Origin of the sequence: Streptomyces sp. KL109B (assembly GCF_030766935.1) — a bacterium.
Taxonomy (GTDB): Bacteria; Actinomycetota; Actinomycetes; order Streptomycetales; family Streptomycetaceae; genus Streptomyces.
On sequence record NZ_JASERL010000007.1, the window covers coordinates 287,183 to 344,853 of the forward strand.

Annotated in this window: 45 protein-coding genes and 1 pseudogene (1 of these 46 cut by a window edge); 21 read left to right on the forward strand and 25 right to left on the reverse strand. The window is 71.2% G+C overall.

Annotated elements, in window-relative coordinates; all coding sequences use genetic code 11:
* Nucleotides 1-46 precede the first annotated feature (46 nt).
* From RBJ65_RS24970 to RBJ65_RS25000, 7 genes are all read left to right on the forward strand, one after another.
* Nucleotides 47-457 (forward strand): DUF742 domain-containing protein, encoded by a 411-nt coding sequence (locus tag RBJ65_RS24970; protein WP_306318778.1) that lies wholly within the window; start codon nucleotides 47-49, stop codon nucleotides 455-457.
* Nucleotides 438-1,025: an ATP/GTP-binding protein gene (locus tag RBJ65_RS24975; RefSeq protein ID WP_266714485.1), complete on the forward strand. Its 588-nt coding sequence runs from the start codon at nucleotides 438-440 to the stop codon at nucleotides 1,023-1,025. The genes RBJ65_RS24970 and RBJ65_RS24975 overlap by 20 nt, the downstream gene beginning before the upstream one ends.
* Before the next feature lie 381 nt (nucleotides 1,026-1,406).
* On the forward strand, nucleotides 1,407-4,730 hold the full coding sequence (locus RBJ65_RS24980; RefSeq protein WP_306318779.1) for a nitrate- and nitrite sensing domain-containing protein: 3,324 nt from the start codon (nucleotides 1,407-1,409) through the stop codon (nucleotides 4,728-4,730).
* 10 nt (nucleotides 4,731-4,740) lie between these two features.
* Nucleotides 4,741-5,154, forward strand: coding sequence for a roadblock/LC7 domain-containing protein (locus tag RBJ65_RS24985; protein ID WP_266714481.1), 414 nt, complete (start codon nucleotides 4,741-4,743; stop codon nucleotides 5,152-5,154).
* A gap of 93 nt (nucleotides 5,155-5,247) precedes the next feature.
* Nucleotides 5,248-5,847 (forward strand): DUF742 domain-containing protein, encoded by a 600-nt coding sequence (locus RBJ65_RS24990; protein ID WP_372341255.1) that lies wholly within the window; start codon nucleotides 5,248-5,250, stop codon nucleotides 5,845-5,847.
* A complete protein-coding gene (locus RBJ65_RS24995; RefSeq protein ID WP_306318780.1) occupies nucleotides 5,828-6,418 on the forward strand; it encodes an ATP/GTP-binding protein in 591 nt (196 codons plus the stop codon). Before RBJ65_RS24990 ends, RBJ65_RS24995 begins: the two co-directional genes overlap by 20 nt.
* A gap of 129 nt (nucleotides 6,419-6,547) precedes the next feature.
* Nucleotides 6,548-9,718, forward strand: a complete 3,171-nt coding sequence (locus RBJ65_RS25000; RefSeq protein WP_306318781.1) for an NACHT domain-containing NTPase — start codon at nucleotides 6,548-6,550, stop codon at nucleotides 9,716-9,718.
* A gap of 56 nt (nucleotides 9,719-9,774) precedes the next feature.
* On the opposite strand, the gene RBJ65_RS25005 is transcribed toward RBJ65_RS25000, so the two are convergent.
* Together RBJ65_RS25005 and RBJ65_RS25010 are read right to left on the reverse strand one after the other, a co-directional pair.
* A complete protein-coding gene (locus RBJ65_RS25005) occupies nucleotides 9,775-9,969 on the reverse strand; it encodes an acyl-CoA carboxylase subunit epsilon (protein WP_306318782.1) in 195 nt (64 codons plus the stop codon).
* 28 nt (nucleotides 9,970-9,997) lie between these two features.
* Nucleotides 9,998-11,593 (reverse strand): acyl-CoA carboxylase subunit beta, encoded by a 1,596-nt coding sequence (locus tag RBJ65_RS25010; RefSeq protein WP_306318783.1) that lies wholly within the window; start codon nucleotides 11,591-11,593, stop codon nucleotides 9,998-10,000.
* A gap of 366 nt (nucleotides 11,594-11,959) precedes the next feature.
* Between RBJ65_RS25010 and RBJ65_RS25015 the strand changes: the two genes are divergently transcribed.
* A complete protein-coding gene (locus RBJ65_RS25015; RefSeq protein ID WP_306318784.1) occupies nucleotides 11,960-12,580 on the forward strand; it encodes a YceI family protein in 621 nt (206 codons plus the stop codon).
* 11 nt (nucleotides 12,581-12,591) lie between these two features.
* On the opposite strand, the gene RBJ65_RS25020 is transcribed toward RBJ65_RS25015, so the two are convergent.
* The 5 genes from RBJ65_RS25020 to RBJ65_RS25040 form a co-directional block, all read right to left on the reverse strand.
* The gene (locus RBJ65_RS25020) at nucleotides 12,592-14,664 is read right to left on the reverse strand and encodes an ABC transporter ATP-binding protein (protein WP_306318785.1); all 2,073 of its coding nucleotides are present in this window, start codon (nucleotides 14,662-14,664) and stop codon (nucleotides 12,592-12,594) included.
* A gap of 259 nt (nucleotides 14,665-14,923) precedes the next feature.
* Nucleotides 14,924-15,361, reverse strand: coding sequence for a lasso peptide biosynthesis B2 protein (locus RBJ65_RS25025; RefSeq protein ID WP_306318786.1), 438 nt, complete (start codon nucleotides 15,359-15,361; stop codon nucleotides 14,924-14,926).
* Nucleotides 15,358-15,609 carry a lasso peptide biosynthesis PqqD family chaperone gene (locus tag RBJ65_RS25030; RefSeq protein ID WP_306318787.1) on the reverse strand — a complete coding sequence of 84 codons (252 nt, stop codon included), beginning with the start codon at nucleotides 15,607-15,609 and terminating at the stop codon, nucleotides 15,358-15,360. Before RBJ65_RS25030 ends, RBJ65_RS25025 begins: the two co-directional genes overlap by 4 nt.
* Nucleotides 15,606-17,450: an asparagine synthase-related protein gene (locus RBJ65_RS25035; protein ID WP_306318788.1), complete on the reverse strand. Its 1,845-nt coding sequence runs from the start codon at nucleotides 17,448-17,450 to the stop codon at nucleotides 15,606-15,608. The genes RBJ65_RS25030 and RBJ65_RS25035 overlap by 4 nt, the downstream gene beginning before the upstream one ends.
* Nucleotides 17,451-17,539: 89 nt before the next feature.
* On the reverse strand, nucleotides 17,540-17,692 hold the full coding sequence (locus tag RBJ65_RS25040; RefSeq protein WP_306318789.1) for a keywimysin-related RiPP: 153 nt from the start codon (nucleotides 17,690-17,692) through the stop codon (nucleotides 17,540-17,542).
* Nucleotides 17,693-17,844: 152 nt separating this feature from the next.
* Between RBJ65_RS25040 and RBJ65_RS25045 the strand changes: the two genes are divergently transcribed.
* The gene (locus RBJ65_RS25045) at nucleotides 17,845-19,314 is read left to right on the forward strand and encodes an oxidoreductase (RefSeq protein ID WP_306318790.1); all 1,470 of its coding nucleotides are present in this window, start codon (nucleotides 17,845-17,847) and stop codon (nucleotides 19,312-19,314) included.
* A 97-nt stretch (nucleotides 19,315-19,411) separates the two neighbouring features.
* Nucleotides 19,412-21,085: a cytochrome bc complex cytochrome b subunit gene (locus tag RBJ65_RS25050; protein ID WP_306318791.1), complete on the forward strand. Its 1,674-nt coding sequence runs from the start codon at nucleotides 19,412-19,414 to the stop codon at nucleotides 21,083-21,085.
* Here the strand turns inward: RBJ65_RS25050 and RBJ65_RS25055 are convergent.
* On the reverse strand, nucleotides 21,082-22,410 hold the full coding sequence (locus tag RBJ65_RS25055) for a hypothetical protein (RefSeq protein ID WP_306318792.1): 1,329 nt from the start codon (nucleotides 22,408-22,410) through the stop codon (nucleotides 21,082-21,084). The two genes, RBJ65_RS25050 and RBJ65_RS25055, sit on opposite strands and share 4 nt — an antisense overlap.
* A 214-nt stretch (nucleotides 22,411-22,624) precedes the next feature.
* Between RBJ65_RS25055 and RBJ65_RS25060 the strand changes: the two genes are divergently transcribed.
* Nucleotides 22,625-24,496, forward strand: a complete 1,872-nt coding sequence (locus RBJ65_RS25060) for a ricin-type beta-trefoil lectin domain protein (protein WP_372341265.1) — start codon at nucleotides 22,625-22,627, stop codon at nucleotides 24,494-24,496.
* Nucleotides 24,497-24,617: 121 nt separating this feature from the next.
* Here RBJ65_RS25060 and cimA read toward each other — a convergent pair whose 3' ends face one another.
* From cimA to RBJ65_RS25090, 6 genes are all read right to left on the reverse strand, one after another.
* Complete coding sequence (cimA, locus tag RBJ65_RS25065; protein ID WP_306318794.1) at nucleotides 24,618-26,249, reverse strand: citramalate synthase; 1,632 nt, start codon at nucleotides 26,247-26,249, stop codon at nucleotides 24,618-24,620.
* Nucleotides 26,250-26,546: 297 nt separating this feature from the next.
* On the reverse strand, nucleotides 26,547-27,878 hold the full coding sequence (locus tag RBJ65_RS25070) for an MFS transporter (RefSeq protein WP_306318795.1): 1,332 nt from the start codon (nucleotides 27,876-27,878) through the stop codon (nucleotides 26,547-26,549).
* A gap of 61 nt (nucleotides 27,879-27,939) precedes the next feature.
* Nucleotides 27,940-28,938, reverse strand: coding sequence for a DUF2891 domain-containing protein (locus tag RBJ65_RS25075; RefSeq protein ID WP_306318796.1), 999 nt, complete (start codon nucleotides 28,936-28,938; stop codon nucleotides 27,940-27,942).
* 92 nt (nucleotides 28,939-29,030) lie between these two features.
* Nucleotides 29,031-29,675, reverse strand: a complete 645-nt coding sequence (pcp, locus tag RBJ65_RS25080) for a pyroglutamyl-peptidase I (RefSeq protein WP_306318797.1) — start codon at nucleotides 29,673-29,675, stop codon at nucleotides 29,031-29,033.
* A gap of 53 nt (nucleotides 29,676-29,728) precedes the next feature.
* Nucleotides 29,729-30,688, reverse strand: coding sequence for a DUF979 domain-containing protein (locus tag RBJ65_RS25085; protein ID WP_306318798.1), 960 nt, complete (start codon nucleotides 30,686-30,688; stop codon nucleotides 29,729-29,731).
* On the reverse strand, nucleotides 30,685-31,440 hold the full coding sequence (locus RBJ65_RS25090) for a DUF969 domain-containing protein (protein ID WP_306318799.1): 756 nt from the start codon (nucleotides 31,438-31,440) through the stop codon (nucleotides 30,685-30,687). Before RBJ65_RS25090 ends, RBJ65_RS25085 begins: the two co-directional genes overlap by 4 nt.
* 193 nt (nucleotides 31,441-31,633) lie before the next feature.
* On the opposite strand from RBJ65_RS25090, the gene RBJ65_RS25095 reads away from it, so the two are divergent.
* The 3 genes and pseudogenes from RBJ65_RS25095 to RBJ65_RS25105 all read left to right on the forward strand — a co-directional run bounded on the left by RBJ65_RS25095 (nucleotide 31,634) and on the right by RBJ65_RS25105 (nucleotide 34,242).
* A complete protein-coding gene (locus RBJ65_RS25095) occupies nucleotides 31,634-32,386 on the forward strand; it encodes a LamB/YcsF family protein (protein WP_306318915.1) in 753 nt (250 codons plus the stop codon).
* Between the two features lie 20 nt (nucleotides 32,387-32,406).
* Nucleotides 32,407-32,970 (forward strand): annotated as a pseudogene (locus tag RBJ65_RS25100) (carboxyltransferase domain-containing protein); the annotation flags it as partial.
* Nucleotides 32,971-33,351: 381 nt separating this feature from the next.
* Entirely contained in the window at nucleotides 33,352-34,242 is an 891-nt protein-coding gene (locus RBJ65_RS25105) for a biotin-dependent carboxyltransferase family protein (protein WP_306318916.1), read from the forward strand.
* 42 nt (nucleotides 34,243-34,284) lie between these two features.
* Here the strand turns inward: RBJ65_RS25105 and RBJ65_RS25110 are convergent, their stop codons facing one another.
* From RBJ65_RS25110 to RBJ65_RS25140, 7 genes are all read right to left on the reverse strand, one after another.
* Nucleotides 34,285-35,541, reverse strand: a complete 1,257-nt coding sequence (locus RBJ65_RS25110; protein ID WP_306318800.1) for a hypothetical protein — start codon at nucleotides 35,539-35,541, stop codon at nucleotides 34,285-34,287.
* Between the two features lie 144 nt (nucleotides 35,542-35,685).
* Nucleotides 35,686-36,234, reverse strand: coding sequence for a TetR/AcrR family transcriptional regulator (locus RBJ65_RS25115; RefSeq protein ID WP_372341266.1), 549 nt, complete (start codon nucleotides 36,232-36,234; stop codon nucleotides 35,686-35,688).
* 66 nt (nucleotides 36,235-36,300) lie between these two features.
* On the reverse strand, nucleotides 36,301-37,335 hold the full coding sequence (locus tag RBJ65_RS25120) for an agmatine/peptidylarginine deiminase (protein ID WP_306318802.1): 1,035 nt from the start codon (nucleotides 37,333-37,335) through the stop codon (nucleotides 36,301-36,303).
* Nucleotides 37,336-37,375: 40 nt separating this feature from the next.
* The gene (locus RBJ65_RS25125) at nucleotides 37,376-39,088 is read right to left on the reverse strand and encodes an urease subunit alpha (protein WP_306318803.1); all 1,713 of its coding nucleotides are present in this window, start codon (nucleotides 39,086-39,088) and stop codon (nucleotides 37,376-37,378) included.
* Nucleotides 39,085-39,855 carry an urease subunit gamma gene (gene ureA, locus RBJ65_RS25130; protein ID WP_306318804.1) on the reverse strand — a complete coding sequence of 257 codons (771 nt, stop codon included), beginning with the start codon at nucleotides 39,853-39,855 and terminating at the stop codon, nucleotides 39,085-39,087. Before ureA ends, RBJ65_RS25125 begins: the two co-directional genes overlap by 4 nt.
* 228 nt (nucleotides 39,856-40,083) lie before the next feature.
* On the reverse strand, nucleotides 40,084-41,181 hold the full coding sequence (locus RBJ65_RS25135) for a branched-chain amino acid aminotransferase (protein WP_306318805.1): 1,098 nt from the start codon (nucleotides 41,179-41,181) through the stop codon (nucleotides 40,084-40,086).
* Between the two features lie 279 nt (nucleotides 41,182-41,460).
* Complete coding sequence (locus RBJ65_RS25140) at nucleotides 41,461-42,513, reverse strand: 3-isopropylmalate dehydrogenase (RefSeq protein WP_306318806.1); 1,053 nt, start codon at nucleotides 42,511-42,513, stop codon at nucleotides 41,461-41,463.
* Between the two features lie 151 nt (nucleotides 42,514-42,664).
* Between RBJ65_RS25140 and RBJ65_RS25145 the strand changes: the two genes are divergently transcribed.
* On the forward strand, nucleotides 42,665-44,239 hold the full coding sequence (locus tag RBJ65_RS25145) for a metallophosphoesterase family protein (RefSeq protein WP_306318807.1): 1,575 nt from the start codon (nucleotides 42,665-42,667) through the stop codon (nucleotides 44,237-44,239).
* Nucleotides 44,240-44,249: 10 nt separating this feature from the next.
* Here RBJ65_RS25145 and RBJ65_RS25150 read toward each other — a convergent pair whose 3' ends face one another.
* Nucleotides 44,250-44,393, reverse strand: coding sequence for a hypothetical protein (locus tag RBJ65_RS25150; protein WP_306318808.1), 144 nt, complete (start codon nucleotides 44,391-44,393; stop codon nucleotides 44,250-44,252).
* Nucleotides 44,394-44,730: 337 nt separating this feature from the next.
* Here RBJ65_RS25150 and RBJ65_RS25155 point away from each other — a divergent pair, with 337 nt between their 5' ends.
* Nucleotides 44,731-45,657 carry an NADP-dependent oxidoreductase gene (locus tag RBJ65_RS25155; protein WP_306318809.1) on the forward strand — a complete coding sequence of 309 codons (927 nt, stop codon included), beginning with the start codon at nucleotides 44,731-44,733 and terminating at the stop codon, nucleotides 45,655-45,657.
* 154 nt (nucleotides 45,658-45,811) lie between these two features.
* On the opposite strand, the gene pruA is transcribed toward RBJ65_RS25155, so the two are convergent.
* A complete protein-coding gene (pruA, locus tag RBJ65_RS25160) occupies nucleotides 45,812-47,449 on the reverse strand; it encodes an L-glutamate gamma-semialdehyde dehydrogenase (protein ID WP_306318810.1) in 1,638 nt (545 codons plus the stop codon).
* Nucleotides 47,450-47,508: 59 nt separating this feature from the next.
* Nucleotides 47,509-48,435: a proline dehydrogenase family protein gene (locus tag RBJ65_RS25165; protein WP_306318811.1), complete on the reverse strand. Its 927-nt coding sequence runs from the start codon at nucleotides 48,433-48,435 to the stop codon at nucleotides 47,509-47,511.
* 178 nt (nucleotides 48,436-48,613) lie between these two features.
* On the opposite strand from RBJ65_RS25165, the gene RBJ65_RS25170 reads away from it, so the two are divergent.
* A complete protein-coding gene (locus RBJ65_RS25170) occupies nucleotides 48,614-49,906 on the forward strand; it encodes a PucR family transcriptional regulator (protein ID WP_372341256.1) in 1,293 nt (430 codons plus the stop codon).
* A 174-nt stretch (nucleotides 49,907-50,080) separates the two neighbouring features.
* Nucleotides 50,081-50,935: a GNAT family N-acetyltransferase gene (locus tag RBJ65_RS25175; protein WP_372341257.1), complete on the forward strand. Its 855-nt coding sequence runs from the start codon at nucleotides 50,081-50,083 to the stop codon at nucleotides 50,933-50,935.
* Between the two features lie 203 nt (nucleotides 50,936-51,138).
* Here RBJ65_RS25175 and RBJ65_RS25180 read toward each other — a convergent pair whose 3' ends face one another.
* Nucleotides 51,139-51,705 (reverse strand): TetR/AcrR family transcriptional regulator, encoded by a 567-nt coding sequence (locus RBJ65_RS25180; RefSeq protein ID WP_306318814.1) that lies wholly within the window; start codon nucleotides 51,703-51,705, stop codon nucleotides 51,139-51,141.
* Nucleotides 51,706-51,788: 83 nt separating this feature from the next.
* Between RBJ65_RS25180 and RBJ65_RS25185 the strand changes: the two genes are divergently transcribed.
* From RBJ65_RS25185 to RBJ65_RS25195, 3 genes are all read left to right on the forward strand, one after another.
* A complete protein-coding gene (locus RBJ65_RS25185) occupies nucleotides 51,789-53,267 on the forward strand; it encodes an MFS transporter (RefSeq protein ID WP_306318815.1) in 1,479 nt (492 codons plus the stop codon).
* Nucleotides 53,268-53,425: 158 nt separating this feature from the next.
* A complete protein-coding gene (locus RBJ65_RS25190) occupies nucleotides 53,426-55,435 on the forward strand; it encodes an SMI1/KNR4 family protein (RefSeq protein ID WP_306318816.1) in 2,010 nt (669 codons plus the stop codon).
* A 71-nt stretch (nucleotides 55,436-55,506) separates the two neighbouring features.
* Nucleotides 55,507-57,671: the 5' portion of an AAA family ATPase gene (locus tag RBJ65_RS25195; RefSeq protein WP_372341258.1), read on the forward strand. 841 nt of this gene lie beyond the right edge of the window; the window shows 2,165 of its 3,006 coding nt (coding positions 1-2,165); its start codon is at nucleotides 55,507-55,509; the stop codon falls past the right edge of the window.

Consider the following 57,671-nt stretch of genomic DNA (forward strand, 5'->3'; position numbering starts at 1 on the left):
CCTCAGACGGCAGGCCCCCGCACTGTCCGTCCCGCCCGGAGGATCCATGACCCCGCCCACCGACTCACACGACCCGTACGGCGCCACCGCCCACGCCGCGTACGGTCCCGAGGGCGACCAGCCCCTGGTCCGCCCCTACGCGATGACCGGTGGCCGGACCCGGCCGCGCTACCAGCTCGCCATAGAGGCGCTGGTGAGCACGACGGCGGACCCGGCGGCCCTGATGACGCTGCTGCCGGAGCACCAGCGCATCTGCCACCTGTGCCGCGAGGTGAAGTCGGTGGCCGAGGTCTCGGCGCTGCTCTCGATGCCGCTGGGGGTTGCCCGGATCCTCGTCGCGGACCTGGCCGAGGCCGGGCTCGTCGCCATTCACCAGCCGGGCGGCGACGAGGCCAACGGCGGTGCGCCGGACGTGACTCTGCTCGAAAGGGTGCTCAGTGGACTTCGCAAGCTCTGACGGCTCCGTGGGAACCGCCCGCGCGACCACCTCGGCGAAGATCGTGGTGGCGGGCGGCTTCGGCGTCGGCAAGACGACGTTCGTGGGCGCCGTGTCCGAGATCAACCCGCTGCGCACCGAGGCCGTCATGACCTCGGCGAGCGCCGGGATCGACGACCTGACCCACACCGGGGACAAGACGACGACCACCGTCGCCATGGACTTCGGCCGCATCACGCTCGACCAGGACCTGATCCTCTACCTGTTCGGTACGCCGGGCCAGGACCGCTTCTGGTTCATGTGGGACGACCTGGTGCGCGGCGCGATCGGCGCGGTCGTCCTCGTCGACACCCGCCGCCTCGCCGACTGCTTCCCGGCGGTCGACTACTTCGAGAACTCGGGCCTGCCGTTCGTCATCGCCCTCAACGGCTTCGACGGACACCAGCCGTACGCCCCCGAAGAGGTGCGCGAGGCGCTGCAGATCGGCCCCGACACCCCGATCATCACGACCGACGCCCGGCACCGCGCCGACGCGAAAAGCGGACTGATCACGCTGGTGGAACACGCGCTCATGGCCCGCCTGAAGTAGCCGGCCCCGGCGTTCGCGGTCGGATCTCGGTCACCAAGTGGCCGGATTCGTACGGCAGTTGTCGTAGCCTCGCCGGAGGCCCCTGTGGCCTTTGACACGCCGAGCAGTGGTGTTCATAACGTTTCGAAAGAGAATTCCCAGGGCACCGACACACGTCGCGCACAGCCGGTTCCACTGCGCTCACAAGAGCCCCGCCTTTTGGCGGGGCTCGCTCTTTATGACCGTTTTATCTGGGGTGTGCGTCACGCGGAGGTTCCGCTTCCGACTGTTTGGAGGTGCGCCTCTTGACGTGCTGGAATGCGCTGAACTGCCCAGTAAGAACGGGCCTGGAGACACACAGCGGCACAACGTAGGTGCCGACGCCGAGAGGTTGTTGGTCGAGTGAGGCGAAGCAAGAACAGTCCCGAGCCGGCTTCGGCGCGGGGCAACTTCACCCCGCCGCCGCGCGACGCGGCACGGACCGCACCGGCGGCCGAGGCCCCCGCGCCGGCATCGTCGGGTGGCCGGATGTCGCCCCGTAACTGGCGTGTGCCCACCAAGCTGAACGCCATCCTCCTCATACCCGTGGTCGTCGGCCTCGTCATGGGTGGCTTCCAGGTGACGAACTCGATCAACACCTGGCAGGAGGCCGAGGACGCCGAGAGCACCGCGCGTCTCGTCGAGGCCTCGTTGACGTACGGCAACCGCCTCATCGACGAGCGCGACATCACCGCCGCTCCGCTCCTCCAGGGCAAGACGGACGACCCGAAGGTCGAGAAGGCCCGCGCGGCCACCGACGCCGCCGCCGACAAGTTCCACGCCGCGGCCGAGAACATGCCGAACAAGGAGGGGCTGCAGCGCCGCATGGCGCAGTTCACCAAGGTCGAGCCCGACCTGAAGAAGCTGCGCGCCGCCGCCTACACCTCCAAGCTCTCCGGCGTGAAGACCGAAGAGGGCTACGTCGCCATCCAGCACCCGCTGATGGAGTTCGCCAACGAACTCGGCCTCGGCACCGGCAACATCACCAGCTACGGCCGCACCGTCTACGCGATCTCGCTGTCCAAGGCCGCGCTCTCCCTGGAGCGGTCCATCGGCATGCACCTCCTGGTGAAGCCGGGCACCAGCGCCACGAGCCTGAACCGTCAGCGCACCGCGCTCGGTTCGTACGCCTACCTCGAGAACATCGCCATCGAGGAGTACAAGGGCGGCGGTACGCCCGAGGACCTCAAGAAGTTCGACGACGCGGTCAAGAAGCTGAAGACCGACGGCACCAAGCAGGCGGCCGCGGCCAAGGCCAAGGACCCGTCGTACGTCCCGCCGCCCGAGACCACGAAGATGGTCGGCGCGGTCGCGGCCCTGTCCACCACGCAGCCCAGCGCCCGTCTCGCGCTCGCCCAGAAGGGCATCACGCCCGAGAACTGGTGGGCGGTCAACACCGCCAAGTTCGACGCCTATCGCACGATCGAGTCGGATCTCGCGACGAAGGCCGTGAACGAGGCCTCCGGCATCGCCGCCGACGCCAAGCGGGAAGCGATCATCACCGGCGCCGCCGTCGTGGTCGCGCTGCTCGCCGCGTTCCTGCTCGCCGGGCAGATGGCCCGCCAGATGTCCCGCTCCATGCGCCGGCTTCGCTCCGCCGCCTTCGACGTGGCCGAGCAGCGCCTGCCGATGCTGGTCGACCAGCTCTCGCGCACCGAGCCGGGCCGCGTGGACACCCGCGTACAGCCCATCCCGATCGTCACGACCGACGAGATCGGCGAGGTCGCCCGCGCCTTCGACCAGGTGCACCGCGAGGCCGTCCGGCTCGCCGCCGAGCAGGCCCTGCTTCGCGGCAACATCAACGCGATCTTCACCAACCTGTCGCGCCGCAACCAGTCGCTGATCGAGGGCCAGCTGACCCTCATCACCGACCTGGAGAACAACGAGGCCGACCCGGACCAGCTGGAGAACCTCTTCCGCCTGGACCACCTCGCGACCCGTATGCGCCGCAACGGCGAGAACCTCCTGGTCCTCGCCGGCGAGGAGCCGGGCCGCCGCTGGGACCAGCCGGTGCCGCTCGTCGACGTGCTCCGTGCCGCCACCTCCGAGGTGGAGCAGTACGAGCGCATCGAGCTGCAGGGCGTGCCCGAGGCCGAGATCCACGGCCGCGCGGTCACCGACCTCGTGCACCTGCTCGCCGAGCTCCTGGAGAACGCGACGACGTTCTCCTCCCCGCAGACCAAGGTCCGCGTCACCGCGACCCGTCTCCCCGACGGCCGCGTGATGATCGAGATCCACGACAAGGGCATCGGCCTCACCGCCGAGGACTTCGCGGACATCAACCACAAGCTGGCCAACCCGCCGACCGTGGACGCCGCGATCTCCCAGCGCATGGGCCTCTTCGTGGTCGGCCGCCTCTCCGACCGGCACGGCATCCGCGTGCAGCTGCGCCCCTCGGGCGAGCAGGCGGGTACGACGTCGCTCGTCATGCTCCCCGAGGTGATCACCCACGGTGGTGGCGGCGAGCACCTCGAGGACTCCGAGTTCACCGTCTCGACGATGATCCCGAAGCAGGCCGCGTTCGAGCACGCCCCGCTGCGCACCGCCGCGGAGCTCGGCTTCGACGACAGCCGCTACGAAGTCCCGGACGACGCCCGCGAGTTGGACCCGGTCGGCCGCTCCCTGATGCGCGAGGAGCGCCGCGCGGCGCTGGAGGCGCAGCAGCACGACAACGGCCAGGTCCCGCAGGAACAGTCCCCTCAGGGGCCGATCCCGCAGGCACAGCTCCCGCAGGACCGCCCGCTCTTCCGTGACGAGTTCCAGCCGCAGCAGCAGGCTCCCCAGCAGCCGCAGCAGCCGCAGCAGGACCGTCCGGCCTTCGCCGAGCAGAACGCGTACGACGCCCAGCAGGCCCCGTACGACAACCGGCAGCAGCTCGCCTACGACGATCCGCAGCAGGCTGTCTACGACGAGCACCAGGTCGGCTACGACGACCGGCAGCAGGGCACGTACGAGGGATATGTCCCCGTACAGCCCACCCACGAAAGTGGGCAGCCGGACGGATTCGCCCCGGGGCTCCGCCCGCAGGACGGCTATGCGGAAGCTCCGCGGGAGCCGTACAACCCCTTCGACCGGTCGTCCGGGCCGCGCTCCGACTGGCAGGCGCAGAGCGCCTACCAGGAGCCCCACCAGGGCGGATTCCAGGGTCCGTTCGGCCCCGAAGCGGAATCCGCTCCGGGCCCTGCCGCCGCGGACCGGGAACGCGTAGGCTTCGACGGGCAGGGCGCCGCCCCCTCGGCGCAGCCGTCAGGGCCGGCCCCTTCCGCCCCCCACGCGCTGACCGACGCCGGCCTGCCGCGACGCGGCGGCGGAGCCCCGGGAGCCCCCCGGGAGCCCGAGCCGGCCCAGTCGGCCCAGCCGCAGGCCCCCGAGCCCCGCTCCGACGAGGACACCACCTGGCGTTCGGCCAACGACGCCCGGTGGGAGCGCGCGGAGCAGCTCAGGAAGCCGAAGGCGGGCGGAGTCACCGCGTCGGGACTGCCGCGCCGGGTGCCGAGGGCCAACCTGGTCGAGGGCACGGCGGAGTCGACGCCGCAGGGCGGGCCGCAGATCTCCCGCGCCCCCGAGGACGTCCGGGGCAGGCTCAGCAACCTGCGTCGCGGCGTACAGCGGGGACGCAGTGAGGGCAGCAGTGATACGAACGGCCAGGGCTTCGGTCCTGACAGCACCTACAACCAGGAGCGTTAGTGTGAGCCCGATGAGCCAGGCGGCACAGAACCTGAACTGGTTGATCACCAACTTCGTGGACAACACCCCCGGGGTGTCCCACACGGTGGTGGTCTCCGCCGACGGACTCCTTCTGGCGATGTCCGAAGGGTTCCCCCGTGACCGTGCCGACCAGTTGGCGGCCGTCGCGTCGGGTCTGACCTCGTTGACCGCGGGCGCCTCCCGCATCTTCGAGGGCGGCCCGGTGAACCAGACAGTTGTGGAGATGGAGCGAGGATTCCTCTTCATCATGTCCATCTCCGACGGCTCTTCTCTCGCCGTCCTTGCACACCCCGAGGCGGACATTGGCCTCGTTGGGTACGAGATGGCCCTTCTTGTCGACCGCGCCGGGACGGTTCTCACGCCGGACCTGCGGGCGGAGCTTCAGGGAAGCCTTCTCAACTGACAAACAGGCGGTGCGAATTCGCGTCGCGGGGCCGTAAGGTTTCGGACGCGGCTCCACAGTGATGGTGCCCAGCGCAGTCGGAGGAGGAAGTTCGTGTCTGGTTCAGCAACACCCCCGAGCGGTTCGTCGGCCCAGTGGCCGCCCTACGGCCACGGCCAGGGGCGGGGCCACCAGGCAGGCATGGGCGACGACGGGTCGCAGAACCGGTACAACTTCCCGTCCTCCCCGTCCTCCTCGGGCCATGCCCGGCCGACCCGGCAGCCCGGTCCCTACGACCAGCCGCCCGCGCCCCGCATCCAGCCCGTGCAGCCGCAGCCGCGCCCCGACGCGAATCCCGCACCCGCAGCGAAGAACAACCCCCTGGTGCGCCCGTACGCCATGACGGGCGGCCGCACCAGGCCGCGCTACCAGCTCGCCATCGAGGCCCTGGTCCACACGACAGCGCAGCCGCACCAATTGCAGGGCCAACTGCCCGAGCACCAGCGGATCTGCAATCTGTGCCGAGAGATCAAGTCGGTGGCCGAGATCTCGGCCCTCCTGACGATCCCCCTCGGTGTGGCCAGGATCCTCGTCGCCGACCTCGCGGAGGCGGGACTGGTCGCGATCCATCAGCCCGGCGGCGACGAGAGCGCCGGCGGCCAGCCAGACGTGACATTGCTCGAAAGGGTGCTCAGTGGACTTCGCAAGCTCTAGCGGAGGGCCGGCTGCTCCAAGCCGTTCCACCACATCGGCGAAGATCGTGGTGGCAGGTGGTTTCGGCGTCGGCAAGACGACGTTCGTGGGCGCCGTCTCCGAGATCAACCCGCTGCGCACCGAGGCCGTCATGACGTCCGCGTCGGCGGGCATCGACGACCTGACCCACACCGGGGACAAGACGACCACGACGGTCGCCATGGACTTCGGCCGCATCACGCTCGACCAGGACCTGATCCTCTACCTCTTCGGTACGCCGGGCCAGGACCGCTTCTGGTTCATGTGGGACGACCTGGTGCGCGGCGCGATCGGCGCGGTCGTCCTCGTCGACACCCGCCGCCTCGCCGACTGCTTCCCGGCGGTCGACTACTTCGAGAACTCGGGCCTGCCGTTCGTCATCGCCCTCAACGGCTTCGACGGGCAGCAGCCGTACAACCCGGACGAGGTGCGGGAGGCGCTGCAGATCGGTCCTGATACGCCGATCATCACGACGGACGCGCGGCATCGGGCCGATGCGAAGTCGACGCTCATCACTTTGGTGGAGCATGCGTTGATGGCGCGGCTGCGGTAGCCACGCACAGCTGACGCAGAACCCCTCGGACGAAAGGGCTCATTCCTTGCGGAGTGGGCCCTTTCGGCATGTGCCACTGCCACAATGAGCCCAGTCCGGGCTCGGGGGAGGGCTTCGGGGGAGGCTGCTATGAGCGTGGAAGCGGCGGCGATCGCACTCGGCCGGGTGGTGGTGAACCGAGCCCTGGGCCGCTGGCTGGCCGGGCGGCGGCGAGAACGGGAAACCCGGTCGGATCTGAGCGAGCTGGTGCGCGCCCAGGTGCCGGACGTGCTCGAGCGGCGCGCTGTGAAGCGGCAGTTCGAGCAGATGGGGGACGCCGTGGCAGCACGTCTCAAGCCGCTGCTCGCCCACGAGTTCCGCGATCTGTCCCCCGCGGGACGACAGCTCGCGCTCGACGCCGTCACCGACGCCTTCGTCCACGCCGACCTCTCCGACGCGGTGGTCATCGGCTCCGACGCCGACCCCGCGGAACTGGCCAGGGCCATCCGCCGCGCACGTCCCGCCCCGTCCGGCTTCGACGAGGCGACGGCCCGGTTCCACGAGCTGGTGTTCACGGAGTGCTGCGACTGTTACGTACGCATCCTGCAGCGCCTGCCCGTCTTCACCGAGCGGGTGGTCAGCGAGCTACTCAAGCGCACCACGTCACTGGGCAGCGAGATCACCCGGGTTCTGGAGCGGCTCCCGGCCCGTTCGCTGTACGCACCGGAGGGCTCCGGTCTCGACGCGGCGTTCCGCCGCGAGTACCTGGAGCTGGTCGGCAACTCCCTGGACGAGATGGAGCTGTTCAGCTTCTCCGCGCGGACGGTACCCAGGGTGCGGCTCTCACTGGCGTACGTCAGTCTGCGGGCCCGCGACGAGCAGGGGGCGGCCGGGGAGCGGCCCGGACGTTCCGTGCGCAGCGGAGCCGGGGACTGGGTGGAGAGCGAGGAGGACGGGCGCGCGTCGAACGTCGAGTCGGCTCTGCGCTCCCGGCCTCGGATCCTGTTGCGCGGTGAGGCGGGCTCCGGCAAGACGACCCTGCTGCGCTGGCTGGCGGTTACCGCGGCGCGCGCCGGGTTCACCGGGGAACTGGCCGCCTGGAACGGCCTCGTGCCGGCGTTCGTGAAGCTGCGCCGCTACGCGGGCCGCCCGCTGCCCCGCCCCGAGGAGCTGCTCGACTCCGTGGCCGACCCGATCACCGGTCACATGCCGGCCGCGTGGATGGACCGCCAGCTCGCCGACAAGCAGGTGCTCCTGCTGGTGGACGGCGTGGACGAACTGCTCGCCGAGGACCGGTCGAAGGTCCGCGACTGGCTGCGGAACCTCCTGCTCGCCTATCCGGACACCCGCGTGGTCGTGACGTCCCGGCCGGCCGCCGCGCACTGGGACTGGCTGCGCGCCCAACGCTTCGAGGCTCTCAGGCTGAACCGGATGCGCCCCTCCGACCTGGTGACCTTCGTCCGGCAGTGGCACGAGGCGATCGGGGCGAGCGGCGGCGATCTGCCCTGCCCGGCCGACGATCTGCCCTTCTACGAACGGTCGTTGCTGGTCAAGCTCCAGGATCGCGCCCACCTCCAGGCGCTCGTCGGCACTCCCCTGCTCGCGGCTCTGCTGTGCGCCCTGCACCTCGACCGGCACCGCGAACTGCCGCCCAACCGCATGGAGTTGTACCGGATCGCCCTGGAGACCCTGGTGCAGCGGCGGGACGCGGAGCGAGGCGTGCCGATGGCGAGCCTGCTGCCGCTGAGCCTCACCGACAAGCTGCACATTCTCCAGGCCCTGGCATGGCGGCTCTCCGACAACAACCGCAGTGAGATCACCCTCGGTGTGGCGGCCGAGCACGTGGCCCTGGTGATGCGCTCGATGCGCCACCTAGACGGCCTCGACCACCGGGCCGTCCTCGACCAGTTGCTGGAACGGTCCGGGGTGCTGCGTTCACCGGCCGAGGGCTGGGTCGACTTCACGCACCGCTCGTTCCAGGAGTATCTGGCCGCCGCCGAGACCGCCGCGCAGGACCGGATGGGCAATCTGGTCGAGCGGGCGCATCTGGACCTGTGGCGGGAGACGGTGGTGATGGCGGCGGGCCACGCCAATCAGCGCCAGCGCGTCGAACTGGTCGGCGGGGTCCTGGACCGGGCGGACACGGAGCCGCGGCACCGCCGTGCACTGCGGCTGCTGGCGGCCGCGTGCCTGGAGACCATGACGACGGTTCCCACGGATCTCGTGCACCGGCTCGACCACGCCCAGGTCGCCCTGCTGCCACCGCGCCGCACCTCTCACGCCACCTCGCTCGCCACGATCGGAGCGCCCCTCCTGCGCAGCCTTCCCTACTCGCTCGACGGCATCACGGTGGGGGCAGCCGCGGCCACGGTCCGCACCGCCGCGCTCATCGGCGGCCCGACCGCCCTCGATCGTCTTGCCGCGTACGCCAAGGACCCGCGCCCCAGGGTGCACGCGGCGCTCGCTGCCGCCTGGGAGTACTTCGACGCGTACGAGTACGCGCAGCACGTCCTGACCGCCCTCCCACTGGAGCGGACCTGGCTCTCCCTGACCCACCCCGCCCAGTGGACGGAGCTGTTGCGGCTGCGGAAGGCCCGGCGGATCGCCGTGCAGTACCCCATCCGTCGCGGCCTTGCCGCGAGCCGCGCGCTCGGCGAACTGGATTGGCTCTGGCTCCCGTCGCTCCGCGAGGAGAACGACCTCTCGCCGTTGCGCGAGCGCACGACGCTGCGGAACCTGTCGCTGTGGGGCGACATGCCGCTGCCGGATGTCTCGCCGGTGGCCGCGCTTCCCGACCTGATGAACTTCCAACTGCAGGACTGGCACGGGTTGCCGCATCCCACCGACATCCCGCTGGCGGCCGGACTGAAAGGGCTGGGACTCGGCCGGTTCGCGGCCGGTACGGACCTGTCGCCGCTGCTCGCACCGCGCGAGCTGGACTTCCTGCTGCTGCAGGGCGACGGCCGGCCCGTGGGACTCGACGGTCTGTGTGCCACACAGCCAGGGTTGGGCGCGCTGATCCTCGACGGCTTCGACCTCAGCCACTGGCTGTACACCGACGGAGCGCTGCCGCTGAAGCTGACCCGGCTGGATCTGCGTGGGTGCGTCGTCCCGCAGGACCTGAGCCGGGTCGCCGCGCTTCCTCGGCTGCGCGAATTCCTCCTGTACGACTGTCGGCCGACTCGCGGCGACAGCACTGCGACTCTCTCCACGCTCGCCCGCGCCCCGGGCCGACGCTCCCTGACGGTGCGCGTCATCGGCACGACGCCGCTGCGCGCCCCCGAATCGCCCGTTCCCGGCATCCGCCTGCGACGCGTGTGAGCGTGTCCGGGTACGCCGAGGGCCGGGCCCTCACGGACCCGGCCCTCGGTGGAAGCTCAACGCCAGCTGTGCGGCGCCCGGAACCCCGGCTCCCGCTCCAGGCGGCGCCACCCCGCACGGGTCTGGCGCTTGGCGTGGTGCGAAGGCGCTTCGGGGGTGGCGGAGGCGCGGGCGATGAGGATCGCGGTGATGGCCGCGACTTCCTCGGGCTCGGCGTGGCCCTTCTCGACACGGATGTCAGGCGTGGACATGTGGCAGGTCTCCTACGACTCGTGGCCGCTACTGCGGGGGGTTGCCGTGCTTGCGGGACGGCAGGTCGGCGTGCTTGGTGCGCAGCATCGCCAGGGACTTGATCAGCACCTCACGCGTCTCGGCGGGGTCGATCACGTCGTCGACCAGGCCGCGCTCGGCCGCGTAGTACGGGTGCATCAGCTCGGACTTGTACTCCTTGACCATCTTCTGGCGCATGGCCTCGGGGTCCTCGGCCTCGGCGATCTGCTTGCGGAAGATGACGTTGGCGGCGCCCTCGGCGCCCATGACCGCGATCTCGTTGGTCGGCCAGGCGTAGGTGAGGTCGGCGCCGATGGACTGGGAGTCCATGACGATGTACGCGCCGCCGTACGCCTTGCGCAGGATCAGCGAGATGCGGGGCACGGTGGCGTTGCAGTACGCGTACAGCAGCTTGGCGCCGTGCCGGATGATCCCGCCGTGCTCCTGGTCGACCCCCGGCAGGAAGCCGGGGACGTCGAGCAGGGTCACGATGGGGATATTGAAAGCGTCGCACATCTGGACGAAGCGGGCAGCCTTTTCGGACGCCTCGATGTCCAGGACGCCCGCGAGGGCCTGCGGCTGGTTGGCGACGATGCCGACGACCTGGCCGTCGAGGCGGGCGAGGGCGCAGATGATGTTGCGGGCCCAGCGCTCGTGGACCTCCAGGTAGTCGCCGTCGTCGACGAGCTCCTCGATGACCTTGGTCATGTCGTACGGGCGGTTGCCGTCGGCCGGGACCAGGTCCAGCAGGACGTCACCGCGCCGGTCCGCCGGGTCGTCGGACTCGACGGTCGGCGGGTTCTCGCGGTTGTTCTGCGGGAGCAGGGAGAGCAGGTAGCGGACTTCGGCGAGGCAGGTCTCCTCGTCGTCGTACGCGAAGTGCGAGACGCCACTCGTCTCGGCGTGCACGTCGGCGCCGCCGAGGCCGTTCTGCGTGATGTTCTCGCCGGTCACGGCCTTGACCACGTCCGGGCCCGTGATGAACATCTGCGAGGTGTCGCGGACCATGAACACGAAGTCCGTCAGCGCCGGGCTGTAGGCCGCGCCGCCCGCGCACGGGCCGAGCATCACGGAGATCTGCGGGATGACGCCGGACGCCTTGGTGTTGCGCTGGAAGATGCCGCCGTAGCCCGCGAGGGCGCTGACGCCCTCCTGGATGCGGGCGCCGGCGCCGTCGTTCAGCGAGACCAGCGGGGCTCCCGCCGCGATGGCCATGTCCATGATCTTGTGGATCTTCGTGGCGTGCGCCTCGCCCAGCGCGCCGCCGAAGATCCGGAAGTCGTGCGCGTACACGAAGACCGTGCGGCCCTCGACCGTGCCCCAACCCGTGATCACACCGTCGGTGTGCGGCTTCTTGGCCTCCAGGCCGAAGCCGGTCGCCCGGTGCCGGCGCAGCTGCTCGACCTCGTTGAACGAACCCTCGTCCAGGAGCAGCTCGATACGCTCGCGCGCCGTCAGCTTGCCCTTCGCGTGCTGGGCCTCGGTCGCCTTCTCGCTGGGCCCGGCCAGGGCCTGCGCGCGGATCGCGTGCAGTTCGGCCACGCGCCCGCGGGCGTCGGTGGGCTCGTCTCCCGGGTTCGAGGCGGTGTCGTCCAAAACGGTCATGTAGTGACCTTACGAAGTGCCCATGGGAAAACGGTCCGTCGACTCCGTACAGTCTCCGGCCCGTTTTCCTGGTAGCCCTGAACAGAACCTTGTCGCCGGAGGGCCGAAGTGACTGCTCAGCACGGGTCCGGCTTGTAGACGTCGAACAAAGGGGGGTCCTGAGACCCGCCTCACACCGTGGCCGAGACCCCGCGCTCCGCGCACGCCCGAAAGGGCGACCTTGGCCGCTTCCGGCTGTAATCGAAGAGGCACCCATTGTTTGATGTTGAACATTGAACATCATCGCGCTACAGTCGAACCACGTTGATAGTTCAACGTTCAACATCACTCGACCACTCCGCACTCCACGTCCCCAAGGAGCACGTCATGGGCATCTTCGGCCGCAAGAACGAGTCCACCCCCGACACCACCACCGCCGCCGCTGCCGCCGCACCGGCCGGCGCGGACCTCTCCGCGCTCACCGGCGAGTACACCGTCGACCCCGCGCACACCACGCTCGGCTTCGTCGCCCGGCACGCCATGGTGACGAACGTGAAGGGCGGCTTCAGCGACTTCACCGGCTCGCTGCACCTGGACGGCTCGGACCCCGCGAAGTCCACGGCCTCCTTCGACGTACAGATGTCGAGCATCTCGACCGGCAACGACGACCGTGACGGCCACCTGAAGAGCGCCGACTTCTTCAAGATCGACGAGTTCCCGACGATGACCTTCCGGTCGACCTCCGCCGAATCGCTCGGTGGCGACGACTACCGCATCACCGGCGATCTGACGATCCTCGGCACCACCAAGCCGATCAGCATCGACCTGGAGTTCAACGGCGTCGCGAAGGACCCGTTCGGCAACGAGCGCGTCGGCTTCGAGGGCAAGACCGAGATCCTCCGCTCGGAGTGGGGCCTCACCTGGAACGCCGCGCTGGAGACCGGTGGCGTGCTCATCTCCGACAAGATCAAGCTGAACTTCGACATCTCCGCCATCAAGGAGGCCTGAACCGGCCTTCTTCATCGGTGAGTTATGGCGGCCACGAGTTGTGTGGCCGCCAACTCGGCGTACAGGGAGTCCCGTTCGAGAAGGTCGAGGTGGCTGCCCTGGGCGCGTACGCGGCCGTGTTCCAGGACCACGATGGTGTCCGCGTCGACCACCGTGGACAGGCGGTGTGCGATCACCAGGACCGTGGTGTGCGCGGCCAGGTCGCGGATCACCTCGCGCAGGTGCTGTTCGTTGACCGCGTCGAGGTGGGACGTCACCTCGTCGAGGAGCAGGATGCGGGGGTGTCTGAGCAGGGCTCGGGCGATGGCCACGCGTTGGCGTTCGCCGCCCGAGAGCAGCACGCCGCGATGGCCGACCGGGGTGTCGAGGCCGTCCGGGAGCCTGCCCACCAGTTCGTCGAGGCGGGTGCGGGCGAGGGCCTCGCGCAGTTCTTCGTCGCTCGCGTCGGGCGCCGCGTAGCGGAGGTTCTCGCGCAGGGTGCCCGCCAGGACGGGCGCGTCCTGCTCTACGTAGCCGAGGGCGGCGCGCAGTTCGGCGAGCGGCCAGTCGCGGATGTCGCGGCCGTCGACCGTGATGGAACCTGACTCGTGGTCGTAGAAGCGTTCCAGGAGCGCGAAGACCGTGGACTTGCCCGCGCCCGAGGGGCCGACGAGGGCGGTGAGGCCGTGCGGCGGGGCGGCGAAGGTGACGCCGTCGTGGGCCGGGGGGCGGGTGTCGTCGTCTCCGTCGGTGGCGGCGGCGTATCGGAACGCGACGTCGGTGAAGGTGACGCCGGACCGGATGGGCGCCGCGCCCAACTCACCTGCTCTGCCTGCCGGTTGAGGGGTCTCTCCCGGCAGGTTCTCGATCTCCGTCAGGCGGGTGACGGCCGCCATGCCGTTGTTGAGGCCGATCCAGCCCTCCGTCAGTTGCCCCAACGGGCCGACGAGGGAGAACAGGTACAGCAGGAACGCGATCAGCGAGGCGATGTCCAGGGCGCCGGACGCGACGCGTGCGCCGCCGACGCCGAGTACGCACAGGAACGCGAGCTGCACCGCCCCGCCCGTCGCCACGTCGGAGGCGGAGGTCCAGCGGGCGACGGCGAGGCCCTTGTCGTGGGCGTGGCGGGCGGCCGCGGTGACGGCGGCGCGCTCGCGGTCCTCCGCGCCGTTCGCCTTGACCGTGCGGAAGGACTGCAACGCCCGGTCGAGCCGGGAGCCCATCGCGCCGACGGCGTCCTGGGCCGCGGTCTGGGCGCGCCGGATGCGCGGCGTGAGGAGGGCGAGCGCGGCGCCGATCGCGGCGAGGGCGAGCAGCGTCACGCCGAGCAGCACCGCGTCCATGATCCCCATCAGGACGACCGTGCCCAGCAGACCGAGCGCGCCGCTCGCGGATTCGACGAGGCTTCGGGAGAGGACCGTACGCAGCAGGGTCGTGTCGCCGGTCGCGCGCGTCAGGAGGTCGCCGGGGCTGAGCCGGTCCACGGAGGCGACGTTCAGGTGGAGCACGCGGGCCACGAGGCGTTCACGGGCGCCGAGGACGACGGCCTCGCCCGTGCGGCACATGAGGTAGCCGCCGGTCGCCGTGAGCGCGGCGCCGACCAGCACGGCGAGGGTGAGCAGGAGGAGGGCCGGGGCGGGCGAACGGTGCTCGGCGAAGGCCTGGATCGCGTACTTCGCCATGAGCGGCATGCCGAGCGCGGCACCGGACCCGGCGAGCGTCAGGACACCGCCGAGCGCGAGGACGCGGGCGTGCGGGCGGGCGTGGGCGAGGAGGCGGGTGAAGGCCGGGGCGGCGCGCTTCGCGGATGCGGCGCGCTCCGCGGATGCGGGTGCGACGTCCTCCGCGGACGCGGATTCGGGCGTGACGCCCGCCGCGGATTCGAGTGCAGCGCCCGCCGCGGACGCGGATTCGAGTGCGACGCCCGCCGCAGACGCGGATTCGGGCGTGACGCCCGCCGCGGATTCGAGTGCAGCGCCCGCCGCGGACGCGGATTCGGGTGCGACGCTCTCCGCAGACGCGGATTCGGGCGTGACACCCGCCGCGGATTCGAGTGCAGCGCCCGCCGCGGACGCGGATTCGAGTGCGACGCCCTCCGCAGACACGGATTCGGGCGTGACACCCGCCGCGGATTCGAGTGCAGCGCCCGCCGCGGACGCGGATTCGAGTGCGACGCCCGCCGCGGACGCGGGCGTGGCGCCCTCCCCGGCGGATCGCCGACCGGGGACGGCCCGACCATCGGCCACAGCCCGCCGGTCAGCGGCGGCCTGCCCGCCACCGACCGACCGGCGGTCACCGGCAGCGCGCCGGTCGACGCCAACCCGCCCCTCACCGGCACCCCGCCCACCAGCAGCGGGCCGCCCGTCACCGCGCATCCGCGGCGCCCCGCCCCCGGCCACCCGCCGCCACCGTCAGCAGTGGTCGGTACTCCTCCTGTGTTGCGCGCTCCCCCACCATTCGGCCCTCGGCCGCGACCCAGGCGTGCGGGGCGAAAGGGGGTGCGGTGCGGACGCCTGCGTGCCAGGTGGGCCAGGTGCCGGTGAGGCGGCAGAGGAGGGCGGTGGCGAGGGAGCGGGGGAGGCAGCCGTACCAGCCGGCGCAGCGGCGACTGGTGGTGACGACGGAGTCGTGTGCGCCGAGCGCCGCCTCGTAGGTCGCGGGGCGGGCGCCGCGGGCGAGCAGTGTGAGGACGCGGTTCAGGCGGTCCGGGCGGAGGCGGGCCAGCGGGACGGCGAGGGAGACGGCGACGCGTACGCGGAGGGTGCGCGCGCCGCGGCCCGGCATCGTCATTTCCGTGCTCACGGAGTGGCCAGCTTGGCGTCGACGAGTTGCTGCGTGAGTTCGCTGACGTCGGCCTCGGCCTGGGCGCGGTCCACCGCGAAGGCGGCGACGAGGCGGTCGACCGCGGTCCCCGCGTCGTACCCCTGCGCCGCGGCGATGGCGACGACGGTGGCGGAGTCGTTCAACTGCCAGTAAGTGCCGCCTCGTTGGTCGAGGAGTACGCCGCCGTAGTCGGTCGTCGTGACCACTATGCCGTCGTTGAGTCTCACCGGGTCAGGGCCTCTCTCGTGGCGGGGTGTGGGGCGCGCAGCCACATTTCGGCGGCGATCGTCGAGTCCACCGAGTGGCGGGTGTGCAGCGGGGAGTACGGGTCCGCCGCGAGGGCGTCGAGGGTGCGGGCGTCGACCAGGCCGAGGGCGGCGAGGCGGGAGTCCCGCCACAGGGACCGGATGGCGTCGGCGTGCCGGGCCAGGCCCTGGGCGCTGTCGCCGTTCATGTGGTCCTTGGTGGTGCGGGCGAGGAGCGGCGCGGGCACGACCTCGCGCACGGCCTCGGCGAGCAGCGGTTTGTAGCGCGCCGGGTCGATGCGGTCCGCGAGGCGCACGGCGAGGGTCGCCTCGATGACGTGGTCGGCGTACAGCGGCGCGGCGACCGGGAGGCCGATGCCGAGCCCGTACTCCTCCATCGCCTGGAAGTGGCGGGCGCCGATGCGGACGGTGTCGAGGTCGAGGTGGCGGCCGGGGCGCGGCGCGAGCGGTTCGGCGTGCGCGGCGGCCTCGCGGAAGGTGTCGCGCACGAGGGTGCGGGCGTCGGGGGTGAGCCAGGGCGGCAGGGTTTGGCGAACTCCCCAGGAGAGCTGGGGAGTTCGGGCGGTGGGGGGCGGGTCGTCGGTGACCGCGTCCGCGAGCCACGCGCCGAAGGGCCGGCGGGCGAGCAGCGCGCGGGTGGTCGCCAGCAGGGGCCAGCCGAGCTGGTGGCGCACCGCGCCGACGCGGTTCCAGGCCGCGCGTGGCCTGCGCGGGAACAGGTCGGCCGCGGCGGCCGGGAGCGCCATGAACAGCTCGTCGCCGCCGTAGCCCGTGACGTGGCACTCGGAGCCGGTGGCGGCGGCGCGGGCGAGGAGCATACGTGCGCGGGCGCGGGCGGGCGCGACGGGCAGCGGTTCGTCGGTGGGTACGTCGCCGGGGGCGGGGCCGTCGCCAACTCCCTCGTAGAAGAGGGGCACTTCGGAGGCGGGGACCACGTCGTGGGAGGCCTCGGGGGCGAGGGCGGCGGCGCGGCGGGCCCAGGTCTCGTCCTCGGCGTGCGACTCCCGGGACGCCACGGTCAGCAGGGCGAGCCGTTCGGGTTCCGTGCGGCGGGCGAGGAAGGTGAGGGAGGTGGAGTCGAGGCCGCCGGAGAGCTCGCAGCTGACGCGGGTGCGGGTGGCGAGGTGGGCGCGGACGGAGTGGTCGAGTGCGTCGCGCAGCCGTAACGCGCCTTCGGCGAGCGGGAGTTGGGGGTCGGGGGCGTGCCACCAGCGGCGGGTGCGGGTGCGCGTGGCGCCGGACGTCCCGTCGGCGGTCAGGACGAGGGCGTGCGCCGGGTCGACCTCCGTGACGCCGCGCCACACGGGCCGACCGCCGAGCGGGTGCGGCACGAAGTCGAGGAGGCGCAGGGCGAGCGCGGCCTCGTCGAGCCGCGCCCCGGTGAGCGCCGCGAGGACGGCGGGGCGGTCGGAGGCGAGGCGCGGACCGCCGGGGCCTGTCGTGGCGTAGACGCGGCGCAGACCGGACGCGGTGCCGCGCACCCAACTCTCCGTACCCGTACGGGAGATGACGTGGTGGACGCCGGGCAGGCGGCGGGCGAGGCGGGCGTGCAGCGCGGCGTTGTCGCGGGCCGCGCCGAGGTCGGCGTCGAGCCCTTCGGCCACGCTCGGGCCGATGACGACGACGGCGTCCGCACCCCGCGCCGCGTGGCTCACGCGGCGCAGCGGGGTGCGGACGGCCAGCCACGGCCGGCCGGAGGGATACCTGAACACCTGGGCGCCATCGAGGAGTTGCGCCGCCTCCGCCCCCGCCGGGGTGTCCGGCAGGACGACGAAGCAGTCACGGGCGTGGGGCGTCTGCACTCTTCGGCACACCTCGGTCGGCACTCCTCGGTCGGCGCTACTCGGTCGGCGCTACTCGGTCGGCGCTACTCGGTCGGCGTCGGAGTCGATCAGGTGAAGCGGCGGACGATCCACTCCTTGTAGGCGCCGTAGAAGTAGCCGCCCGTCGTCTTGGTGAAGTCACCCTGCTGGAACATGGCGGGCTTTGCGTATGCCTTGCGTCTGTCGGCCGACCGGGGTTGCGGCTGCGACTGCTGCGTCATGATCTCTCCACCTCATCTATGTGTGAAGGATGTGCTTGGTGTGTACCACGTGAACACAGGGGCCATCATTGCTCGTTCGCGATCGTTCGCGCGCGCTACTTCCGGCCAACCCGTACGGGCCTTCCGGCCGAGGTGTGGAATGCTGCGGCCCCATGGCGCTGTCGTACGACCCTGAAGCAGAGCGGGAGTTGGCGGATTCCTGCGCCGAGAGGCGGGCCGTCGATCTGGGCGGGCGGCGGGTGCGGGCGGACGCGCTGCGCGACGCCCTGCTGGCCGGCACCGGCGTGGCGCAGGTGAGCGGCGCCCGCGTGGTGGGGGCGCTGTCGCTGGACGGGGCCGAGGTCAGGGCACTGCTGCGGCTCGACCGGTGCACGTTCGACGAGCGGATCACGCTGGAGGGCGCGAGCACCCTCGCCGTATCGATCACCGGCAGCACGCTCGCCGCGGGCCTGGACGCGGCGACGGCCCGGATCGCGGGGCGACTCGACCTTCGCGGCTCGGTGATCGACGGTCGCGGTCGCAACGCCGTGAAGCTGGTGCACACGCACATCGAGGGCGGACTGCGGCTCGACGGGGCGCGGCTGCTCGCGCCGGGACGGATGGCGCTGGACGCGGGCGGGCTCGTCATGACGGGCGGCGTCTACTGCGAGCGGGGGTTCGCGGCGCGCGGCAGGGTCAGCTTCCCGGGGGCCCAGCTGCCGGGCGGCCTGTACATGCGGGGAGCGCACATCGCGGTCGAGGAGCCGGCGGCGATCGCGTTCGACGCGGACGGCGCGGTGGCGTCGACGATCCGGCTCTCCGGCGGATTCCGGGCCGACGGGAAGATACGGCTGCGCGGCACGCAGGTCGACGATCTGCTGCACCTGGGCGGCGCCGAACTGGGCGGCGGGCTCGAACGGCCGGACGCCGACTCGGTGTTGATGTGCGTAGGGGCCAGGGCGGAGGCGCTGGACATGAGGTTCGCGCGGGCCCCGCGCGGCAAGGTGAACCTCCGCAACGCGCACTTCGCGCGCATCCAGGACGACCACCGCACCTGGCCGCCGATACTCCAACTCGACGGCCTGACCTACGACTGGCTGGAAGAGGCGACCCTGGAGCCCGGCCCCAGCCCCAGCGCGGGCCGCCAGAACGTGGCGACGCGGCTGCGCTGGCTCTCCCTCACCCCCGGCTACTTCCCGCAGTCGTACGAGCAACTCGCCGCGCACTACCGGAGGTTGGGCCACGACGTGGAGGCCCGCCGGGTGCTGCTCGCCCGTCAGCGGCACCGCCGTACGACCCTCGGCCCTGCGGGCCGGATCTGGGGCCATCTCCTCGACGCCACCGTCGGCTACGGCTACCGCCCCTGGCTCGCGGGCCTGTGGCTCGCGCTGCTCGCGGTGATCGGCTGGACGGTGTTCGCGACGCACACGCCGGTGCCGAACAAGGCGGGCGAGGGCCCGCGGTTCAACGCGTTCGTGTACGCGCTCGACCTCCTCGTCCCGGTCGGCGGTCTCGGCCAGGGCGGCGCCTGGCACTGGGACCAGCCGGGCGTACAGGCCCTGGCCTACGCCCTCGTCGGGGTGGGCTGGATCCTGACCACGGCGGTAGTGGCGGGGGTGACGCGGACGCTGAGCCGAGTCTGACCACTGCGACATGACGTGGGCCACACCCGGGCGCCCCGATGTCACATCCCGGCCACCCCCATCCGTCTCCTCACCGAGCACCCACGGGAGGAGCCAGATGTCCGCCGCACCCACAGAACGCCGCGATCCCGCCCCCGCCAAGGGCGAACGCCTCGCCGACTGGGCAGACGGGCAACTCGGGATCTACGGACTCGGCCGCACCTACCTGCGCAAGGTGTTTCCCGACCACTGGTCTTTCATGCTGGGCGAGATCTGCCTCTACACCTTCCTCATCCTCATCCTCACCGGCGTCTACCTGACGCTCTTCTTCCACCCGTCGATGAACGAGGTGACGTACAACGGCGGTTACGTGCCGCTGAAGGGCATCCGGATGTCGGAGGCGTACGCCTCCACGCTCGACATCAGCTTCGACGTGCGCGGCGGGCTGCTGATCCGGCAGATCCACCACTGGTCGGCGCTGATCTTCGTCGCGGCGATGTTCGTGCACATGATGCGGCACTTCTTCACCGGCTCGTTCCGCAAGCCGCGCGAGCTGAACTGGCTGTTCGGCTGGACGCTGTTGTTCCTCGCGCTCTTCGAGGGCCTGCTCGGCTACTCGCTCCCCGACGACCTGCTGTCCGGCGCGGGCATGCGCCTGGTCGAGGGCATGACGCTGGCCGTGCCTGTCGTCGGCACGTACCTGTCGTTCTTCCTGTTCGGCGGCGAGTTCCCCGGGCACGACATCGTGGCCCGCTTCTACTCGATCCACGTCCTGCTGCTGCCGGGCATCATGGCGGCGCTCGTCGTCACCCACCTGATCCTGGTCTTCTACCACAAGCACACGCAGTACCCGGGGCCCGGAAAGAACGAACGGACCGTCGTGGGCGAGCCGTTCTTCCCGAACTACGTCGCGAAGGCGGGCGGCTTCTTCTTCCTCGTCTTCGGCGTGGTGACGCTCGTCTCGGCGGTCGCCGCCATCAACCCGGTCTGGGTGTACGGCCCTTACCGCCCGGACCAGGTGTCCACGGGCGCGCAGCCGGACTGGTACCTGGGGTTCGCGGAGGGGCTTGTGCGCGTGATGCCGGGCTGGGAGATCGTGGTGGCCGGCCACACCGTCACCCTCGGCGTCCTCGTCCCGCTCCTCGCGTTCCCGCTGTGGCTGGTGCTCATCGGCGTGTATCCGTTCATCGAGGCGTGGATCACCGGCGACAAACGCGAACACCACATCCTCGACCGCCCCCGCAACCGCCCCGTCCGCACGGGCCTCGGCGCCGCCTGGCTGACCGGCTTCCTCGTCGCACTCGCGGCGGGCGGCAACGACCTGTGGGCCACCCACTTCCACCTCTCCGTCAACGTCATCACCTGGTTCGCGCGGGTGGCCCTGATCGCCGGCCCGGTCCTCGCGTTCGTCGTCACGAAGCGGGTGTGCCTGGGCCTCCAGCGCCGCGACCGGGACAAGGTCCTGCACGGCCGCGAAACGGGCCGGATCAGGCGCCTCCCCCACGGCGAGTACGTCGAACTCCACGAGCCCCTGCCCCAGGGCGAGTTGCACCGCCTCACCCAACACGAACAGCCCCCGCCCCTCGAACCACTCCCGAACGAGAACACCCACGGCGTCCGCCGACTACGGGTCACTCTGTCGCGCTGGATGTTCGGCGAGGGCACCCAGATCCCGAAGCCACACCGACCACTGCCCGCACATCGGGCCCCTACGCCGGGTGAGCCACATCAAGCCCCTGCGGCGATTGAGCAGCGGGGTCCGGGGCAGAGCCCCGAGACGTCACCCCACTAGAACCCGCCACCAAAGTCCCCGCCACCCCCACCAAAATCTCCGCCACCCCCACCGTCACCGAACCCACCCCCGAAGTCCCCCGGATCAAAGTCCGACCCGGAAACGTCCCCGCCATCGAACCCGCCCCCAAAGTCCCCACCCCCGTAATCCGCCGCATACGCCGGACTCGCCAACATCGACCCCAACACCGTCCCGACCAACAACCCCGGCAGCATCCCACCCCCGAAGTACCCCCCGGCCCACGGCCCGTACGCCGGCCCCGCCTCGTAGTACGGCCGCCGCTCCCCCGCCCCCGCGTCGACCGTCCGCACATCCGGATCCTCCCCGTCCCGCAACCGCGTGGCATCCGCCGCACACACCGGAACCTCACGCGACGAACCGCCCGGCGGCGTCCACCACGCGTCCTCGACGGAAGGCCCGTGCCGCGGGTCGAAGAAGCACGGCGCCCTGCGCTCCGGCAGCGGCCTCCCCTCGCGCCGCGCGGCGAGCAGCGCCAGCGAGAACCGGCCGTCCTCCAGGGCCTGCGTCACCCCTCGTACGTCGTCCGGGCGCTGCGCCTCGCTCATGTACCGCTTCGCCGACTCGTACGCGTCGAGCGCCCGCTCGAAGTCCGCGCGCATCGCGTCGTCGGCCCCGGCCTCGGCCGGGTGGAAGTCGAGCCGGTCGAGTTCCTCGCCGAACGCCGTGATGTCCTCGTCCACCACGACCCGCAGCTTTTCGAGGGCCTCGCGCTGCTCCGCCTCGCGCTTGCGCCGGTTTCGCCTGTTCAGGGCGTACACACCGGCTCCGCCTGCCACGACGACGGCGCCGACGCCGATCAGCGCGCCGGCCGACACCCCGTCGTCACCGCTGTCCCAGGACGAGGGCGCCGAGCCCTTCGCCGTACGGAGCGACATGCTGACGAAATCGTCGAGCTGGCTCTTGGCCGACTGGCCCTGCACGCTGCCCGCCGCGTTCTTGACGGCCTGCTCGGACATCACCTGTTTGTCCGCGCGCGCGTCGAACCGGTCGCCGAGTCGGACCCCGTAGACGCCGGTGATCCCGGTCTTCGCGCGCAGGTCGTAGAACAGCTTCTGCGTCGGGAAGTCGGCGGGCAGCACCGCCACCATCACCGGTTTGTCCGCGTCCTCGATCTTGGCCTCAAGGGCGTCGACGTCGTTCGACGTCAGGCCGTCGGCCGCGCCGGGCGCCACGTAGACAGGGCTCTTCTGCAGGGCGTCGGCCACGGTGGAGGTGTCGGTGGCGGCGGAGGCGGGGGGCGCCACCGCGAGGGTGGCACCCAGCGTGAGCAGCGGGGCGGCGAGGGCGGCGATGAGGGGCCTCATACCTTCGACGCTAACTCAGCGGACGCCGCGGGGCGCTGTCCCGGCCCCCGCCGCTCAATCTCCTCCGGCCGCCGCTCCGCGACCGGCTTGCCGAGCATTCACGACGTGAAGTCTTGACGTGCCCATGGAAGGCTTCTTAACTCACCTCTTGAACTAAGCCGTGACAGTGGGCGGTTGACGCCCACGGGACTCAGGAGGCACCGTGCGCACCCCCATAAGACCCGGGCACCTGACCAGACTGCTCCTTGTCGGCGCCCTCGCCGCCGCCGGGCTGACCGGCGCGGCCACCACCACGGCCCAGGCCGCGAACGAACAGGTCTCCGTCTGGCTCACCAGCACCGACGACGACGGCGGCCGGCACGTCACGCGCGGGCTGCAGCAGCAGACGCCGGTGGCGTTCACGGCGGGCACCGGCTCGTCCGGCACCGCCGTCACCGTCGACGAGAACACGAGGTACCAGACGTTCACCGGCGCGGGCGCGTCCTTCACGGACACCGCGGCCTGGCTGATGAACGGCAGCGGCGCCCTGTCGCAGGCCACCCGGGACGCGACGATGAAGAAGCTGTTCTCGCCGACCGACGGCATCGGCCTCTCCTTCCTCCGCAATCCGATGGGCGCCTCCGATCTGGCGCGGTACGGGTACACCTACGACGACGTCCCTGCGGGCCAGAGCGACCCGGCCCTCGCGAAGTTCTCCATCGCCCACGACCAGGCCGACGTGCTGCCGCTGACCAAGCAGGCCAAGCAGCTCAACCCGGCCGCGACCGTGATGGCGTCGCCGTGGACGGCGCCCGCCTGGATGAAGGACAGCGGGCAGCTCAACGGCGGCTGGCTGAAGGCCGAGCACTACGGCGCGTACGCCGACTACTTCGTGAAGTACATCCAGGCGTACCAGTCGGCGGGCGTCCCGATCGACTACGTCACCGCGCAGAACGAGCCGACCTGCTGCTCGGGCTATCCGTCGATGAGCTGGAACGCGTCGGGGCTCGCGTACTTCACCAAGAGTGAACTCCTTCCGAAGCTCGCGGGCGCCGGGCTGAAGACCAAGGTCCTTGCCCACGACTGGAATTGGGACACCTACGACGCGTACGCGGCGCAGACCGTGGACGACGCGGCGGTCCGCTCGCACCCGAACTTCGGCGGTGTCGCCTGGCACGGCTACGGCGGCGACGTCGCCAAGCAGACCGAGATCCACAACAAGTACCCGTCCCTCGACGCGTTCGGCACCGAGCACTCCGGCGGCACCTGGATCGCCAACCAGCAGCGCGAGGACATGATGAACATCATCGACTACACCCGTAACTGGGCGAAGTCGGTGACGAAGTGGTCCCTGGCCGTGGACCAGAACCGCGGCCCCCACAACGGCGGTTGCGGCACCTGCGACGGCCTCGTCACCGTGCACAACGGGGACGCGCGCTCGGGGCAGGTCGACTACAACATCGAGTACTACACGCTGGGCCACCTGACGAAGTTCGTCCGGCCGGGGGCCTCGCGCATCGCCTCCACCGGTTCGTCCGCCGTCCCGAACGTCGCCTGGCGCAACACCGACGGCTCGAAGGCGCTGATCGCGTACAACGACGCGGCGAGCGCGAAGACGCTCACCGTCAACTGGGGCGGCCAGCACGTCACTTACACCCTGCCGGGCAGGACCTCGGCGACGTTCACCTGGAGCGGTACGCAGTCGGGTACGGGCGAGCGGACCGGCGCCTTCCACGGCCTGGGCGACAAGTGCCTCGACGTGAAGGACGGTTCGACCGCCAACGGGACGAGCGCCCAGCTCTGGACCTGCTACTCCGGCTCCCCGAACCAGACGTGGACGGTGCGCTCGGACGGCACGGTCCGCGCGCTCGGCAAGTGCCTCGACGTGTCCGGGGGTTCGACCGCCGACGGGGCGAGGGTCCAGCTCTACGACTGCAACGGGACCGGTGCGCAGCAGTGGCGGTACGAGGCCGCATCCGGCGACCTGGTCAACGTACCGGCCGACAAGTGCCTTGATGTGACCGGGAATTCGGGGGCGGACGGGACGGTGACACAGGTCTGGTCGTGTACGGGGGCGGCCAACCAGAAGTGGCGGCTCGTGCAGTAGCGGCTCGTGCAGGAGCAGTGGTGGCGGTCGCGGGGCTCTGCCCCGGGCCCCGCTCCTCAATCGCCGGAGGGGCTTGATTCCGGCTGATTTCGCCCCTCCGGCGACCGGGACGAACGGGCTGCTACTCGACCGGCTCCACGCCCGCCCGCAGCAGGCCGTAGGTGTACGCGTCCTCAAGTGCGCCCCAGGACGCGGCGATCACGTTCTCGGCGACGCCGACCGTGGACCACTCCCCCGTCCCGTCGGAGGTCGAGATCAGCACCCGTGTCGTGGACGACGTGCCGTGCTTGCCTTCCAGGATGCGGACCTTGTAGTCCACCAGCTCCAGCTTCGCGAGCTGCGGGTAGATGCGCTCAAGGCCGACGCGGAGCGCCCGGTCGAGAGCGTTGACCGGGCCGTTGCCCTCAGCGGTCGCGACGATGCGCTCGCCCTTGGCCCACAGCTTCACGGTGGCCTCGTTGGCGTGCGAGCCGTCGGGGCGGTCCTCGACGATCGCGCGCCAGGACTCCACCTGGAAGTACTTGCGCTCCTTGCCCTCGGCCTCGGCGCGCATCAGCAGCTCGAAGGAGGCGTCGGCGGCCTCGTACGTGTAGCCGGCCAGCTCGCGTTCCTTGACGCGCTCGACGACCCGGCCGACCAGCTCCCGGTCGCCGCGCAGGTCGACGCCCAGCTCCTTGCCCTTGAGCTCGATGGAGGCGCGGCCCGCCATGTCGGAGACCAGCATCCGGATGTGGTTGCCGACGAGGTCCGGGTCGATGTGCTGGTAGAGGTCCGGGTCGACCTTGATGGCGCTGGCGTGCAGGCCCGCCTTGTGGGCGAAGGCCGAGACACCCACGTACGGCTGGTGGGTGGAGGGGGTGAGGTTCACGACCTCGGCGATGGCGTGGGAGATGCGGGTCATCTCGCGCAGGGCGCCGTCGGGGAGGACCTTCTTGCCGTACTTGAGCTCCAGGGCGGCGACGACCGGGAAGAGGTTCGAGTTGCCGACGCGCTCGCCGTAGCCGTTGGCCGTGCACTGGACGTGGGTCGCGCCCGCGTCCACGGCGGCGAGGGTGTTGGCGACGGCGCAGCCCGTGTCGTCCTGCGCGTGGATGCCGAGCCGGGCGCCGGTGTCGGCGAGGACGGTGGCGACGACCGCCTGGACCTGGGCGGGCAGGAAGCCGCCGTTGGTGTCGCAGAGGATGACGACGGAGGCGCCGGCCTCGTGCGCGGCGCGGACGACCGCCTTCGCGTACTCGGCGTTGGCCCGGTAGCCGTCGAAGAAGTGCTCGCAGTCGACGAACACCCGGCGGCCCTGGGCGACCAGGTAGGAGACGGTGTCGCGGACCATCTCCAGGTTCTCTTCGAGGGTGGTACGGAGGGCCAGTTCGACGTGCCGGTCGTGCGACTTGGCGACCAGGCAGACCACCGGAGCGCCGGACTCGACGAGCGCCCGCACCTGCGGGTCCTCGCCGGCCCGCGCGTTCGCGCGGCGGGTCGCGCCGAACGCGACGAGCTGTGCGTGCTTGAAGTCGATCTCTTCTTGCGCGCGGGCGAAGAACTCGGTGTCGCGGGGGTTGGCGCCCGGCCAGCCGCCCTCGATGAAGCCCACGCCGAAGTCGTCCAGGTGCCGGGCAATGGTCAGCTTGTCCGCGACGGTGAGGTTGATGCCCTCGCGCTGCGCGCCGTCGCGCAGCGTGGTGTCGAAGACGTGGAAGGAATCGTCGAGTTCGCTCGAGGGGTCACTGAGACGTTCACTGGGGCTGCTGCTCATGCTGATCTGGCTCCTGATCGGGATCTCGGTCTTCGTACCGGAAGGACCGGCTCCACCGTCCATCTATGATCCCTCGCGCTCTCCGTCTGGCCGCGGGTGGTGCCAGAAACAGAAAAACCTCTCGCGGGTGCGAGAGGTCTGCGCGCGGGTCGAGGACGACGGTGTCCACCTGTACCGGGTCGTACGAGGCGGTCACTGCGGACCGGCGCGCCTGCTGCCAATAATCATGGCGAACGAGAGCACGTCCGCAGTGTGCCACAGCCCGGCCGAGGGCCGGGCCGTGGTCTCACGATGCGGTCAGGCGACCTGCTTCGTCCGCTTATTGGCGGTTTCGCCGGCGTCCGTCGGCTTGACCTTGTTCAGGTCGATGTCGCGGGTCTCGCGCATCGTCAGGTAGACGATCAGGGAGACGGCCGCGCACCCGGCGACGTACCAGTAGAAGCCGGACTCGATGCCCGCCTCCTTGAACCAGAGCGCCACGTATTCGGCGGTGCCGCCGAACAGGGCGTTGGCGATGGCGTACGGGAGGGCGACGCCGAGGGCGCGGATGCCGGTCGGGAAGAGCTCCGCCTTCACGCACGCGTTGATCGACGTGTAGCCGGTGACGATGACGAGGGCGAGCAGCGACAGGCCGAGGGCCGGCCAGAAGGAGCCCGCGTGCTGGAGCAGCGTCATGATCGGCACGGTCAGGAAGGTGGAGCCGATCGCGAAGGTGATCAGGAGCGGGCGGCGGCCGATCCGGTCGGACAGGGCGCCGGCGACCGGCTGCAGACAGGCGAAGATCACGAGCGCGGCGAACGAGACGAGGGTGGCCGTCTCCTTGCTCAACCCGGCCGAGTTCGACAGGTACTTGGTGAGGTACGTCGTGTACGTGTAGTACGCGACGGTGCCGCCCATGGTCAGCGCGATGACGAGGGCCGCCTCGCGCTTGTGAGCCCACAGCGCCTTGAGGGTGCCCTTGTCGTCGCCGCCCACGGTGGCGTCGGCGTCGGCGGACTCCTCGTAGACGTCCGTCTCCAGCATGTTGCGGCGCAGGTAGAAGATGATCGCCGCGCCGAGGGCGCCGATGATGAACGGGATGCGCCAGCCCCAGCTGTGCAGGGCGTCGTCGGACATCGTGCGCTGGAGCAGGATCTGCAGGCCGAGGCCGACGATCTGGCCCGCCGTCATCGACACGTACTGGAAGCTGGAGGCGAAGCCGCGCTTCTCCGGGGTGGAGGCCTCGGTGAGGTACGTGGCGCTGGCCGCGTACTCGCCGCCGACCGAGAGTCCCTGGAGGAGGCGCGCGATCAGCAGCACGACGGCGCCGCCGTAACCGGCCACCGCGTACGTCGGCGCGATCGCGATGAGGATCGCGGAGGCCGACATCAGGGTGACCGTGAGCGTCAGCGCAGCCTTGCGGCCCTTGCGGTCACCGACCCGGCCGAGCAGCCAGCCGCCCACGGGGCGCATGAAGAAGCCGACGGCGAAGATGCCGGCGGTGTTCATCAGCTGGGCGGTCGGGTTGCCGCTGGGGAAGAAGGATCCCGCGAAGTACGTCGCGAAGCTCGCGTACACGAACCAGTCGAACCACTCGACCATGTTCCCGGCCGAACCGACCAGGACCTTCTTCCATTGTTCTCGTCCCATGATCGGCACGATGCGGGAACTCTCCTGTTCAGGGCAAGGGTGTACGGGGCAACGATCACGCCTACTTGCGTTCATACTGTTCACGCTGGTCGCGCTGTTCACGCGCGAGTTCGGCGAACGTCGCGAGCCAGTGGTCGGTCGTGAAGTCGCCGCTCTCGACGGCCGGGAGACCGGCGTCGAGGTGGGCGTGCGCGGCCTTCGTGAGCCGGTCGCGGACGCGTCCCTCGGGCAGCGCGCCCGCGATCGCGTGCAGGGCGGCGGCGCGGGAGAGCGCGAGGCCGAGGAGGTGGCCGATGTGCGGGTCGCTGTGGTCGGAGACGACCGGTACGTCGAGGAGCGCGCAGGGGGCGTCGGCGGCGAGGGCGGGCAGGAAGCGGTTCAGCCAGGCGGCGAAGGCGTCGAGGTTCCCGGGGTCGCTGTGCTCGAACACGCGGCGCATCGCGTCGGCCTCCGTCAGGGCCGGGGACAGGAAGTCCTGGCCGGAGGGTTCCCAGTGGGCGGGCGCGTCGTGGTCGTCCGCGAACCAGTCGCTCAGGCGCTCGCGTACGGCGTCGAGCGTGCGGGGCGGCAATCCGGCGCGCTCCCCCGTGTCGAGGACGAGGCCGAGGGCGAAGGCGCTGTTGGCGTGGATGCCGTGGCGTACGGGATACGTGGCCTTCGGGAGCCAGTCCGTGAGGAGGCGGTCGACCGCGGCCACGGCCGGGGCGAAGGCGTCGTACCAGCGGGTGCCGTGGCACTGCGCCGCGAGCGCGATCAGCCAGGCCCAGCCGTAGGGGCGCTCGAAGCCGGGGTGGGCGAGGAGGTAGTCGGCCTCGGTGGTGAGGTTCGCGCGGGTGAGGTGGCGGTCGAGCACGTCGGCGTGGGCCTCGGGGCCGGTGCGGACGAGCAGCCAGTGCATGTGGACGGAGCTGTGCCAGTCGTAGGCGCCGTAGAAAGCGGGGTGGAGGTCGCTGGGGCGGGGGCGGTCGTCCGGGGAAGTGGTGAGGTGGGCCGTGAAGTTGGGGTATTCGCGGGTGACGTTGGCTGCCGCCAGGGTGGCGGTTTCCTCCGGGGTGGGCATGGGGGTCCGTTTCGGTTCGTTGCGTTGCGTCGCCGGGTGCGGGTTGGCGTGTGGTTGCGTTTTTTTGCGCAGTTCCCCGCGCCCCTAAAAGATCAGTGGGTGGCGCCCTCGGTGACGTGGAGGTCCTCGTCGGTGGTCGCTGCGGCCAGCAGCATCGACCGGATGCCCGACGCCACCGTTTCGACCGGGAGGGACGGCGCCGTGCCGTCCGGGACCTGCTCCGGGGACCACGGCACGTGGACGAAGCCGCCGCGGATGTGCGGGAGTTCGGTGGTCAGGAGGTGGGCGAGGCCGTACGCGACGTGGTTGCAGACGAAGGTTCCGGCCGTGTTGGAGAGCGCCGCCGGAACCCCCGCGGAGCGCATCGCGGCGACGCACGCCTTCACCGGCAGCGTAGAGAAGTACGCCGCCGGACCGTCCGGCACCACCGGTACGTCGATGGGCTGGGCCCCGGCGTTGTCGGGGATGCGGGCGTCGTCGACGTTGACGGCGACCCGTTCCACGGTGACGCCGGGGCGGCCGCCGGCCAGGCCGAGGCACACCACCAGGTCGGGCTCCGCCTCGGCGATCGCGGCGCGCAGCACCTTCATCGACTCGCCGAAGACGCAGGGGAGTTGGAGCGCCGTCAGGTCGATGCCGTCCGGTGGCGCGGCGGCGACGAGGGCCGCCGCCTCCCAGGACGGGTTCAGCGAGTCCCCCTGGAACGGTTCGAATCCGGTGAGCAGTACCCGAGCCATCGCTCGACCTCCTGGAACTGGAACTGGAACTAGAGCTGGAGCTGGAGCTGGAGCTAGAACGCGAAGAGCGACATGATCACGATGTTGCAGCCGAGGAGCGCGAAGCCCGTCGGGAGCTGTGCCTTGATCGGCCCGTACTGGTCCTTCAGTTCGAGCAGGGTCGCCGGGACGATGTTGAAGTTGGCGGCCATGGGCGTGACGAGCGTGCCGCTGAAGCCCGCGAGCATGCCGAGCGCGAGGATGGCCACGTCGTTGCCGCCCATCTGCTGGATGAGCACCGGCCAGCCGATCGCCGCCGTCATGACGGGGAACGCGGCGAAGGCGTTGCCCATGATCACGGTGAACAGGAACATGCCGACGCAGTACGCGATCACGGCGAGGTACTTGGAGTTGTCCGGCAGCATCGCGTCCGTGATCCTGCCGACCTGGGTGCCGACCCCGGCGGCCGCGAAGATCGAGCCGAGTACGGAGAGCAGCTGCGGCAGCAGCAGCGCCGCGCCCATCGCCTCCAGCATCGAGCGGCCGGAGTGGATCGGGGTGGACAGCTTGCGCTCACCGGTCACGAACATGCCGACGACGAGCGCGGCGACGCAGCCGACGCCGAGCCCGAGCAGCGTGGCCTGGCCGCTCTCGAACAGGCCGGAGGTGTCGAGGAAGGAGGCGCAGACGATGGCGACGAGCGGGATGGTGAGCGCCGGGATGAAGAGCTTGTTGCCGAGCCGCGACGCGGATTCCTCGCGCTGCTCCTGCGTGGTCGTGACCGGTTCGCCCTTGCCGATGAAGTTGAACCCGGCCAGCACGATGAGGGCGAGGACGGCGACGCCGAGCGGTTCGGCGGGCAGCGCCTTCGAGCCGCCCGCGACCCCGGTGCCGTACGGGAAGGTCAGTCCGAGCAGGCCCCAGAAGGCGGCCGAGGTCCAGCGCTTGGGGTTGCTGCGGTCCATCGCCATCTGCACGGCCATGACGACGAAGACGAAACCGATCAGCCAGTAGAGCCATTCGACCTTGATCACTTCGTGGCCTCCTTACCGGACTTCCCGGAGTCGTCGCCCGGCGTCTGCTTCGGCAGCGGTATGTCGTGTTCGGCGACGGCGAGCGCCATCTCGCGCTCCAGTTGCTTGTCGAGGCGGAGCAGCCGCGCGCCGTGGATGACGAAGGCGCAGACGGCCAACGGGATGGCCCACAGCGCGAGTTGGGTGGGTTCGAGGTGCTCGTGGTACGTCGAGTTCACGAAGCCGGTGATCAGCAGGATCGAGCCGATCGCGATGAAGCAGTCCTCGCCGAAGAAGACACCGACGGTGTCGGCGGACGCGGAGTAGGAGCGCACCTTCTCGCGCAGCTTGTCCGGCAGCTTGGCCCCCGCGGTGCGCTCGGCCGCGGCCTCCGCCATGGGGGCGACGAGCGGGCGCACCGCCTGGGCGGGGCCGCCGAGGTTGTTGAGGCCGAAGGCGGCGGTGACCTGGCGGACCAGCAGGTACACGGTCAGGAAGCGGCCGGCGCTGAGCTTGCCGAGTTTCCCGATGAGGGTGCGGGCCTGTTCGCGAAGCCCGTAGCGCTCCAGGAGGCCGATCACCGGGAGCACGATGGCGAAGACGGTGACGGAGCGGCTGTCCGCGAAGGAGGTGCCGAAGGCGCGGAGGATCGCCATCGGGTCCATCTTGCCGAGCAGCCCGGTGACGATGCCGGCGACGCCGACCACGAGAACGGGATTGCGGCGCGTGACGAATCCGAGGATCACCACGAGCACGCCGAGCAGAACGATCATGCGGCGGCCTTTTCGATGAGGGACGCACTTTGGGATGAGGGACGCACGGACCTTAGGGGATCGTTCAACGATCGGACAAGAGGTTCCGGAGTTCGGACGTCCATCGGGCCGCCATCGGGCAGTGAGGTGGACAGAAACCTGACCCTTGTCGGATCGTTGAACGATCCTCTACCTTGAGCGCGTGATCCAGGACATCATCGACCTCAATGCCGACCTCGGCGAGGGCTTCGGCCGGTGGACCCTCACCGACGACGAAGCGCTGCTCTCCGTGGTGACCAGCGCCAACGTCGCCTGCGGGTTCCACGCGGGCGATCCGAGCGTGATGCGCCGGGTCTGCGACCTGGCCGCCGAACGCGGTGTACGCATCGGGGCGCAGGTCTCGTACCGGGACCTCGCCGGGTTCGGGCGGCGCGCGATGGATGTGCCGTCGGACGAGCTGGCGGCCGAAGTGGCGTACCAGATCGGGGCGTTGCGGGTGTTCGCGGAGGCGGCCGGGGCCGAGGTCTCGTATGTGAAGCCGCACGGGGCGCTCTACAACCGGACCGTCCGGGACGCGGAGCAGGCGCGTGCGGTGGTCGAGGGCGTACGTCTCTCGGGTGGGCGGTTGCCGGTGCTGGGGCTGCCCGGGTCCGAACTGCTGGGCGCCGCGGAGGAGGCAGGGCTCCAGGGGGTGCGGGAGGCCTTCGCCGATCGCGCCTACACCCCCGAGGGCACGCTCGTGCCACGCCGCGAGCCGGGGGCGGTGGTCGAGGACGCGGATGCCGTGGTGCGCAGGTCCGTCGGGTTCGCCGTGGACGGCGGGGTCGAGGCGGTCGACGGGTCCCAAGTCGCCGTCGGCGCGCGGTCGTTGTGCGTGCACGGTGACACGCCGGGGGCGGCGGCGATCGCTGCGCGGGTGCGGGTGGCGTTGGAGGAGGCCGGGGTCAAGGTCGGGGCGTTCGCGTGAGCGCGCTGGTGCAGCCTGTGGTGCGGGTCGCCGGGCGGGAGGCGTTGCTCGTGGAGTTCGGCGATGCCGAGCACGCGGGGGCGTTCCACGCGGAGTTGCTGCGCAGGCGGGGGGCGGGGGTGCTGCCGCCGGTGCGGGAGATCGTGCCGGGGGCGCGGACGGTGTTGCTCGACGGGGTGGCTCGGCCGGAGGCGCTGGCGCGCGAACTGGGCGAGTGGGATGTGGCGTTGGGTGCGGTGGAGGACGGGGACGTGGTGACGATTCCTGTCGTGTACGACGGGCCGGACCTGGCCGAGGTGGCGCGGATGTGGGGGGTGGCCGAGGACGAGGTGGGCGCGGTGCACGCGGCGTACACGTATCGGGTGGCGTTCTGTGGGTTCGCGCCGGGGTTCGGGTACTTGAGCGGGTTGCCGGAGGAGCTGCACGTGCCGAGGCGGTCGACTCCGCGAACGCGGGTCCCTGCGGGGGCGGTTGCGGTGGCCGGGGCGTATTCGGCGGTGTATCCGAGGGCTACGCCGGGGGGTTGGCAGTTGATCGGGACGATGCGCGATCCCGGGGGGTTGTGGGATCCGTTGCGGGAGCCGGCGGCGTTGCTGTCGCCCGGCACCCGTGTCCGTTTCGCCGCAACGGGGCCGACGCCACGGGGCTCCGCCCCGGACCCCGCTGCTCAATCGCCGCAGAGGCTTGAATGCTCCGCCGCACCGCACCCCGCGCCTCAATCGCCGGCGGGGCTTGATGGGTCGGGGCTCGATCCGTCCGCCGCACCCCAATCCTCTCCAGGGCTTGACAGAAACGGCGCGGCACACCAAGCCCCTGCGGCGATTGAGCAGCGGGGTGCGGGGCAGAGCCCCGCGGTGCCGGGCACCGGGACGGCAGGCATTGAGGACGGCGCGGTACAGCAAGCCCCTGCGGCGATTGAGCAGCGGGGTGTGGGGCGGAGCCCCGCCGTGCCGGGGGCGGGGGCGGTGGGCCGTGCCGCACAGCAGGGGTGGAGCCCCGCAGGGAAGGTGGGGGTTGTGCGGGGTGGGGCGCTGACCACCGTGCAGGACGGTGGGCGGATCGGGCACGCCCACCTGGGGGTGCCGCGGTCGGGCGCGCTGGACGCGCGGGCGTCGCGGATGGCGAACCGGCTGGTGGGGAATCCGGAGGAGGCCGCAGTTCTGGAGACCACGCTCACCGGGTGTGCGCTGCGCCCCGACCGCGAGGTCACCGTGGTCGTGGGCGGGGCGCCGTGCCCGGTCACCGTCGACGGCGCGCCCGCGGCCTGGGGCGCCCCCGTGCACGTACCCGCCGGAGCCGTCCTCGACGTCGGGGCGGTCAGTGCGGGCGTGCGGTCCTACGTCGCCGTCGCCGGCGGGTTCGTCGCCGACGCGGTGCTCGGGAGTCGGGCCGGCGATCTGTTGTCGGGGCTCGGGCCCGAACCGCTGGGCGACGGAGACGTGTTGCCCGTCGGCGCGGCGGCGGGCGTGCCGACCGCGCTGCCGGTCGCGGCGCCGTGGCCCGCTCCCCCGGCGGAACTCGTCCTGCCGGTGCGGCTCGGGCCGCGCGAGGACTGGTTCACGGAGACGGCGCGACGGACCTTCCTCACCGCCACGTACACCGTCTCCGGCAACAGCAACCGCATTGGGCTGAGGACCGAAGGACCGTCCCTCGAGCGGAAGTTGGGCGGGGAGTTGGCCAGTGAGGGGATGGTCCTCGGGGCCGTGCAGGTGCCGCCGGACGGGCGGCCCGTGGTGTTCCTGCACGACCACCCGACGACCGGCGGCTACCCGGTGATCGCCGTCGTCCACGAAACGGCCCTGGCCGCGGCGGCTCAAGCGGCACCGGGCACCCCCGTACGCTTCGTCACCACCTGAGGCCGGCGCCCACCGAAGGTGCGCGCCCACCGAATACGCCGCCTACCGCAGGCGCCGCACGAACGCGTCGTACTGACCGTTGGTGTCCCCGGGGACGAATCGCGCGGAGTACCCGCTGAACCCGACCGTGCGCCCGTGAGCGTCCAGCGACGGGGCCAGAATGAACGAGTGGTCGGTGACGGGACCGCCGTCCACGGTCACGCTGGCCAGCACGGTCTCACCGGTGCGCAGGTCCCGCACGTACACGTTGTCGCCCTCGTACGCCGACACCAAGTAGGCGAGATGGCGCCCGTCGGCGCTCAGGGCCGCGCCACCGGCGCCGGTGGCACCCGCCCCGTCGTGCGGAACGCGGCTCGTGGTGCCGGTGCGCAGGTTCCGTACGTAGATCAGCGTCGCGGAGGGGCCTTCGCTGCCGGGCACCAGGTCCGTGGCCCGCGACTCGAACGTGACGGTGCGGCCATTGGCGGAGAGGCGCGGCGCGGATGCGGACCGCGCGGAGGGCGCGCCTTCCGGGGTGACGTTGACCTGTTCCTCGCTGCCGGTGCGCAGGTCACGGACGTACGTGAGACCGGCGGTGGAACGGACGTCGTTCTGGCTGTACGCGAGGTGGCGGCCGTTGCCGCTCAGGTCGAAGTCGTACGCGGCGTAGGTGGGGCGCTCGCGGTTGCTGACGCGCTCCGTGGTGCCCGTCTCGCGGTCGTGGAGGTAGACGGCCGGGTTGCTGCCGAGCGGGCCGGACTCCATCGGGGCGGGCCAGGCGTTGAAGGCGACGTACCGGCCGTCGTCGGAGATGTCGGCGGTCCAGTTGGCGTGCGCGGTCACGCCGCCCGGGGTAACGCTGGCGAGTTCGGTGGTGCCGGTGCGGCGGTCGTGCACGTAGACGTCGTACGACCCGTAGGGCCCGTCGGGGGCGTCCGGCACCAGGTTCAGGGCGTCGGAGCGGAAGACTACGTAGCGGCCGTTGCCGCTGATGGCCGCCACGCGCGAGGTTCCGCTGCCCGGCGTGCCGTCCGAGGCGACGCTGACGCGTTCGATGGTGTCGGTTCGCAGGTCGCGTACGAAGACGTCGAAGGTGCCGTTGGTGTCGTCGGGCACGAGGTTGCTCGCGGCCGAACTGAAGGCGGCGTAGCGGCCGTTCGCGCTGACGATCGGCGCTTGGGAGACGGCGTCGCCCTGCTCCCCCGTGGCCGAGACGGAGATCCGTTCGGTGTGTGGCGCGGGCGGCGCGGCGGTCGCGGAACCCGCGGCGAGCGCGAGCGCCGCCGCGGCGAGGACAGTGGGCACGGTGAAACGACGCATGTGGTGGATCCCCCGTGGTGTCGGTGGTGTGCGCGCCGCGGTGCGGCACGGGCGCCCCGGCCCGACGCCGGGGCCCGCACCGATACAAGCGCACCGGACGACAACAGGGGAATCCGTTGGTTGTCGTACAACCGAGACAACCACTCAGGCGTCATTCACCGCGAGCCCGTCGTCGAGGAACTCCCGTACGTGGACGAGGACTTGGGCCCGTTCGACCCCGCGCAGCCCGATGGCCACATGGATCGAGAAGCCGTCGAGCAGCGCCCGCAGCCGGGTCGCGAAGCGGTCCGGGTCGACGGGGCGGAACTCGCCGCGCGAGATGCCTTCGGCGAGCAGCGCCACGAGGTCGCGGTGCCAGGCGCCCTCGATGGCGGCCTGCCGGGCGCGCGCGTCGTCGCCGAACGCCCGTGACCGGTTGAAGACTTCGAGCCACAGCGTCCAGTGCGGATCGCGGGCCGCGTCCGGCACGTACAGATCGACGTACGCGTCGAGGCGTTCGCGCACTCCGGCCGCGCCCGCCAGCAACTCCCGGCGCCGCGCGCCGAGTCGGCCCTCGCTCCACTCCAGCGTACGCAGCAGCAGCTCGTCCTTGCTGCCGAAGTGGTACGCGAGGTGCCCGCTGCTCATGCCGACCTCGCGGCCCAGCGCGGCCATGGTCAGCCGCTCCAGGCCGTGCTCGGCGATCATCGCCATGGTCGCGGCGAGCACGTCCTCGCGCGGCGGCGCCGGGGTGCGCCGCCGCTGCGTCCCGGTCACCGCTCAGGCCCCCGCGCGCGGCTGCTGCTGCGTAATGCAGTGGATGCCGCCGCCGGCCGCGAAGATGGTGCGGGCGTCGACGAGGGTGACCGTGCGGGACGGGAAGAGCCTGCGGAAGATCGCCGCGGCCTTCTCGTCGTTCGGGTCGTCGAAGCCGCACAGCACGACGCCGTCGTTGCAGAGGTAGTGGTTGATGTACGAGTAGTCGACCCAGCCGCCGTCCTCGTCGTCCGTGAGGACCGTCGGTGCCGGGACCTCGACGATCTCCAGCGGCCTGCCCTGCGCGTCCGTCTGCCCGGAGAGGACCCCGATGATCTCGCGGCTGACCTCGAAGTCGGGGTGCGCGGGGTCCTGTTGGGAGTGGACGAGGACGACGCCGGGAGCCGCGAACGCCGCCACGATGTCGACGTGCCCGCGCGTGCCGAACTCGCCGTAGTCCGCGGTGAGTCCGCGCGGCAGCCAGATCGCCTTGGACGTGCCGATCCGGGCGTGGATCTCGGCCTCGACCTCCGCCTTCGTCCAGCCCTTGTTGCGGCCCTCGTCGAGCTGCACCGTCTCCGTGAGGAGCACCGTGCCCTCGCCGTCGACGTGGATGCCGCCGCCCTCGTTGACGAGCGACGTCGAGTGGGCGGGCACGCCGGCGAGGTCCGCGACGTGCCGCGCGATCTTCGCGTCGTGCTCCCAGCGCGCCCAGCTCTGGGCGCCCCAGCCGTTGAACGTCCAGTCCACGGCGGCCAGTTCACCGGTCTCGCGCGCCTTCACGAACGTAGGCCCGATGTCACGCATCCACGCGTCGTCGAGCTCCCGCTCGACCAACTCGACGGCCGGGGCGAGGAGTTCGCGCGCCGAGTCGAGCTGTCCAGGCCCTACGACCATGGTCACCGGCTCGTAGTCGCGTACGGCGTTGGCGACCGACGCCCAGGCGCCGCGCGCGTCGGCCAGCTCCCGGTCGTCCGCGAACGTCGGGTTGGGGCTCGGCCACGCCATCCAGGTGCGCTCGTGCGGGGCCCACTCGGGCGGCATCTCGTATGCGGTCATGGGTCAGGACCCCTTAGAGGAACTAGAGGAAGTAGAGGAATTAGAGGAAGTAGAGACGGTTGAGGGAGACGGACTCGGCCGGTTCGGACCGCAGCGGGTCGCCGTCGAGGGTGACCAGGCCCGTGCGCTGGTCCACATCGACCGCTCCCGTACGGGAGTTGAGGCGCAGGTCGGCCGGGCCGATGCCGCGCGTGCCGCGCACGGCGACGCGGCGCCTGCGGGTCGGCATCGTGTCGTGGCCGTCGTCGACGGCGGCCTGGGCGACGAAGGCGACCGAGAGTTCGGCGGCCGTGGCTCCGTACGCGCCGAACTGCGGGCCGAGCACGAGGGGTTCGCAGGTGTCGGTGGCGGCGTTGGGGTCGCCCACCACCCCGTACGCGGGGAAGCCGGACTTCAGGACGAGCTGCGGCTTCGCGCCGAAGTACTCGGGGCTCCACAGCACGATGTCGGCCATCTTGCCGGGCTCGATCGACCCGATCTCGTGCGAGAGGCCGTGCGCGATGGCGGGGTTGATGGTCAGCTTCGCCATGTAGCGCAGGACGCGCTCGTTGTCGTGGCCGACGCCCGGGTCGCCGAGCTCGTGCTTCATCTTCCCGGCCATCGCGAACGTACGGCGCACGGTCTCGCCCGCACGCCCCATGCCCTGCGCGTCCGACGACGTGATGCCGATGGCGCCGAGGTCGTGCAGCACGTCCTCGGCGCCCATCGTGCCCGCGCGGATCCGGTCGCGGGCCATGGCCGCGTCGCCGGGGAGGTCCGTCTTCAGGTCGTGGACGGAGACGATCATGCCGTAGTGCTCGGCGACCGCGTCCCGGCCGAAGGGGAGGGTGGGGTTGGTGGAGGAGCCGATGACGTTCTCGACGCCCGCCATCTTCAGGACGTTCGGTACGTGGCCGCCGCCGCAGCCCTCGATGTGGAAGGCGTGGATGGTGCGGCCTTCGAGGACCTTGAGGGTGTCCTCGACCGACAGGCACTCGTTCAGGCCATCACTGTGCAGGGCCACCTGCACGTCGTGTTCCTCGGCGACCCGCAGCGCCGTGTCGAGCGCGCGGGTGTGCGCGCCCATGTCCTCGTGCACCTTGAACCCGCAGGCCCCGCCCTCCGCGAGCGCCTCCACCAGCGGCGCCCCGTCCGAGGACGAACCCCGCCCCAGGAAGCCGATGTTGACCGGCCACGCGTCGAACGCCGAGAACGCGTGCTTCAGCGCCCACGGCGAGTTGACCCCGACGCCCCACACCGGGCCGAACTCCTGGCCGATGATCGTCGTGACGCCGGAGGCGAGCGAGGCCTCCATGATGCGCGGCGACAGCAGGTGTACGTGGGTGTCGACGGCGCCGGCCGTCGCGATCATGCCCTCGCCGGACACGATCGTCGTGCCGGTACCGACCACGACGTCCACGCCGTCCATCGTGTCCGGGTTGCCTGCTCGCCCCACGGCGTGGATGCGGCCCTCGCGGATCCCGATGGAGAGCTTCCTGATCCCGAGCGCGGCGTCGATCACGACGACGTTGCTGATCACGATGTCGCAGGTGTCGCGGACGGCGGCGGCCTTGAGGTGCAGCCCGTCACGCGCGGTCTTCCCGAATCCGGCGAGGAACTCGTCCCCGTACGCCTGGGAGTCGGACTCGACCTTGATGGTGAGCCCCGAGTCCCCGAGCCGGACCCGGTCACCGGCGCGCGGGCCGTGCGTACCCGCGTACTCGTACGGGGTCAGTCGGCGGGCTTCGGCGGGGTGGCCTCCGGGGCGGCTCATCGGTTCTCCTCCTCGGCGGAATCGACGGAATCGACGGAATCGACGGAATCAGCGGAATCGCTGGAGCCGTCGGCATCGGCGGAATCAGCGGGTACGCCCAGATATCCGCACGCGGCGGCGCGGCGCAGCGCCTCGTCCTTCGCGCCCGGCGCGTCCAGCGGCCCGTCCACAAGCCCGGCGAACCCGATCGCGATCCGGGCCCCGCCGATCGGCAGCAGCCCGACGTCCTGCGTCTGACCCGGCCCGAACCGCACGGACGACCCGGCGGGCACCGCGAGCCGCATCCCGTACGCCTGCTCCCGTACGAAGTCCAGGCGCGGGTTGGCCTCGAAGAAGTGGAAGTGGGAGGTGACGGAGACGGGCACGGTGGCCGTGTTGGTGACGGTGAGCGTCAACTCGGCCTCGGGGTCGTGGTGTTCGGGGCCGGGAAGCAGGGCGCCGGGGGCGTCCCCCGCCAACGAGCCCGCTCCGATCGGGTCGGAGACCACCGCGAGCCGCGAACCGTCGTCGAAGACCGCCTCCACGTGCACCTCGGTCACCACGTCGGCGACGCCCGGCAGCACGTCGTCCGGCCCGAGCGCGGACCGGGCCGCCTCGATCGCCTCCGCGAGCCGCTTCCCGTCGCGGGCCGCCTCGCAGACGGTGTCCGCGATCAGGGCGGTCGCCTCGGGCACATTGAGCCGCAGGCCGCGGGCCTTGCGGGCGCGCGCGAGCTCGGCGGCGCCGAACAGCAGCAGCCGGTCACGTTCCGTGGGGGTCAGTCTCACGCCGCCACGCCTCCTCGTCGTACGGGGTCGTTCATCGTCCTTAGAACGCCACTCTAACCTCATCGACGCTGGAGAACGGAAGGGCGGCCACCACAGCGGGAAGCCGTATTGAGCGCTGATCTAGCGGAGGGCTGCCGGGCGGTGCGGCCATGCGGCGCGCGACGGACACGGCGAAGGCCCCGCTCCGCGCGTGCGGAACGGGGCCTTCGCCGTAGGACCTGGCCGGGATCAGCCGATCTTGTGCATCCAGCCGTGCGTGTCATCGGCCGTGCCGCGCTGGAGGTTCAGGAGCGCGTCACGGAGCTTCAGGGTGACCTCGCCGGGGTTGCCGTCGCCGTGGGTCCACTCGTCCGACTTCGTCTTGACGTGGCCGATGGGCGTGACGACCGCGGCGGTGCCGCAGGCGAAGACCTCGGTCAGCGCGCCGGAGGCGGCGTCGGCGCGCCACTGCTCAAGCGTGATCACGCCCTCCTCGGCGGTGTAGCCGAGGTCGCGGGCGACCTGGAGGAGCGAGTCGCGGGTGATGCCCTCCAGGATCGAGCCGGTCAGCGACGGCGTGACGATGCGGTCGCCGTAGACGAACGCGACGTTCATCGAGCCGGACTCCTCGACCTTGGTGCGGGTCACCGCGTCGAGGTAGACGACCTGGTCGCAGCCGTGCGCGGCGGCCTCGGCCTGCGGCAGCAGGGACGCCGCGTAGTTGCCGCCGGTCTTGGCGTCGCCGGTGCCGCCGGGGACGGCGCGGACGTGGTCCTCGGCGACCCAGATGGTGACCGGCTTGACGCCGCCCGAGAAGTAGGCGCCGGACGGGGACGCGATCAGCATGAACGTGTACTCGTTGGCCGGGTGGACGCCCAGCGCGGCCTCCGAGGCGAACATGAACGGGCGCAGGTACAGCGCGGCCTCGCCGCCGTGCGGCGGAACCCAGTCGGCGTCCTGCGCCAGCAGCGCGTCGAGCGCCCCGATGAACAGCTCGTCCGGCAGCTCGGCCATGGCCATGCGGCGCGCGGAGTTGCGGAAGCGGCGCGCGTTGGCCTCCGGGCGGAAGACGGCGACGGAGCCGTCGGACTGCCGGTAGGCCTTGAGGCCCTCGAAGATCTCCTGGCCGTAGTGCAGCACGTGCGAGGACGGGTCGAGGGAGATCGGCCCGTAGGGAACGAGCTCGGCGTCGTGCCAGCCCCGCCCCTCGGTCCACTTGGCGGTCACCATGTGGTCGGTGAAGTGGCGGCCGAACCCCGGGTTGGCCAGGATCTCCTCGCGCCGCGCGGCGGCCAGCGGGGAGGAGGTGGGCTTGAGCTCGATCGTGGGCGTCGACGTTGTAGTCATCGTGTCGTGTCCTTCACCGTTGGTTGTGACGGACCGCGTTCACGCCTGCACCTCGCGTACTAGGACGTCCGAGCTTCACCGTACTTCGCGGCCCCACGTTCGATTATCGCGCGGGGCGGGGTGTGCTCGGAAACGGGCCCGGTGAGTACCTGACGGATACGGGTGCGTGAAAGCGGCCCATGGGTTGATGGTCGCACCCAGGGGCCGCACAGGAACAGCCGCCGGGCGCGGTGTGCGACCCGGCGGCTGCTGATTCAGCAGTACGAAATGAGCGCCGGGTCAGCCGGCTACTACTCGGGCGACGAGGGCGTCACCGATCTCGTCCGTGGAACGGGCTGTGATCTTGCCGGCACCGCGCTCGCCGAGGTCCGCCGCGACGGCGGCCTCGACGCGCTCGGCCTCCGCCTCGAAGCCGAGGTGGCGCAGGAGGAGGGCGACCGAGAGGACCGTGGCGCTCGGGTCGGCCTTGCCCTGGCCCGCGATGTCCGGGGCCGAGCCGTGCACGGGCTCGAACATGGACGGGAACTCACGGCTCGGGTTGATGTTCCCGGAGGCCGCGACGCCGATGCCGCCGGAGACGGCCGCGGCGAGGTCGGTGACGATGTCGCCGAAGAGGTTGTCGGTGACGATGACGTCGAACCGGGCCGGGTCGGTGACCAGGTAGATCATGGCCGCGTCGACGTGGATGTAGTCCGTGGTGACCTCGGGGAACTCCTTGGCCACCTTGTTGAACGTGTTCGTCCACAGGTGTCCCGCGAAGGCCAGCACGTTGTTCTTGTGGACCAGCGTGAGCTTCTTGCGGGGGCGGGCCTGCGCACGGGCGAAGGCGTCCCGGACCACGCGCTCCACACCGAAGGCCGTGTTGACGGAGACCTCGGTGGCGACCTCGTGCTCGGTGCCCTGGCGGATCGCGCCGCCGTTGCCGGTGTACGGGCCCTCGGTGCCCTCGCGGACGACGACGAAGTCGATCTCGGGGTCGCCGGCGAGCGGGGACGAGACACCCGGAAGGAGCTTCGAGGGGCGCAGGTTGACGTGGTGGTCGAACAGGAAGCGGAGCTTGAGCAGGAAGCCCCGCTCCAGGACGCCGGACGGCACCGACGGGTCACCGATGGCGCCGAGCAGGATGGCGTCGTGCTTCTTCAGCGAGTCGACGTCGGCGTCGGTGAGGGTCTCACCGGTCGCGTGGTAGCGCTTCGCGCCGAAGTCGTACTCCTCGGTCTCCAGCTTCACATCCTGCGGAAGGACGGCGGAGAGGACCTTGAGACCCTGGGCCACGACCTCTTGGCCGATGCCGTCACCGGGGATCACTGCGAGATTGATGCTGCGAGACATGCCAGCACCGTACCCCTCCGTCCCATGTGATGACACGCGTCGTCCACCATCCGGACAGGATCGGGACAGGATCGGGACAGCCCGGTTTTCGTCTCTCTTTGTTCACCCCTATGTCTGGCGGGAGTTGGAAGTTACTGGAAAGTTTTCGGTCATGGACACTCCCAACGTCGGCATCCCCCCACAGCTCGCCCGGCGGATGAGCATGCCCGAGCAACACGAGTACCTCCGTACGAAGTTCAGCAGGCGCCGCGCCCTCACCGGAGCCGCGGCCACCGTCGGCGGGGCGACCCTGCTCGGCGGCGCCTCGGCGACCGGCGCGTACGCCGCCCCCGCACCCGCCCCCACGCGCGCGGCGGCCGCCCACGTGAACGGCGCGCTCGTCGCCCCCTTCGGCCGGCACCTCGCCTTCGGCGCCGACCCGAAGACGCAGATGCGGATCTCGTGGCAGGTGCCGTTCGCGGTCAAGAACCCTTATCTGCGGGTGGGGTTGAGGCCCTGGGAACTGAGCCGGAAGATCGAGGCCGAGGTCCGCGCCCTGCACACCCCCGCCCTCTCGAAGAAGCTCCCGGAGACCGAGCAGCACTACCTGCACGCGGCGCTCGACGGCCTGACCCCCGGCACGACGTACTACTACGGCGTCGGCCACGACGGCTTCGACCCGGCGGACGCGGAGCGCATCGGCACCCTCGGCACCTTCCGCACGGCACCGGCCACTCCACAGCCCTTCGTCTTCACGGCCTTCGGCGACCAGGGCGTGAGCTACGAGGCGCTCGCCAACGACCAGGTGATCCTCGGCCAGAACCCGTCCTTCCACCTGCACGCCGGCGACATCTGCTACGCCGACAGCAGCGGCCACGGCAAGGAGTCGGACACGTACGACGCGCGGGTGTGGGACCAGTTCCTCGCGCAGACGGAGTCGGTCGCGAAGTCCGTGCCCTGGATGATCACGACGGGCAACCACGACATGGAGGCCTGGTACTCCCCCAACGGCTACGGCGGCCAGCACGCCCGCTGGTCCCTTCCGGACAACGGCCCCGACGCGAAGAACGCGCCCGGCGTGTACTCCTTCACGTACGGGAATGTGGGCGTGGTCGCCCTCGACGCGAACGACGTCTCGTACGAGATCCCGGCCAACAAGGGCTACACGGACGGCAAGCAGACGGCATGGCTGGACAAGCGCCTCGCCGAACTGCGCGCCCGGGACGACATCGACTTCCTGGTGGTCTTCTTCCACCACTGCGCGTACTCGACGGCCACGCACGCCTCGGACGGCGGGGTGCGCGACGCGTGGGTGCCGCTGTTCGCGAAGCACCAGGTGGACCTGGTGATCAACGGGCACAACCACGTGTACGAGCGCACGGACGCGATCAAGGGCACGGGCAACGGAGAGGTCGGCAAGCCGGTGCCGGTCGGCGCGTCGACCGATCCGACGCGCGACGGCATCGTGTATGTCACCGCGGGCGGCGCCGGCAAGGACCTCTACAGCTTCGGGCCCGGCGTCAAGGACAGCTACGAGGGCAACGTGATCGACCGCGAGTCGATCGTCACCTTCCACTGGACCGGTTCACGCCTGCCCGACCCGGACACCGTGGAGTGGTCCCGGGTGCGGTACACCGGTTTCTCGTTCCTCGCGGTGGAGGTGGAGAAGGGCCGGATGACGGTCTCCGCGCTGACCGAGAACGGCGAGCGCATCGACCACTTCGAAGTGAAGAGGGGTCGGCGGTAAAGAGGGGGTCTCAGTGACCGGTCACGCCGCCGTTGTCCCTGCGGTCCAGGGCGCGCTGGAGGGCGGCTGCCGCGACCTTGGCGGCGTGGCGGTCGGCTTCGCTCGACGGGGAGACGTGACGGACTCGGCGGCGGACGGGCGTCGCAGTGGCCATGAGGGATCGACTCCTTGAGAATCCGTGGGAGTCCTCGCGCGCCGTGCGCGCAAGGGGATTTCGAGGTGCCGGAAGGGCGGGAAGCGGGAGCCGCAGGGGTTGCCTGCCAGGTGCTCCGCTCGCGGCCGCCATTCGCCGGATCGGGCGAGACGTTCGGCTCCTACAAAGCTAAGACAGGTCTCTGCTTCTGTCTCCACAATTACTCGGACTTCCTACTATCTGAGACGGGGCTCACTGCGCACGGCCTTATGGCGTGGCCGCCGTCCACGCCCCACGATGGGTCCCGTACCCGCCCGGGCCGCGGTGGCCCGGCGGGCCCCTGGGGAGGAGTCCCACCATGCGCGTCATCAGTCAGCGCCGTTTCGGCGGACCCGAGGTGCTCGAAGTGGTGGAGGTGGAGCGGCCCGAACCGCTCGCGGGCGAGGTGCTCGTCCGGGTGCGGGCGGTGGGCGTGAATCCGGTGGACCGGATGGTGCGCACCGGGGCCGCGCCGCTCTTCGGCGATCCGCCGTTCACGCTCGGCTGGGACGTCTCGGGGGTCGTCGAGTCGGCGGGCCAGGACGTCACCGAATTCCGGCCGGGCGACGAGGTGTTCGCGATGATCCGGGGCGGTGCCTACGCCGAGTACGTCGTGATCCGCACCGAACACCTCGCGCCGAAACCGGGCAATGTCGACCACGTGCACGCGGCAGCGGTACCGGCCGCCGCGCTCACCTCCTGGCTGGCGCTCGTCGACACCGGGCAGATCGGCCCCGGCCGCCGGGTCCTGATCCACGCGGCGGCGGGCGGCGTCGGCCACGTGGCGGTCCAGATCGCCAAGGCGGAAGGCGCGTACGTCATCGCCACCGCCCGCTCCGACAAGCACGACTTCTTGCGCGAACTCGGCGTCGACGAGCCCATCGACTACACCACCACGGACTTCGCCCACTCCTTACGCGACGTGGACGTGGCCTTCGACCTGATCGGCGGCGACTACGGCCCCCGCACCCTGGTCACCCTCCGCCCCGGCGGCCTCCTCGCCACGGCGGTCCTCGCCGACCCCGGCGTCACCCAGGAGGACGCCGAGGCCCGCGGCGTCCGCTTCGCCCCCATCTCCGTCCAACCCTCGGGCGCCACCCTCCGCAAGGTCGCGTCCCTCCTCGCCGCCGGCCGCCTCCGCCCCCACGTCTCGGCCGTCCTCCCCCTGGAGGAGGCGGGCAAGGCCCACGAACTGAGCGCATCGGGCCGCACCCAGGGCAAGATCGTCCTAACGGTGAGCGATTAGTCCGACCGCATTGCGGAGCCCGTCTCATTGGAGCCCCTCCGGCGATTGAGGAGCGGGGTCCGGGGCAGAGCCCCGCGACGTAGGACCGGCCCACGCAGAACCGCCCCCGACCGAGGCGAAAACCTCGACCGGGGGCGGCACCGCCGCAGGGGCGTCAGCCCATGTGCGGGTACACGTAATCCGTCGGCGACACCAACGTCTCCTTGATCGCCCGGGTCAACGTCCACCGCATAAGGTTCTGCGGCGCCCCCGCCTTGTCACACGTACCGGACGCACGCCCACCACCGAACGGCTGCTGCCCCACAACCGCCCCGGTCGACTTGTCGTTGATGTAGAAGTTGCCCGCCGCGTAACGGAGCTTCTCCATCGTGAGAGCCGCCGCCTCACGGTCGTTCGCGATGACAGAGCCGGTCAGCGCGTAGTCCGACGCCGACTCCATCTGCGCCAGCATCTCCTCGTACTTGTCGTCCTCGTAGACGTGCACGGCGAGGAACGGGCCGAAGTACTCGGTCTTGAAGACGTCGTGCTCCGGGTCCGCGCACTCGACGACCGTCGGACGCACGAAGTAGCCGACGGAGTCGTCGTACTCGCCACCGGCGACGATCGTGCAGGACGCGTCGCCCTTCGCCGCGTCGATCGCGGCCTTGTTCTTGGCGAAGGCACGGTCGTCGATGAGGGCGCCGATGAAGTTCGACAGGTCGGTGACGTCACCCATCTTGATGCCGTCGACCTCGGCCGCGAACTCCTCCTTGAACCCGGAGTTCCAGATGGAGGCGGGGATGTACGCGCGCGAGGTGGCGCTGCACTTCTGCCCCTGGAACTCGAAGGCACCACGGGTCAGCGCCGTCTTCAGCACCGCACGGTCCGCGCTCGGGTGCGCGACGACGAAGTCCTTGCCGCCGGTCTCACCGACGAGCCGCGGGTAGGTGCGGTACTTCTCGATGTTGGTGCCGACCGTCTTCCACAGGTGCTGGAAGGTCTTGGTGGAACCGGTGAAGTGAATACCGGCGAGGTCACGGTGGTTGAGCGCGACCTCCGAAACGGCGAGACCGTCACCCGTCACCAGGTTGATGACGCCCTTCGGCAGCCCGGCCTCCTCCAGCATCCGGAGCAGCAGCACAGCGGCGTGCGTCTGCGTCGGAGACGGCTTCCACACGACGACGTTGCCCATGAGCGCGGGCGCGGTCGGCAGGTTGCCCGCGATGGCCGTGAAGTTGAACGGCGTGATCGCGTAGACGAAGCCCTCCAGCGGGCGGTGGTCCATGCGGTTCCACACGCCGGTGGAGTTCGCCGGCGGCTGCTCGGCGAGCAGGTTGCGGGCGTAGTGGACGTTGAAGCGCCAGAAGTCGATCAGCTCGCAGGGAGTGTCGATCTCGGCCTGCTGGGCGGTCTTCGACTGGCCGAGCATCGTCGAGGCGGCCATGGTCTCGCGCCACTTGGTCGAGAGGAGTTCGGCGGCACGCAGGATGATCGCGGCGCGGTCGTCGAAGGACATCGCGCGCCAGGCCGGGGCGGCGGCCAGCGCCGCGTCGATGGCGTCCTGGGCGTCCTGCTCGGTGGCGTTGGCGTACGTACCGATGACGGACTTGTGGTTGTGCGGCTGCACGACGTCGAAACGCTCGCCACCGCCCATCCGACGCTCACCACCGATGGTGCAGGTCAGGTCGATCGGGTTCTCGGCCAGCTCCTTGAGCTTGACCTCCAGGCGGGCGCGCTCCGGGGAACCGGGGGCGTAGCCGTGCACCGGCTCGTTGACCGGGGCGGGGACCTGGGTCACGGCGTCGAGGGTCATGGGTCCGTATCTCCTTCGGGGGGTCGGGGAGTTGGGGACGGAACGGGAAGCTTGGTGGGTCAGCCCTTGGTGAGGACCGAGCGGGCGAAGAAGAGGAGGTTGGCCGGCTTCTCCGCGAGGCGGCGCATGAAGTATCCGTACCAGTCGGTGCCGTACGCGGTGTAGACACGCATCCGGTGCCCCTCCGCGGCGAGTCGCAGCTGCTCGTCGCTGCGGATCCCGTACAGCATCTGGAACTCGTACTCGTCCAGCTTGCGCCCGGCCTGCCGGGCGAGCTCCTGCGCGATGGCGACGAGTCGCGGGTCGTGGGACCCGATCATCGGGTACCCGGCGCCCTCCATGAGGATGCGCATGATCCGCACGTACGCCTTGTCGATCTCGGCCTTGTCCTGGTACGCGACCTCGGCGGGCTCCTTGTAGGCGCCCTTGACGATGCGTACGCGGCTGCCTGCGGCGGCGAGGCGGCGGGCGTCGTCCTCGGTGCGGAAGAGGTAGGCCTGGATGACGCAGCCGGTCTGCGGGTGGTCCTTCCGCAGCTCCTCGTGGATGGCGAACATCGAGTCGAGGGTGGTGTGGTCCTCGGCGTCGAGGGTGACGGTGGTGCCGATGGCGGCGGCGGCCTCGACGACCGGTCGTACGTTGGCGAGCGCGAGCTCGTGGCCGCCGTCAAGGGCCTGGCCGAACATCGACAGCTTCACCGACATCTCGGCCTTCGTGCCGAGGCCCAGCTCCTTCAGGCGCTCGATGAGCTGGAGGTAGGCGTCCCGCGCGGCGTGCGACTGCTCGACGGTGGTGATGTCCTCACCGACGACGTCGAGCGTGACCTCCAGGCCCTTGGCGGCGGCGTCCTCGATGATCGGCACGACCTGGTCGACCGACTCGCCGGCGATGAAGCGGTCGACGACCTGCTTCGTGCCCGGCGCCGCCGACACAAAGGCGCGCATCTTGTCGCTGCGCGACGCGGCGAGAATCACTGGAGCCAGCACGGGGCACCTCCACGAAGCGTGAGTTGTAAAGGGGCCGTAACACCGCAAAGCGGTAACGGCACGCGGAACCACCGTGAAATCTAAGGATCCCTCCGATCCTGTGCCATCGACAGCTGTCACGCATCTGTGGCCGCCGCCTCAGACATCTGTATGACGGGGCCCGTGGGACAGGGCCGGGATGGGTGAGAATGGCGGGGTGAAAGGTGACTACCAGGACCTCGTCGACGAGATCTCGGCGCTGCTCGGGGCCCCTGCGACCCTGGAGAACCGGGACTTCCGACTCATCGCGTTCGGGGCCCAGGTCACCGGCGGCGACACGGAGTTCGACGAGACGGCGCTCGATCCGGTGCGCACCCGCTCGATCCTGACGCGCGGCTCGACCTCGGCGGTCCGCTCCTGGTTCGAGGGCTTCGGCATCACGAGCGCCAAGGAACCGGTCCGTATCCCGGCGACCCCGGAGGCGGGCGTCCACCGCGGCCGCATCTGCCTTCCCGTACGCCATCACGGCTTCGTCCTCGGCTACGTATGGCTGCTCGACGACGATCCGGGTCCCACGTCGGAGCAGCTTGATGCGGCGATGGAGGTGGCGGGCCGGATCGGCGCGCAGCTCGCCGACGAGGCGCAGGCGGGCGCGGACCTGACCCGCGAGTTCCACTCCGTGCTGACGGCGGAGCGGGGCTGGCAGCGGGACATGGCGGTGGCGGCGCTGCGTACGGCGCTCGGCAGCCGGGCACAGGGCCTGCACACGGTGGTCTGCGTCGCGCCCTGGCCTTCGGCGGACCCGGACGACGCGCCCTCCCTGCGCACGGTTCCCGCGGCGGACGCGCTGTGCACGGTGCCGTGGGGGGCGACGGGGCAGTGCCTGGCGCTGCTGGTGCGGCTGCGGTCGCGGGAGGCGTTGCTGCCGGCGCTGACGGCGGCGGGGAAGCTGCGCGCGCGGGCCGGTGGCGGTGCGGGTGACGGTGGCCGTGCCGGTGGCGGTGACGGTGGCCGTGGCCGTGGCGGTGCCGGTGACGGTGGCGGTGGCGGTGGCCATGGCAGTGCCGGTGGCGTTGACGGTGGCGTGGCGGCGGGGGTCGGCGCCCCGCGTGACGATCTCGCCGAACTGGCGGCGGCCTGGCAAGAGGCGACGGCGGCGGCCCGCGCGGCGCTGGCCGACCCGCGCCTCGGCCCGGACGCGCAGTGGTCCTCGATCGGCCCGTACCGGCTGCTCACCGCGCTCCCGGCGGAGGCGGCGCACGACCCGGTGGTGGCCCCGCTGCTCTCCCCCGCCCACCGCCAACTGGCGCGCACCGCCGAGGCGTTCCTCGACTGCGCGGGCCAGGCGGGCCGCACGGCGGCGGCCCTCGGCATCCACCGCCAGACGCTGTACTACCGCCTGTCGCGCGTGGAACAGCTCACGGGCCTCGACCTGGACGAGGGCGAGGACCGGCTGTTGCTGCACATGGGGCTGAAGGCGTCACGCCTGTGACGCGTCTCCGCGATCCCGTTGACAACGACTACGGTCAGTGGACATCTCCGCCGGTCGCCGCTTCCTCGACGAAGCCACTCGTCTCCTCTCCCGGCTCGACAACCACTCACCGCGATCCCTGAACGGCTGACGGCGCCGAATCTCGAATGCGATGCGACGCCGTCCCATGGTGGGATGCCGCGCATGAGCAACTCGCTGCGTGCCCGCGTCGAGCAGTACTACGCCACCGTGCCCCTGCTGTTCGCCGATGCCGAAGACTTCGGACCGTTACGGCTGTTCGTGCGAAGACAACCAGGCGCCCCGTATTACGGCGGCCCCGGGCATGCCCAACCCACCGCGGAGGGAGCCTCGGCCGTAACCGCCGCCGACATCGCCCGGGTGCGGTCGCGGCAGCGCGAACTCGGCGTTCCAGAGGCGTTCGAGTGGCTGGCCGAGATCGCGCCGGGCCTGCGGGATCGTATCGAGGCCGCCGGCCTGCCAGTAGCGGAACGTCCACTGATGGCCCTCGATCCACACCACCCGCCCACTCAAAGACCGGTGCCGGACGGCGTGAAACTCCGCGTGCTGGCGGCCGACGACCCCGCACTGCCGGCAGTCCTCGCCCTGCCCCGCCTTGCTTTCGCCGAGCAGGGCACCGCCGTCGGATCAGCGGGCCGCAAAGAGCTGTCAGTGGTAGCCGACGAGCTGACCAAGGACGGCACCGTGACAGCGATCCGCCCCGCGATCCGCGCCGGGCACAAGACGATCATCGCTGCCCTTGACCCTGACGGCACCCCGCTGGCCGTCGGCCACTACCACCCCGCGAACGGCACCACCGAGATCGGCGGCATCGGCACCCTCCCCACCGCCCGCCGTCAGGGCCTGGCAGCAGCCATCACCACAGCCCTGGTCAACCACGCTCGCGACCACGGGGTGAGCACCGTCTTCCTCGCTTATGCAGAAGACGCCGTCGTACGCATATACACACGCCTGGGCTTCCGCCCCGCCGACAGCACCCTTCTGATCGCGAACCAACCCGCGCGATCCTAGCTAGGTCCGCACATCCGAGGCGTTCGAAGCACTGAGCAACGTCCACTCCCAGCACTCACCGAGATTGCCCGATGGCAACTCACCGTGACCACAAGGAGCGGACTCCATCCCCGGATTGCGCACGAACCGCCCTCACGCGCACTGCGCGTCACGCGCGGATTCCAACGTTTCCGCAGGAGCCAGTGCTAACGATCAAGAGGAACCTACAACGCGGTGATGATGCGGCGCAGCCCTTCGGTGAGCTCCTCGGCGCTGGGCGCGCTCTCCGGGTCGAGCATGTACTCGGCGATGAGCCCGGCCATCAACGTCATGTAGAGCTTGCCGAGCGTGTCGACGCTGGGGTGGTCGGCGGGCGGCTCCTCGCCGCCCATGAACGCGGGGATGACCCCGCGCCCGCCCTCGCTCTGCGCCTTCGCCACGATCTCGCGCACGGCGGGCAACTTGTCGCCCACCACCGCGAGTTCCAGGCCCAGGTGCCACATGGAGCCGGGCTTGCCGAGGCTCTCGATGACGTTGGTCCACACCTCCTGGAAGCGCTCCAGGGAGCCGGGCGGGGTCGTGAGGGCGCCCGCGTCGAAGACATCGGCGGCTCCGTCGACGAGTTCGAGATAGGCCTGCGCGAGGAGCGCGTCCTTCGACCCGTAGTGGTAGCCGATCGACGCCAGGTTCGCGCCGGACTCCTTGACGATGTCGCGCGCCGTCGTGCGCACGAACCCCTTCTCCAGCAGGCAGCGCTTGGCGCCTTCGAGCAGATCCTCACGGTGTCCCATGCGCCCACCCTACCCAGGCTTTAGACGCCCGTCTTATACAACCGTTCTAGACAACCGTATAAGACAGCCGTACAGTCCTTCTCATGACACCGAAGACGAACCCCTGGACGGGCTTCGCCGTCCTGACGCTTCCGCTGCTCCTGGTCTCGATGGACGTCTCCGTGCTCTACTTCGCGATCCCGGAGATCAGCCAGGAACTGCGCACCACCGCCACCGAGCAGCTCTGGATCTTCGACATCTACGGCTTCGTACTGGCCGGCCTGCTGCTGACCATGGGGTCGCTCGGCGACCGCATCGGCCGCCGCAAGCTGCTCCTGTTCGGCGCCGCCGCCTTCGGCGCGGCCTCCGTCCTCGCGGCGTACGCGCCGAGCGCCGAAGCGCTGATCGCGGCCCGTGCGCTGCTCGGGGTGGGCGGGGCGACGCTGATGCCGTCCACGCTCGGCATCGTCCGCACGCTGTTCACGGACGCCGCCCAGCGCGCCAAGGCCATCGGCATCTGGTCCGGCGCGATGGCCGGGGGCGTGGCGCTCGGCTCGGTGATGTCGGGGTTCCTGCTGGAGCACTTCTGGTGGGGCTCGGTCTTCCTGGTGAACGTGCCCGCGATGCTGCTGCTCCTGCTGGTCGGCCCGTTCCTCATCCCGGAGAGCCGGGACCCCAACCCCCCGGCCCGCTTCGACCTGTTGTCGGTGCCGCTGTCGATGGCGACCGTGCTGCCCGCCGTCTACGGCCTCAAGGAGATTTCCGCCGAGGGCTTCGCGGCGCGCTACCTGCTGTTCGTGGCCGCCGGGCTCGTCTTCGGCGCACTGTTCGTACGACGCCAGCGGACGGTCCCGTACGCGATGCTCAGCCGCTCGCTGTTCACGCACCGGCTCTACGCGGTGGGCGTCACGCTCAACACGCTCGTCATGTTCGCCATGATGGGCTCGGCGTTCTTCACCACGCAGTACCTGCAATCGGTGCTCGGCTACGACCCGTTGAAGGCGGCCCTCTGGTCGCTCGCGCCGTCCCTGCTCATCGGTGGCGTCGCCCCGCTCGCGGCCACGACCGCGCAGCGTGTCGAGAAGCGGTACGTCGCCGCCTCCGGGTTCCTGATCGCGGCGGCCGGGTTCGCGGCGATGGCCGTCGCCGGGACGGACTCCCTGGCGCTCGTCCTCGGCGGGGCCGCCCTCATCGGCAGCGGCGTGGTCACGGTCTCCTCGATCGTCACCGATCTGGCGCTGGGCACCGCGCCCGCCGACAAGGCCAGCACGGCGGGCTCGCTCCTGGAGACCGGGCAGGAGTTCGGCGGCGCGCTCGGCATGGCGGTGCTCGGCTCGGTCGGCACCGCGGCCTTCACGGCGGGCCTGCCCGCCGGGGCGCCGGAGACTCTCGGCGAGGCGGTCGCCGTGCCCGGCCTGGTCGACGCCGCCCGCGCGGCGTTCGTGGACGGCATGGCCTGGGCCTCGTACACCGGGATCGCCGTGCTACTGGTGGGCGCGCTGCTCGCCGTACGGCTGCTGCGGACACGGCCGGACGAGACGGCGCCGACGGTGGGCGCGCCCGCGGCCGAACCGGTCGGATGACAGCGGCAATTGGCGGATCACCGCAGGCCAGCCCGTAGTCAGGGAGATTGTCAGTGGCGGGTGCCAGTATCACGGTCATGGACGAGACGACTGGCGGGACTGCTGACGGAACAGCTGACGGAACAGCTGACGGGACAGCTGACGGGACAGCTGACGGGATGGCCGACGGGGTGCCTTTCGACTGGCGGCGGTTCCTCGGGCGGTGGAGCGCGGAGTGGGCCGACGCGCAGAGCGAGGCGCGGCTCGACGCGGACGTGCTGTCGGAGGAGGACGAGGAGTCGATGCACGACCGGTGGCTCGGCTTCGATCCGGCGTCCGAGGAGCGGATCACCGCGCTTGAGCGGCGACTGGGGCGTGAACTCCCGCCGTCCTACCGGGAGTTCCTGCGGGTGAGCGACGGCTGGCGGCGCGCGGGGTACTTCGTGTGGCGCCTCGCCGGCACCGAGCACGCGCGCTGGCACGAGGACGAGATGGGGCTCGGCGCCGAGTTCGACATGTACTGGGCCGACAACGCGAACCCGCCCGAGGTCCGCGCCCAGGTCGGCCTCTGGTCCCGCGGCCTGCAACTGGACGTCGAATCGGACGCCGTCATCGTCCTGCTCGACCCGGAGGACGTGGGCCCGGACGGCGAATGGGCGGTGCGCACGTGGGCGCACTGGCGGGCCGAAGACCCCGACAGGTACCCGTCGTTCGCGGACTTCATGGTCGCCATGCACCAGGAGTTCCACCGGTTCGCCGCCGAGCGGGACGACGCCGACGGCGAGGACGCCGGCCGCGAGGACGAGGACCCGTTCGTCAACGACACGACCCGCGCCCAGGACGCCGCCGTGGACCGCGCGCGTACGGCCGCGCTGCGGGGGCGGCACGAGGAGGCGGCGGAACTGCTCCGGGAGGCGGCGGAGTACGGGCGGCCGGGAGCGGCGTCGATGCTGCGCCAGCTCGAAACGGTGCGCGGCGGGGGCGGCGGCCCGGGAGTGCCCACGCTCCCCTCCGACCCCGGCTACCTCACCGATCTGCTGCCGCTGGCCGCCGCCGAACTCGTCCGCAACCGCGTCTCCGACGGTCTCCCCTGGCGGCACGCCGACCCCGAGGCCTACCCCGACACCGCCGAGGCCGCCGCCGGGATACTCCGCGAGATGCGCGAGGGCTCGTACGCGTACCGTCCCGGCGGCGCCTTCGGCGAGTCGGTGAACGAGGCGCGGGAAGCGGCCCGTTGGGGCGATACGAACACGGCCTGGCGGCTGCTCCTCGACGCGCTGCCCTCGTGGCGGCCGCTCGGCCCGGACCAGCTGGTCCCGCTCGGCCTGCTCGCCGACCCGCTCCTCGCCACCGTGCTCACGCCCGAGCGGCGCCTGGAACTGCTGGCCACCCCGCGCGGCGACGAGCAGCAGGGACCGGCCACGGAACCCGCCCCGGAGCCGGAGCCCGACGGCCTCTCCTGGGTGATACGCCCCGGCCTCCGGCCGAACCAGCCCCACGACGTACGGTTCGTCCTCGTCGAGGGCGCCGCCCCTGACGACCTGCCCGCGCTGCTCGGCGCCTCCCCCGACACAGCCCTCGCACCACCGCTGCGCGGCTGGGACGTCCCCCGCCACCACCGCCCCGGCCAGCGGTCCTTCACGTCGGACGACGACATGGTGCTGCTGCGGGTGGGGCGGGCCGGTCGGCCGGACTGGAGTTTCGGCCTCGACGACGACCCCGTGGCCTCGTACATCGCCAAGCGGTTCGCCTCCCCCGCCGTCCCTGCCTCGGCCGACGGCCGCCGGGCGATCGTGGTGTGGTGCGGGCGGCGCTGGGACCGGGTGACGTTCCACCTGTCGGTGGCCCAGGACGGCGCCCCACTCTACGGCTTCACGGCGACCAGCGGCGACGTCGACTCCCGCTCCGGCGCGATACCCGCCGAACTGTCCCCGGAACGGCTCGGCTTCGGCTCCGACCTCGACGAGGAGGCGCAGCTGGCCGCGGTGGTCCGCGCCCTGGACGCGTTGGCCGGCCTGTACGGGGTGAGCCTGCCCCGGCTCGCACTGACCGCAGGACGGCTCCACTCGTTCGAGGCGGCCCCCTGGATCCGCCCACCCGCTCCCGGCGAGTCCTACGCCAGCCTCGCCTTCGTCCGCCACCGCAACGGCGGCTCGGCGAAGGGCAACGCGTCCGGGTCTCCCCGGTGAGCGGTGCAGCCGGCTTCCCCCATGGGCGGTGCGGTCGGCTTCCCCCGTGGGGGACGCCGTCAGCTTTCCCCATGAGTGATGCGGCCGGGCCATGCCAGGATGGGCGCGTGGCACAGACATTCGGGGCGCCGTTGATCGGTCGGGCGGACGAGCTGGGCCGGCTCACCGGCGTGCTGGAGCGGGCCGATGGCGGGGAAGCGCGGGCGTTGCTGGTGGCCGGGGACGCGGGCGTCGGTAAGACGCGCGTGCTGACGGAGGCCGCCGCGCACGCCGCCGCCACCGGGACGACCGTCCTGACCGGCCACTGCGTGGACCTCGGCGACGTAGGACTGCCGTACCTGCCGTTCACGGAGATCCTCGGCGCGGCTGCCGCCGACGAACGGCTGGCCCCGGCGCTCGCCGCGTACCCCGCCGTGAACCGGCTGCTCGGCGCGGCCTCCGGCACGGAACCCGCACCGGATCCCGGCGGCCGACTCCAGCTCCTCGAAGGTGTCGCGGGGCTGCTCGCCGACCTGGCCGAGCTGACCCCGCTGCTACTGGTCGTCGAGGACCTGCACTGGGCCGACCAGTCCTCCCGCGACCTGCTCCGCTTCCTGCTCAGCCGCGGCGCCCGCCGTCGGCCCGCACACGGCGGCCCGCCGAGCCGCCTCACGCTCTTCGCCTCGTACCGCACGGACGACCTGCACCGCCGCCACCCCCTGCGGCCGCTGCTCGCCGAGCTGATCAGGCTGCCCTCCGTCGACCGCCTCGACCTGCGCCCGCTCGCCGACGCCGAGGTGGCCCGGCTCGTGCGCGCGCAGCACACGGGACCCGTCGCCGACAGCACGGTCCGCCGCATCGTCGACCGCGCCGAGGGCAACGCCTTCTACGCCGAGGAACTGCTCGCCGCGCTGCCCGACGACGAGGGGCCCGGTGCGCTCGGCGGCCTCGGCGACGTGCTGCTCATCCGGGTCGAGCAACTCACCGAAACCGCCCAGCAGGTGCTGCGCACGGCCGCCGTGGCGGGCCGCCGCGTCGCGCACGACCTGCTGCGCGACGCCGTCCAACTCCCGGAGGAACAGCTGGAGTCGGTGCTGCGCGAGGTCATCGGGCACCAACTGCTGCTGCCGGGCGACGACGCGACGTACTCCTTCCGGCACGCCCTCACCCGCGAGGCCGTGTACGCGGATCTGCTGCCCGGCGAACGGATCCGGCTGCACCGGCTGTTCGCCAAACTCCTCGCGGCCGAAGGCCGGCCACCGCAGAGCGCGGCGGAGCGCGCGCACCACTCCCGCGAGAGCCACGACCTCGCCGACGCGCTGACCGCCTCCCTCGAAGCCGCCGACCACGCCCAGCGCGTCGGCGCGCCCGCCGAGGAGCTGCGCCACCTGGAGGCCGCGCTCGAACTGTGGGACGTCGTCGACGCGTCCGCCCGCCCCGCGACCGGCGACCCGGCCACCCTCACCCTGCGCGCATCGGCCGCCGCCGCCCGCGCGGGCGACCCCCACCGCGCGGTCCAGCTCACCCGTTCCGCGCTCGCCCGCGCCGGTTCCGACGCCGACTCAGAACTCGCGGCGCGCGTGCGCTACACCCTCGCGGACAACCTGATCCGGATCGACCACCTGGAGGCCGCGTTCACGTACAGCAGCGAGGCCCTGGCGCTGATCCCGGCCGAGCCGCCCTCCGGCACCTGGGTGTGGGCCGCCGCGACCCACGTCCTGGCCGCACGCCACGTGGGCCGGTACGAGGACGCGAGGCACATCGCCCGGCAGGCGCTCGCCGTCGCCGAACAGCTCGAACTGGCCGACGCCCGCGCCGACTTGACGATCTCACTCGTCAACCTGGAGGCCCACAACCGGCGTACGCCACAGGGCCGGGACCGCCTGATCCGGGCCCGCGAGCTGGCCGGCGCCGCCGGAAACCTCCCGGTGGAGATGCGCGCCCTCTACAACCTCGCCATCGGCTGCTACGAGTCCGGCGACCTCGACGCCTCCCTCACCTGGATCGCCGACGGCCTCGCCATCGCCCGCCGCGCCGGGCTCCTCACCTCCCCGTACGCCCTGGAGCTGCGCTACCTCCAGTCCCTGCTGCTCTACACGCTGGGCCGCTGGGACGAGTGCGCGCGAGCCGCGGCCGCCGACACCGAACTGCTGCCGCCCGCAGGCGGATTCGCGGTCGCGCCCGCCCTCTACGTGGCCCTGGCGCGCGGCGAGCACGACACGGCCGTCCCCGGGGCCCGCGGACTGCTCGACCATCA

Coding starts and splice junctions, on each gene's coding strand:
- RBJ65_RS24970 (WP_306318778.1), top strand. CDS start 47: ATGACCCCGCCCACCGACTCACACGACCCGTACGGCGCCACCGCCCAC.
- RBJ65_RS24985 (WP_266714481.1), top strand. CDS start 4,741: ATGAGCCAGGCGGCACAGAACCTGAACTGGTTGATCACCAACTTCGTG.
- RBJ65_RS25000 (WP_306318781.1), top strand. CDS start 6,548: ATGAGCGTGGAAGCGGCGGCGATCGCACTCGGCCGGGTGGTGGTGAAC.
- RBJ65_RS25005 (WP_306318782.1), bottom strand. CDS start 9,969: ATGTCCACGCCTGACATCCGTGTCGAGAAGGGCCACGCCGAGCCCGAG.
- RBJ65_RS25010 (WP_306318783.1), bottom strand. CDS start 11,593: ATGACCGTTTTGGACGACACCGCCTCGAACCCGGGAGACGAGCCCACC.
- RBJ65_RS25015 (WP_306318784.1), top strand. CDS start 11,960: ATGGGCATCTTCGGCCGCAAGAACGAGTCCACCCCCGACACCACCACC.
- RBJ65_RS25040 (WP_306318789.1), bottom strand. CDS start 17,692: ATGACGCAGCAGTCGCAGCCGCAACCCCGGTCGGCCGACAGACGCAAG.
- RBJ65_RS25045 (WP_306318790.1), top strand. CDS start 17,845: ATGGCGCTGTCGTACGACCCTGAAGCAGAGCGGGAGTTGGCGGATTCC.
- RBJ65_RS25050 (WP_306318791.1), top strand. CDS start 19,412: ATGTCCGCCGCACCCACAGAACGCCGCGATCCCGCCCCCGCCAAGGGC.
- RBJ65_RS25055 (WP_306318792.1), bottom strand. CDS start 22,410: ATGAGGCCCCTCATCGCCGCCCTCGCCGCCCCGCTGCTCACGCTGGGT.
- cimA (WP_306318794.1), bottom strand. CDS start 26,249: ATGAGCAGCAGCCCCAGTGAACGTCTCAGTGACCCCTCGAGCGAACTC.
- RBJ65_RS25070 (WP_306318795.1), bottom strand. CDS start 27,878: ATGGGACGAGAACAATGGAAGAAGGTCCTGGTCGGTTCGGCCGGGAAC.
- RBJ65_RS25075 (WP_306318796.1), bottom strand. CDS start 28,938: ATGCCCACCCCGGAGGAAACCGCCACCCTGGCGGCAGCCAACGTCACC.
- pcp (WP_306318797.1), bottom strand. CDS start 29,675: ATGGCTCGGGTACTGCTCACCGGATTCGAACCGTTCCAGGGGGACTCG.
- RBJ65_RS25090 (WP_306318799.1), bottom strand. CDS start 31,440: ATGATCGTTCTGCTCGGCGTGCTCGTGGTGATCCTCGGATTCGTCACG.
- RBJ65_RS25110 (WP_306318800.1), bottom strand. CDS start 35,541: ATGCGTCGTTTCACCGTGCCCACTGTCCTCGCCGCGGCGGCGCTCGCG.
- RBJ65_RS25115 (WP_372341266.1), bottom strand. CDS start 36,234: ATGGCGATGATCGCCGAGCACGGCCTGGAGCGGCTGACCATGGCCGCG.
- RBJ65_RS25120 (WP_306318802.1), bottom strand. CDS start 37,335: ATGACCGCATACGAGATGCCGCCCGAGTGGGCCCCGCACGAGCGCACC.
- RBJ65_RS25125 (WP_306318803.1), bottom strand. CDS start 39,088: ATGAGCCGCCCCGGAGGCCACCCCGCCGAAGCCCGCCGACTGACCCCG.
- RBJ65_RS25135 (WP_306318805.1), bottom strand. CDS start 41,181: ATGACTACAACGTCGACGCCCACGATCGAGCTCAAGCCCACCTCCTCC.
- RBJ65_RS25140 (WP_306318806.1), bottom strand. CDS start 42,513: ATGTCTCGCAGCATCAATCTCGCAGTGATCCCCGGTGACGGCATCGGC.
- RBJ65_RS25145 (WP_306318807.1), top strand. CDS start 42,665: ATGGACACTCCCAACGTCGGCATCCCCCCACAGCTCGCCCGGCGGATG.
- RBJ65_RS25150 (WP_306318808.1), bottom strand. CDS start 44,393: ATGGCCACTGCGACGCCCGTCCGCCGCCGAGTCCGTCACGTCTCCCCG.
- RBJ65_RS25155 (WP_306318809.1), top strand. CDS start 44,731: ATGCGCGTCATCAGTCAGCGCCGTTTCGGCGGACCCGAGGTGCTCGAA.
- pruA (WP_306318810.1), bottom strand. CDS start 47,449: ATGACCCTCGACGCCGTGACCCAGGTCCCCGCCCCGGTCAACGAGCCG.
- RBJ65_RS25170 (WP_372341256.1), top strand. CDS start 48,614: ATGGGTGAGAATGGCGGGGTGAAAGGTGACTACCAGGACCTCGTCGAC.
- RBJ65_RS25175 (WP_372341257.1), top strand. CDS start 50,081: ATGCCGCGCATGAGCAACTCGCTGCGTGCCCGCGTCGAGCAGTACTAC.
- RBJ65_RS25180 (WP_306318814.1), bottom strand. CDS start 51,705: ATGGGACACCGTGAGGATCTGCTCGAAGGCGCCAAGCGCTGCCTGCTG.
- RBJ65_RS25185 (WP_306318815.1), top strand. CDS start 51,789: ATGACACCGAAGACGAACCCCTGGACGGGCTTCGCCGTCCTGACGCTT.
- RBJ65_RS25190 (WP_306318816.1), top strand. CDS start 53,426: ATGGCCGACGGGGTGCCTTTCGACTGGCGGCGGTTCCTCGGGCGGTGG.